Source organism: Chryseobacterium pennipullorum, assembly GCF_003384725.1.
GTDB classification, from domain to species: domain Bacteria; phylum Bacteroidota; class Bacteroidia; order Flavobacteriales; family Weeksellaceae; genus Chryseobacterium; species Chryseobacterium pennipullorum.
In genome coordinates this window covers 115,344-173,014 of record NZ_QNVV01000003.1, presented here as the reverse complement: position 1 = coordinate 173,014, position 57,671 = coordinate 115,344, and the positions used below count along the sequence as shown (strand labels likewise).

Here is a 57,671-nt window from a genome sequence, read left to right as displayed (position 1 = left end):
AATCAACAAATCTATTGTATGCACTTATTCCTCCCTCTTTTCTTTTTTCAAGAATCTTGGTCATCTTTTGGGTGGTCTGGTCGTAGGTAATGGTATAATCGCTGATATGAGAGGCTCCGGGAGTGGGAGCTGTTCCGATACACGAGGCATTATAGATCTTCCCGTCAGCAGCTGGAGTAATATCAAAATCATATTTCAGACTTGCTGATGCTGTACTCGTAAATTTTATTTTGGAAATCTGTTTGTCAGTATTATACGTCAAAACGCCGGTATAATATGCATTGCCTGCTTTCTCATCTTTGAAGATGGCTTGCTCCAAAACTCCGGCATTGGTGGTAACAAATTCTTCCTGAGCAACACTATTCACGGTCACTTTTGACAAAACTTTGGGTGGCGGAGTTCCTTCGTCAGGATTAGCAATGGATTCTGTAGGATCGGATGTGGTATTGCATGAAGCCAGCAATCCAAGGAGGGCAATACCGGCAAACATTTTTAGAAAATAGTTTTTTACCATAGAGAATTTTTTAACTTGCTCAAATATAATTCAATTTTCAATAACAACAGACACTTTATCCCCACAAATTCACAACGAACAGAATTAATAAACATAAAAAATCTAAAAACATAACGTTTTTAGATTCTTAATTATTATATGATGATAAAAATTTTAATAGGGCTGCAGAACATTTGTGGTCAGCACAGACTGAGCCATATCGTTACTCAGGAACGTCCCATCCACTGGCCTGCCTATTCCAAGAGTGGTACTGTTCAACGTCCTGTTAATGCATGCTACCTTTACTACATAATTGTTCTTAGGAGGAAGGTTGGTGAGTGTAGCATTAAGATTAAAAATCTTGTATGCACCGCTTTCCCCCAGCAGTACATCTGTTCTCACGGCTTTAAGCTTGCTGTCTACAAAAATACCGCAGGCAAAACTTGCTGATGCTGTTCCATTGTTCACTTTCTGAGCCGTAGTCTGGAAAGAAAATGTTACTTTATTGTTGTTATTCGTTACAGAAAAAGTATCTGTTGCATTCGGCAATGCAGTCCAGTTACCTGTCAATGCATCATCTTCGTAGTAAGGTACGGGGGATCCGCTGGCTGAAAAGGAAACCCCGGTCTGGTCGGCAATGGTATTCATAGAAAATAAGGACATACTTCCCAGTCCATCAGCAATTTTTATGGTTTTCCAGTCATTGGCTGCTATGGTAGAATTATTGTGCAGAATATCTCCTGGATTTCCGGCTGATCCTTTTACAAGGTCCGTCCCACCCGTTCTTATTTCTTTTCTTATACTGATATCCCCGTTCACATCAAGCGTATTAACCGGAGTGGTTGTTTTAATTCCAACCTGCGCGCTGATAAGTCCTGTAAACACAAATGACGTCACAAAAAATATTTTTTTCATACTTTGTTTTTAATTGATAATGGTATTAAAGACTTCTGGAACTTCGTAAACATCCACTTTTAAAGAAGACTGCGCAATAAAACCGTTAATATTGGTATTGGTGTTGGTTCCCACAGCAAGTGTTCTGTTTGACTCTCCGAAAGAAGCCAGTCTCGAACATGCGACACTTACCTTATGTTTTCCTTTCGCAAGATTATCTACAATACCGATCTGGTTATGGGTAAGGAAAGAATAGCTTGCATTACTTGCCTTCAGATTTCTCTGTCTGAGATTGACCAGCTTATCATCTACAAAAATGCCGCAGGCATAGTCTATAGAGGTATCTGTAGTACCATTAGCTGAAAAATCTGCCTGAACTACAGTCTCAAATTGAAAGTAGGCCTTACTTTGCGTACTGAAGACGTCAATCTCCTGCGAAAGACCGGCAATTTTTTTGAACCCCTGCAAGGTACTGATATCTGCTCCTTTGGTAAAAGTAGCAGAACGGGAGGTAGTAATTGTAGCCTGCTCACCGGAAGTAAACTTAATTCCGGCATTATCTGAGAAGGAATTGTTGTAGATCAGGTAAAATTTATTCGGTTCATATTCCGGAATACGCAGGGTCTTCCAGATCGGAGGATAGCCCGTTCCCTGAGAAACCAGTAACTGATCATTAGTCCCTTGGGTAAGAGAATTATCCGTCGTATTAAGAACTACGATTTTACCTCTGAAGCCTATATCTCCATTTACATCCAGTGTTGCTTTCGGAGCATCTGTATTTATTCCTACCTGAGCTGAAATCGTCAATACCGAGCCCAGGAATAAAGTTGATAATATTCTTTTCATCATTTTAATTGCCTTTATAGGTTACATATTCAATGACATCCATCTTCATGGTCGACTCTAGGGTAAATGCACTTGAGATCCCATTAGAATCCTGAACATTACGTCCAACTGCAAACTGAGCATTCAAACTGGACGCATCAATTTTTCTGCACGCAATTTCAATTTTATGTACCCCTACCGGCACGTTCTGCTCCGTGTAATTAAGGGTGAAAATATAATCCTGAATACCATTCTTTCCAGCATTGTTATTAGAAGCTACCCGATCCGGACGTACCGCAACAAGCTTTCCGTTTCTAAACACTCCGCATGCGAATCTTACATTGGATGATGTAGTAGAAGAAGGAGCCTTCATCTCAATTCCTGTCTGAAACTGATAGGTAAGTCTGTTTTTCCCGTTTTTGATGTTAAAATTGGTCTCAAGACCGGCAATCTTTGACCATTTGCCTTTGCTGGTATCAGTGATATTATCACCAACATTATTTTTATACACATTGTCACCAGCAATTCCGTTAGACAATCCTATAATACCATTTTGATCTGTGGAGAGATAAGAGTTGATCAGCTTGTACTGCCCTTCTTCCATAAAGCTAACATTCAGTGATTTCCAGACCGGAGGAAGGCCCTCTCCCTGAGAAACCAAAACCTGGCCGTTTAATCCGGCGTTTCCTGCCTGGGTTGGGGTTCCGCCCACTCTCAACTCTTTTCTTAAGGTGGTCTTCCCATTGATATCGAGAGTAGACTTTGGTTTGGTAGTCCCGATTCCCACCTGAGCGTCAGCATAGAATGAAAGAAGTCCAGCTGCGCAGCAATATATAATTTTTTTCATAATAAGGACTACAAAGGTACAAATTGCAACCCTAAAAATTCCAGTTATACACCCATAACCCCATAGAAATAAACACATTAGAGCATAGAACTAATTACACAAAAAAGTAGAATTATTACTACATAACTCCACTTTTAACAGTTCAATAATTAAATAGAGCATTCCAAACCCTTTCTGTGCGGGCGCTCGCCGATTTTTTTTAATCATTTAAAGGTGACTTTACCGCTTCTAAAAAGCTGTTAATTCTCTTCATCATGAATAGTTCTGGAGAAAAAGCTGATATTAATCACATGAAAAACGCCTGCAAAAAATAAATTTTTGCAGGCGTTTCATTATTTCACGAAAAAATTTTAACGCATTAAAACAATTCTTTTAATGATGTTCAATGATCGCTTTTAATAATACATTCACCTCATCTACATTCTTCACTCTTTCTTTTCTCATCATAAGCTGATTTCCTTCCTTACCCGGTTTTTCCTTAAGCTGTGCTTCCGCAGGGTTCCGGGTAAGATAATTGATGATATGGTGGAAACGGTCGGTCTGGTAAAACTTATCCTGAGGGTTGCCTGGAAAATATCCCAGGAACACTCCATTTTTCATGACAATTTTTTCAAAGCCTATATCTGCGGCCAGCCATTTCAGGGAAACACTTTTTAAAAGGTTGATGGCTTCCTTCGGCAATGCTCCGAAGCGGTCTATAAGCTCCAACTCAAACTGATGAAGATCTTTCTCATTATCAATCTCTGCTATTTTCTGATAGAGAAGCAATCTTTCTTCCGTATTGGAGATATAAGAATCCGGAAGCATAAGCTCCAGGTCGGTGTCAATATTGACATCCTTCACCGACTTGAATAATTTCTGTCTGTCTTCCTCATTGTCAAACAGATTTTCAAAATCTGCATCATCTTTAAGTTCTTCCAGGGCTTCCTGCATCAGTTTCTGATAGGTTTCAAACCCCATCTCATTGATAAACCCACTCTGCTCTCCACCTAAGAGATCTCCTGCACCCCGTATTTCCAAATCCTTCATGGCAATCTGAAAACCACTTCCCAGATCAGAAAACTGCTCGATAGCTTCCAGGCGTTTTCTGGCATCAGCAGTCATCATATCATAAGGAGGGGTGATCAGGTAACAAAATGCTTTTCTGTTACTTCGTCCTACTCTTCCTCTCATCTGATGCAGATCAGCCATTCCGAACCTCTGCGCATCGTTAATGAAAATGGTATTGGCATTCGGAACATCTACTCCACTTTCTATGATAGTGGTGGAAACAAGAACATCATATTTTCCTTCCATGAAATCCAGGACATTTTTCTCAAGCTGCTTTCCTTCCATCTGCCCATGACCGGTAATCACTCTTGCATCAGGAACGAGCCTCTGAATAAGACCTGCGATATCTTTAAGGTTTTCGATCCTGTTATTGATAAAATATACCTGTCCATCTCTCTGCAATTCATAGGAAACAGCATCACGAAGCGTTTCTTCATCAAATCCTACAAGCTGGGTATCTACCGGCTGCCTGTTGGGCGGCGGCGTCTTGATGACGGATAAATCCCTTGCGGCCATCAAAGAAAACTGGAGTGTTCTTGGGATGGGAGTAGCCGTAAGGGTGAGGGTATCGACATTATTTTTCAGGGTTTTCAGTTTATCTTTAACAGAAACCCCGAATTTATGTTCCTCATCAATAATCAGGAGTCCCAGATCTTTAAATTTTACAGAACTGCCCACCAGCTGATGGGTTCCGATGATAATATCTACCTTGCCATCCTTCAGGTTCTGTAAAGTTTCGGATTTCTGTTTCGCGGTTCTGAAACGGTTGATATACGAAACATTCACCGGAAAATCTTTCAGTCGCTCTTTAAAGCTTCTGTAATGCTGAAATGCGAGAATGGTGGTCGGAACCAATACGGCGACCTGTTTTCCGTCGGTTGCGGCCTTAAATGCTGCACGGATCGCCACCTCCGTTTTTCCGAAACCTACATCTCCACATACCAGCCTGTCCATCACTGTATCAGCTTCCATATCCTTTTTCACATCTACAGTAGCTTTTTCCTGGTCCGGGGTATCTTCGTATATAAAACTTGCCTCGAGCTCATTCTGCAGATAAGAATCCGGGGTATAGGCAAATCCTTTCGCCGTTTTCCTTTGTGCATATAATTTGATAAGATCAAAAGCAATCTGTTTTACTTTAGCTTTTGTTTTCTGCTTTAACGATTTCCAAGTTGGAGAACCCAGTTTGCTTAAAACAATTTCCCTGCCCTCCGGTCCGTTATATTTTGAAATCTTATGCAGCGAGTGAATACTTACATACAGCAGATCTCCATTTTTATAGGTAAGCTTAAAACATTCCTGAATCTTACCATCATTATTTACTTTTACAAGTCCCATAAACTTACCAATCCCATGATCGATATGAGCAATATAATCACCGATCTTCAGGGACATCAGATCCTTTAAGGTAAGCTGTTCCGATTTTGCGAAAGTGTTTTTGGCTTTGTACCGCTGGTAACGGTCAAAGATCTGGTGATCCGTATAAACCAAAATCTTATGTGCGTTATCTACAAACCCTTCATGTAATTCCGATTTGAAACTTTTAAAAGGGAGCTCATGCTCCAGCTCCTCAAAGATCGACTCCAGCCTTTCCTTCTGCTTTTCGGTAGAAAATGAAATCCAGGTATCAAATCCATCTTTTTGCTTCCCCTCAATATCTTCAATCAGCAATTCAAAATTCTTATGGAAAGAGGGCTGCGGCAACTGTTCCATTTTTATTTCAGTAACTTCTTTTAGGCCTTCAATCACCATTCCTCCAAAATCGAGGGTTTTAAATTTTTTATAATCAAACAGGAATTCCTGATCAGAAATAAAAAGGTCCTGTGGAGTCCTGTGGGCAATGTCTTTGCTTAAAGTTTCATATTTTTCGAGAGACTTTTCATAAAATGTTTTAATCTTCTGTATTCCTACCATTCCGTTTCTGGAAACGATATAACTGGTCTCCGGTAACAATTGCAACAATGACACCCGACTTCCGGTCACGGAAAAATTCATATTGGAAACCAGCTGAAATTCTTTTACCTTATCTACTGAAAGCTGCGTTTCTATATCAAAGGTCTTAATGCTTTCCACCTCATTTCCAAAGAAAGTGATCCTGTAAGGTTTTTCGTAGGAATAGGAAAATACATCTACGATGCCGCCACGCACAGAAAATTCCCCGGGTTCTGATACGAAATCTGCCTGCTGAAAATGATAATGGTTCAGTAGTTCATCCACAAAATCGAAATCGAGCTGATCTCCCACTTTTATATGGTGCGAAATCGCCTTGAAGTCTTCCTTTTTAAGCACCTTTTCTGATAAAGCTCCCGCATAAGCGACAATGACTTTTGGCGAGCGGCCCGAATTGATTTTGTTTAAGACTTCTGTTCTTAGTACAAGATTGGCATTCTGGGTTTTTTCTACCTGGTATGGTTCAAGGTGTGTAGCCGGGAAGTAAAGCACTTTTTCTTTTCCAAGCAGATCTTCCATCTCGGTATTTGCATACAAGGCATCTTCTTTATCATCTACCAGATAAAGGATATTTTTCTTCTGAACCAGAAACAGTTCAGCCACAAATACAGAAACTGAAGAACCTGCACTTCCTTTTACAGCAATATGCTGATGATTTTCTAATGGGCCAAAAATTTCTTTTCCGATTTCCTTTTGCAGCAGTTCGGGAAGAAACTTTTCACTGATGGATTTTAACTTCATAAATACTAATGGTATAAACGGCGAAAGCGATTTCGGGAGTTTTCCGAAATCGTTTATGATGTACAAAGGTACATATATTTTTTTCTTCCCCTAAAACAAAGAGAAGGTTCACGGCTTACAATGAAGAACTTAGGAGAAAACTCTTAATTTTTTACTAATTTATCTTATTAGCTGTTAAAAAAAAACAAATATTTTTTTGATGGCATAGTGTTTGGCCATTCTATTCAATCAAACATTAAAAGTAGTATTATGAAAAAAGCAATTAAAATCTTAGGAACATTGATGCTGTTGATCTTCACAGCATGGTCATTAACGTCGTGTGACAAGGATGATGACCCTACCAACAACGATTTCTTCGCAGGAACTTACAAAGGCAGTGTTTCTTATAAAGACGGATCTACCGATATAAATACGGATAACGGAAGCGTATTTGTAACCAAGATTGCAAGCGGCACCAAGTATAACTTTGGATTTTCAAACAGCATTCCTGACCTAAACGGAATTGAGTTTGAGAAGAAAGGAGACAACTCTTTGGTGATGATCGGATCTACGGCGACCTCTTATATAAGAATCGACAATAACGAATTGAAAATCTTATACATTAAGGATGGCAAGACGTGGACAGCCAACTGTACACGTTAAGCAAGTTTTTTTATATATTTTTAAATCCTGTTTTCTTTTTTGGAAGCAGGATTTTTTTATCCGGAACAGGTCTTTAATATTTTTTTAAGCAGTAATAAACTTTAGTTAAGTTTAAAAAATCAGTTTTTATAGCCTGCTTTTTGTATATCTTTATTCAACAAAAAACAAACAATAGTTCTTATGAAAAAATTATTATCTGCAATGTCTTTAGTTTTAGGATTAGGACTTGCCACTGCCCAGCAGACTGCTCCCGCTACCAGTTCTACTGCTCATCCAGCAAAAACAACGACCGTAAAAGCGGTGAAACCAACAGAGGTAAAAGCGGCTAAGGCGGCAGAGGTAAAAACGGCAGGCACAGCCCAGCCGGCAGCTAAAATGAAAAAAGACGGCACCCCGGATAAACGATACAAAGAAAACAAACGTCTGAAAAAAGACGGTACGCCTGACAAAAGGTATAAAGTCAACAAATAAGCACAACATTAACATATAGTTGTTATTTTCATAATCAAATTTCGAGAAGGCCGGTGATCTGTTTCATCGGTTTTTTTATGTCTAGTCGCTTAAAAATGATATAAGATTCTGGACTTATTTATAAATTTGGACCATGTTAAACTTCTTCAAGAAAAATGCGGCGCTTATCTGGGCCAAAAAACATGTTCAGAAGTCAGAGGATTTCAAAAAAAATGCAGATAAAAACCAGGAAGAATTATTGCTTTCTCTAGTCACTACTGCCCGGAAAACACTTTTTGGCAGGGAGCATGATTTTGAAAACATCCATTCTGTACAGGAATTTCAGGAAAAGGTTCCTGTAGCCGATTATGAAGATCTGAAACCTTATATTGAAAGGGTCAAAAAAGGACAGGCCAATATTCTATGGACAGAAACTCCCGAATATCTGGCCAAAACCTCGGGCACCACTTCGGGATCCAAATATATCCCGATCTCCAAAGAGGGAATGCCATTTCAAATTGCGGGTGCCCAAAGTGCGCTTTTCCATTATATAAGTCAAAAAAACAATGCAGATTTCGTCAATGGAAAAATGATTTTTTTACAGGGAAATCCAGAGCTGGAGGAAGTTTTCGGGATCAAAACGGGACGATTATCGGGTATTGTCGCTCACCACATTCCCGGTTATCTCCAAAAAAACAGACTGCCCAGCTGGGAAACCAATATTATGGAAGACTGGGAAGCCAAAGTAGACAAGATCATTGAAGAAACCGAATTTGAAAACATGACCCTGATTTCAGGAATCCCGCCATGGCTCATCATGTACTTTGAGAAACTTGTTGAGAAGCACGGCAAAAAAATAAAGCAGCTTTTTCCAAACCTGCAGCTTATTGTGACCGGCGGGGTAAACTACGAACCCTATCGTGACAAAATGGAAGATCTGCTGGGAGGGAAAGTGGATATCATCCAAACTTTTCCGGCTTCTGAAGGCTTCTTTGCCTTCCAGGATGATTATACAAAAGAGGGGCTTTTGCTTCTCACAAATCATGGGATTTTCTATGAATTTATACCACTGGAAGAATATGGGAAACCCGGAGCAAGAAGATTATCACTAAAAGAGATTGAGCTCCATAAGGATTACGCATTAATCCTCACAACCAATTCCGGCTTGTGGGCCTACTCGATCGGGGATGTTGTACGCTTTATTGACAAGAATCCGTATAGAATTCTGGTAAGCGGAAGAACGAAACATTTCACTTCTGCGTTTGGAGAACATGTGATCGCCTTTGAAGTAGAGGAAGCAATGAAAGCAGCGCTGGAAAAACATCCTGCACAGATTACAGAGTTTCACCTGGCTCCTCAGGTGAACCCGGACGAGGGTCTTCCCTATCATGAGTGGCTGATTGAATTTGAAAAGGAACCGGAAAATATGGAGACCTTCAGAAACGAGCTGGACCTACAGCTCAGAGCAAGAAATACCTATTATGATGATCTGATCTCAGGAAATATTTTACAACAACTGCGGATCACCTGTCTTTCGAAAAATGCATTCCACGAATATGCAAAATCTCAGGGAAAATTAGGAGGCCAGAATAAGACGCCAAGATTGGCCAATGACAGAAATACTGCAGATCTATTAGAAATTTATAAAATTTAAAGACATTTTTTCAATTCCAAAAACGTATATTCGAAAAAAATTATAAATTTGAAAAACTAAAAGAAAATAATGAAAGCATCTGTACTGTTAAAATCATCTTTACTAACGTCTTTATTTGTCATCACATCTTGTGCTACCACAAAATACAGCGAGGATATTTCAAAAAATAATTATTCAAACCTTGAAGCTGGGAAAGTATATAAGATTACCATGAGAGACGGATCTCCGAAACAGAAAATATTATTCAGAAATGTAGTGGGAGATAATATTGTAGGTACAGCCGGCAAAAAAGACAGTACAGAAGTTGTCATTCCGAAAGCGAATGTAGCTGCTGTAAAAGACAGCAGAAAAGCCAGAATTGCAGTTGGTGCTACCGTGATTGGGGCAGCAGGTGTAGCCGCCTTGATTATCAGCTCTTCAAGAGCAGACTAAAATAGATTTTATCTTTCAGGATATATTTAATATATCTTTTAAAAATCAGCATATCAATAGCCCTAAATAAATTTTTAGGGCTATTTTTGTCCATGATTTCCTTTACTCCGCTACAAACATTAAAAAATGTTGAATTCAGAAATCTTCTTACCGGAAGGTTTTTTATCGTTTTAGCTTTCAGAATGCTTGCCACTTTACTGGGATGGTGGGTGTACCAGCTGACAAAAGATCCCTTTTCCATAGGCCTTATCGGACTCTCGGAGGTGATTCCTGCCGTAAGCTGTGCTTTATACGCCGGCCATGTAATTGATATGAATGAAAAAAAGAGGCTGTTGCTCATCTGTAACTACGCTTATATTTTTCTGATCGGACTGCTTCTGATCCCCGCTTTTTTTGATGTAGAAATGCACTTCACCGGCCATCAGATCACCTATTTCATTTATGCGGTGATTTTTTTCACAGGAATTGCTAGAGCATTTATCGGCCCCATTGTTCCTTCCATGATTCCCAAAATTGTAAAAAAAGAGAATCTCCCGAATGCGGTTACTTTGAATCAGGCTACATTCCTGATATCTTCGGTATGCGGACATGCAATCGGCGGGATTCTTATTGGCTATTTCGGGGTCAAATGGACGCTGGTTGTTATTCTATCCTTAATATTTATGGCCTCCCTATTTTTCTGGCAACTTCATAAGCAATATTCAGAATATAAAAAAGAAACGGTAAACGTCGTGGAAAGCATGCGTGAAGGCATTTCCTATATTTTTAAAACGAAAGAAATTCTGGGTGCGTTGTGTCTGGATATGTTTGCTGTACTTTTTGGTGGTGCTGTAGCGATGATCCCGGTTTTTGCCACTGACATTCTCGATGCGGGTGCTGAAGGATTCGGCCTCCTGAATGCAGGATCCGATATAGGTGCCATGCTTGTGATCACTGTTTTATCTATTGTTCCTTTGCGCAAAAACCAGGGAAAAATTCTCCTTGCGGTCGTTACCGGATTCGGGTTGTGCATTATTGGATTCGGGTTATCTAAACTGTATTGGCTTTCCTTTATGTTTCTTGTGATGAGCGGCATCCTTGACGGCATTTCTGTAGTGATCAGAGGAACTATTGTACAGTTGAAGACTCCGGACCACATCCGGGGACGGGTATTGAGCGTGAATTCAATCTTCATCATGTCCAGCAACGAAATGGGACAATTTGAAAGTGGAGTTATGGCCAAACTGCTTGGCGTTGTACGTTCCGTGGTATTCGGAGGATGCATGACCGTTTTTGTGGCATTACTGGTGGGAAGCACCAATCCTAAATTAAGAAAAATGCAATATTAAAGATATTCATTATCAACCTGATACACCAATAACCCGTAATCAGGCTTAATTCGAAATATTCAAAAACAGAAGAGGACAATTTCTCTTCTGTTTTTACTTATACACTTATATTATTAGAATATTTTACAACAATAACTCTAAAATAAAGGATAATAACCCGGATATCATTACCATCTTCATATAATTTTATACAAATAAAAAAATACAACATTCAGATCGAAGCAGGTATTTTCTTTAAATATATCTCAGAATCTTTAATTTAACGTTAATAATTTTTTATATTTGCTGTAAATTACCCCCCTTATGAATAAACTTCTACTAATTCTGGGTCTTCTCATGAGTGGATCATGGATAAGCGCCCAGACTTTTTCAGACCAGACTTTGCAGCAATCGGTTCTGCGGCTCAGTGAAGCGAAGACAGACAGTGATTACAATACTCTTTTTGACACATTTTCAGGAGCCGGTTCTTCGGAAAAATGGAAAGCGGATTACTACGCTGCGGTATCTATGTTCCTTAAAACCAATTACCTTTTAAGAAATACTCCGAATACACCTCTCGCTGCATTTAACGAGACGGCCGGAAAATTAGCCCTACAGGCAATGGGTTCTAAAAAAAACAACGGAGAGATCAACACACTCCTAGGACTTATTACTATACAAAAAATAAGAATAGTGGCATCGACTGATCCTAAAAAGGATTTGAAAACAGCTATCGGATATATGTCAAAGGCAGACGCTCAGTTAAAAAACAACCCAAGACTTAGTTTCCTGAAAGCCGAAATAGCAGAACTCTCCAACAATAAGATTGAAGCTGTGGAACAGCACCGGAAGGCAGCAAAGGAATTTGCGGCTGCCGATCTTTCTTCAGAAACTCCAAACTGGGGCAAGCAGCTCATCAACTAATAAACTAAAGAAAAAACGAAAGAATTTCTGAGCCAAGAAAGAGGGAATACATTACCCGTATGAAGTATTGAGCACTGTTTCAGCAATGCAACATTACAATGTATGCAGCTCTTTAGAATCATAGTTTTAATATTTGTTTTAAACTTCTCCTATGAAAAAATTACTATTCATTTTCTCAATCATATTTTCACACATTGTATATGCCCAGTCAGACTGTGCAACAGCCATGGCTGTCTGTGGTAATACAGATATTTCCTATACCCCCGATGGTCATGGTGACACCCTGGAAACAATTGGTGGCTGCCTCAGCGATGAAAGATATTCAGTGTGGTATACATTTACCATTGCCAACGCCGGAACACTGACTTTTGAAATTGTTCCCAATGACCTGGGCAATGATTATGACTTTGGGGTTTTTGGGCCTAACAAATCATGCGCTAACCGCGGCACCCCAATCAGAGGTTCCTATGCAGTAACGAGTGGTATCACAGGTCTCAATATGACCTCTACAGATTTATGCGATGTTGTAGGCGGAGATAAATGGGCAAAATACATGGATGTGCTTCCAGGTGAAACTTATTATCTGATTGTGAATAATCACAGCCAGTCTACCAATGGCTTTAAATTGGTATGGGGTGGTACAGCTACTTTAGCATCTCCTTTTACAGACCCTGCCATACAGCCGCATCCGTTTAATCCTCCAGGAATTCCGGCAGCCAATCCTGCGGATCCAAGAGAGGTAATAATTTGCACCAATCCGATTGCTTTTGATTTCTCTTCGCTATCTGCAGGAATATTGAACGGCAATCCAAACTTTACGATTACTTATCATACAAATCAGAATGACGCTTTGGTGGCTAACAATCCGATTACCATTCCTACCGTTGTCAATACAACAGATGTATATTACTACAGCATCAGCTATAGTGATCCGGCGAATGCCAACAATCCGATCAACAAGTGTAAACAAACCGGGAAATTTAAATTCAAGGACGGCACCATTACCGCTAATGATGCGACGCTGACGATGTGTAATAACAACAATGCAGGAACGGCTACATTTGATCTTACTACCGCAGATGTTTTTCCTGATCCTACCGCTACTAAAAAATACTACCCCACCTTATATGACCTGAATGCAGGAACCAATGAGATCACGTCAATTTATCAGTATGTTTCAGCTGAAGGAAAAATATTTGTCAAAGTAACGTCTCAGTTCGGATGTAGCGATATCGCAGAGATCACGTTGAAATTCCATCCTATTGTGGTTGTCAATGATGCAAACCTGAGAGCTTGTTTCATCGAGACCAATCCTTCAACAGGATTATTCAATCTTGAAAATGCTTCGGTAACCACAGCGGCTACAACCAAGAGGTTCTTCCCTTCATTTACGGATGCCATAGACGGCACTAATGAAATACTCGCTCCAAAGACATATGTTGCCCCTAACGGTGTAGTATATGTAAGGGTAACAGACAACAGAGGATGTTATGCGATTGCAAAAATCAATTTAACAGTACTACCTCCTGTAAAATCTGATGTCTTAGTGGATAAGATCATCTGCATGGAAGACAAGACTACCTTAGATGCAGGCCCGGGATTCAACAGTTATGAATGGAGCACTGGAGCAACTACCCAATCGATAAAAGATGTTGGAGTGGGAATCTACTGGGTAAAGCTGAAAACAGGAGAGTGCATTACCACTCAGACTGTAACAATATATCCTTCTGAACAACCTGTAGTTTCAGAAATTGAAGTATCCAACAACAATTTAACCATCCACGTGATCGGAGGAACGCCTGATTATCAGTACTCGATGGACAATATTATATGGCAGAACTCCAATACCTTTACGAATATTGCGAGAGGAACATATAAAGTCTATGTAAAAGATGCTTATGACTGTGAACCGATAGAGGTTTCCGTGGTAGTTCCTAACCTGATCAACATGATCACACCTAACGGAGACGGAGTGAACGATGTTGTAGATTATTCTGCAATGGGTGATAAACAAAACCTTGTATTCAACGTTTTCGACAGATATGGGGTAAAAATCCACCAGGCAGATAAATCCAACGGATACAGATGGGACGGAACAATCGCCGGCAAGAAAATACCTACCGGAACGTATTGGTATTCTGTATCCTGGAATGAAAACAACAAAAAGAGCACAGCCTATAAATTCTCCGGCTGGATCGTTGTAAAAAACAGAGAGTAATTCATTTAATACATTAAAAGCCGCTCTGGCGGCTTTTTTTTCTATATTTATAGGATGATAAAATATTTCACTCCCATTGTTTCACTAAAATCATTTCAACAATGAAAAAAATACTACTTCTTTTTATTTTATTGATAACACAGGCAGTCTATTCGCAGTCCGACTGTATTACAGCAATTCCTATCTGCGGTAATTCAAACATTTCCTATACCCCTTCAGGGGTTGGAAATATCGTAGAGATCCTAAAGCAAAATGGAGGATGTCTGGGAAGTAACGAGAAATATTCTGTATGGTACACTTTCACAGTATCTACTTCCGGAACCTTAGCCTTTACCATTAAGCCTAATGATCAGGAAGATGACTATGATTTTGCAGTGTATGGGCCTACCACCAACGGATGTGCCTCTTTACATGATTCGCAATACATTTTCATACAGCCTTTACGCTGCAACTACTCACCTACAGACGGGGACACCGGTCTTGACCTGGCCCTTGCTCCACCTGCTGTTTTTCCTACCAACCCTCCGGGAACTACTGCCAGTATGAATAGTGGTAAATGGAGTCCTTATATGGATGTACAGGCTGGTGAAACCTATTATCTGGTTATTGATAACTTCAGTGAATCGGCCAATGGCTTCTCAATGGAATGGGGCGGTACCGCAAGTTTAAGTTCTGCATTTAATGATCCCGCTCTGGCACCAAACCCGTTCATTACACCGGGCATTCCTGCAGCTGACGTTAATGAGCCAAGCACTGTTATGGTTTGCGGTCTTCCAACTCAGTTTGATTTTTCAACGCTTAGCGCAGGAATCATTAACGGAAACAACAGCAATTTCAATGTAACTTATCACAAAGACACCAATGACGCTCTTACAGGGGACAACCCACTTACAATAACAACGGTAAACGGAGCTACAACCTACTATTACAGAGTAGTTTTCCGCGACCCAGCCAACCCAACCAACCCTGCTAACGGATGTTTCATCACCGGAAAATTCAAATTTGTAAACGCAAGTATTACCGCCACTACCGCAACGCTGTACTCTTGTAATAACAATGGGGCTGGTACTGCAAAATACGATCTTACAACAGCCAATGTATTTGGCGGAGCAGGAGCAGTTATCAAATACTACCCTACTCTTGCAGATCTTACTGCAGATACCAATGAAATCACCGATCCGGCAAATTACGTTTCCCCGGAAGCAACAATACATGTAAAAGTGATCTCTACATTCGGATGTATAGCTACGACGACTGTAAGACTTCTCTTCTATCCTACTATTACACTTACTGATGCACTGATAGAAAACTGTTATATAGAAAACGATATCACCCGTTCTACATTTGACCTTACTAAAGCTTCCATTGGTCTTCCAACTCCAGTTCCGGCCGGAACCGTAAAAAAATATTACCTTACGCTGGATGATGCTAAGAATCAGGCGAACCCTATCTTAAATCCGCCAAGCTTTCTTTCAACAAGTACTACGGTATATGTAAGAGTAAATAATGATCAGCTTTGTTATTCGATCGCTAAGATTGAACTGAAAGTTCTTCCACCGGTAAAATCAGCGGTTTTAAAAGATAAAACAATCTGTGCAGAAAGTAAAACCACATTGGATGCAGGACCTGGATTTGATGGCTATGAATGGAGCACAGGAGCTACTACAAGCTCCATCAGTAATGTAGGCATTGGAGCGTATTGGGTAAAACTTAAGACCGGAGAATGCTACACCCTTCAGGAAGTGCATATCCGAGCTTCTCTGCAGCCTGTTATTTCAAATATTGATATTACCAACAATGCCATCACCGTGACAGCTACAGGCGGGGTTCCTCCATATAAATACTCTATAGACGGAGCTACGTGGCAGGATTCCAACAGCTTTACAGGACTTCCAAGAGGAGAGAATACCATCTATGTAAAAGACTCTTATAACTGTACTCCTATCCAGATTACCGTTACAGTGCCTAACCTTGTGAACGCCATCACTCCTAACGGGGACAATGTCAATGATTTTATTGACTACTCTGCGCTGGCGTACAAAAAAAACCTAGTATTCATTGTGTATGACCGATACGGAAACAAGTTGCATGAAGCGAATAAATCCAGAAACTTCACGTGGGACGGAATGGCATTCGGCAAGAGAATTCCAACCGGAACCTATTGGTATACCATATCGTGGAACGAAAATGACAAAAACAATACGGAAACCAAATACTCAGGATGGGTATTGGTAAAAAATAAAGAATAATTTTTTATTAATGTATTTTTAGAATCACCTCAGACAGGGGTGATTTTTTTATCAACACACCTCACCTGTCTGTTTACAGCATTTCCAGAAAGACTGCTAGTAATTTGTTGAATACTATTTTTCTATTATTTTTTAAATAAACTATCTTTGCACCATGGCGCAGAAAGAAACATTATCATCCCTCACCCACGGAAACTTTGCAAAAGAGCTGTCTATTGCGGATGGAAAAATGCCTCCCAATGCAGTAGATTTCGAGAGACTGGTTATCGGAACTTTTTTGATTGACAAAAAAGGCCTTGACCACTCCATCGACCTTCTTACCTCGGAAGTATTTTATGATCCCAGACATCAGGTGATTTTTTCTTCCATTTTAAAGCTGTATGAGGGCAACCATCCGGTAGATTTAATGACGATCATCCAGGATTTAAAGAAAGAAGATAAGCTCTCACAGGCAGGAGGTGACCATTATATCATCGATCTGACCATGGGAGTAAGCTCCTCTGCGCATATTGAATACCATGTGCGTGTTATTCTTGAAAAATATATCTTAAGAAGCCTCATTAATGTTTCTGCCAATGTAATTGATTCTTCTTATAAGGAATCTACTGACGTTTTCGAACTCTTAGACAAAGCCGAGCAGTCTTTTTTTGAAATCACCAACGGAACGATCAAAAAAGGATTTGACACAGCCAATTCTTTGGTAAAGCAAGCGATCGACACCATCAAATCTTTGAAAGACAAACAGGGCCTTTCGGGTGTACCTTCCGGGTTCAGAGATATAGATAAGGAAACCGGAGGCTGGCAAAATTCCGACCTCATCATTATTGCCGCACGTCCCGCAATGGGTAAAACGGCATTCCTCCTTTCTATGGCAAGGAATATCGCTGTAGGTCACAAAATTCCTATGGCACTGTTCTCTCTCGAGATGGCCTCTGTACAGCTGATCACCAGGATGATTGCGTCTGAGACCAAAATTTCATCAGAAAAACTCAGAAAGGGAACGCTTGATGACGAAGAATGGCAAAGACTGTTCTCTAATGTCTCGGAGCTGGAAAACGCCCCTTTATATATTGATGAAACACCTTCCCTTTCGATATTTGACTTTCGTGCAAAGTGCCGAAGACTGGTCATGCAGCACGGGGTAAGAATTATCATGGTCGATTATCTTCAGCTGATGACCGCCGGCAGCAGTGGAAAGGGAGCTGGAAATCGTGAGCAGGAAATTTCCATGATTTCCCGTTCATTAAAAGCAATTGCTAAAGAACTTAATGTTCCGGTCATCGCACTTTCCCAGCTTTCGCGTAGTGTGGAGACCCGTCCCGGGAAAAGGCCTCAGCTTTCTGACCTGAGAGAATCCGGAGCGATCGAGCAGGATGCGGATATTGTATCTTTCATCTTCAGACCGGAATACTATAAGATCACTGTATGGGATAATGATGATGAGGGACAGGAAACCTCTACAGAAAATCAGGCTGAGCTGATTATCGCCAAACACAGGAACGGAGCTACGGCAGATGTAAGATTATCTTTCTTAAAACATTTTGCAAAATTCGGCGATATTGAAGCAGCTTTCGACGGAGGCGCAGGAGGTGGATATCCTTCCAGCTTTGGTGAAACGAGTGGGTTTGATAAAATCAAAACAACCATCCAGCCGGGCGCGGCATTTGACCTGCCGGACAGTTCAAAACTTTCTGGTTCATCGATGAATGATTTTGATGACGATGATGATTTTCCATTTTAAACAGCTGACCTCAGATACAGCTTCATAATTCAATTTTATACAGAAAGGTTTGAGAATCGAAATTTATACCGATGGTGCCTGCAGCGGAAATCCCGGAAAAGGAGGATATGGAATTCTCATGCGTGTTCCCGAAAAAAACTATCAGAAAACTTTTTCCAAAGGATTCCGGAAAACTACCAACAACAGGATGGAGCTTCTCGCCGTTATCACGGCTCTGGAAAAACTGAAATCTACCGAAAATGAGATCCACGTGTACACTGACAGCAAATACGTATCTGACGCAATCAATCAGAAATGGATTGCAGGATGGATCAAGCGAGGCTGGAAAAACGTAAAAAACCCTGATCTCTGGAAGAAGTTTGTTGAACTCTATAACCAGCATACTCCCAAAATGCACTGGATAAAAGGACATGCCGGACATTTCGAAAACGAACTCTGTGATAAATTAGCCGTTGCCGCTGCCGCATCACCGAATCTGGAGGTAGATACTTACTTCGAATCACTGGAAAATAATTCGCTTTTTTAAATTAACACAAATTCACTTTTCGCAATACAATATTCATTAGTCTATCATAATTAATGATTTTTTTTGAAAAAAAATTGAAATTTTTAACAAAATTAACATTAAATACATATTTATTTATTAGGATTTAATATATTTACAAGGAATTAATAATCCCAATTCAATGAATAAAAATTTACTGTTTTATTTTTCATTTGTATTGCTTTGCCTTTCGGGGAAATTCTACGCCCAAACGTATCAGCTTACCGGCAACCCGGTCACGACTACCGGCTGGACATTAGTTTCACCAGCACAGGTAAATACTGATTTTATTCAAATTACTCCGGATACCAACGACCAGTCCGGATCTATCAGGCTCAACGATCCCATAAACTTAAAATACTGTGATAAATGGAGAGTAGAATTTGATTTTAGAATGGACTCCAACCAATCCTATAACGGGGACGGAATCGCCTTTTGGTATCTGGCCAATCCACCAGTTGCCAGCGTATTGGGCTCCGGACTCGGAGTTTCACAAAATGCTGTAGGATTTATCGTGGGATTTGACACTTACAATAATACTACATCTACCACCATGAGTAAGGTACATGTGGCTTACGGGCAGGTTCCCAACACTACAGACAACAACAATGTAGAGTTCTTTAATGTTCCCGGAAGCTCTTTCCACTCCCCGGACCTGAATAGCACACAACCTTTTCAGGGCACCACTTTTAAACATGTGGAAGTAACAGCAGAAGTAGACCCGGCAGCTCCCACCAACTGGATTGTGAAAATCACTATGGATGGCACGGTCATCTGTAACCAGTCATTTGCTCCTTCAGGCACAGCTGCAGCCATGACGGTAGGATATTTTGGGTTTTCAGCCTCTACAGGCGGGGCAAGATCAAGGCATTCTATTAAGAATGTAAAAATTTATACTGATAAAGTTCCTATTTTACAAAACTCGGCTACACAATCCTTCTGTCCCAATCCGTCCACCGGTTATGGAACAGTGAACCTGACATCTTTTAATTCTCAGTTTGTCAGCAACCTCAGCAATTATACTTTCACCTATTATCCATTGGGCAGCACTACTCCCATCGCCAATCCCACCAACTATCAGTTTAACGCGAATACAACCGTAACTGTTGTTGTAAAAGACAACGCCGGGATACTCTGCGATAATCCTGACGGGCAGATCCAGCTCGTCCTGGCACCGTTCACAGCGGAAGACAAAACCCTCACAGAATGTAACAATAACAAAGCAGGTACTGCTACTTTTAATCTTACTTCCGCGGCCGTCAGCAATGTTCCGGGGATTGTCAAAAAATATTATAAAACATTAAATGACCTGAATGCAGGCACTAATGAGATTCTCTATCCGGATAATTATATATCTGCTCCGGGGGTTGTATATGTAAAAGTAACCACCCCGCAAGGGTGTGGGGGAACAGCGAAGATTACACTTGCCTTCCATCCCGAAACACCTGTAAGAGAAGCAACCCTGAGATCATGTTTTATTGAAAATAATATTTCAAATGCTGTTTTTGACCTGACAACAGCAGATGTCACTTCATTAACGACCGGAGTTACCAAAAAATACTATACCTCTGTCAATAACGCATTAACCGGCACGAATCCAATTTTGGACCCTCTGCAGTATATGTCCACAACCACTGCAGTGTATGTAAAAGTAACGGATGCCAACGGATGTTTCGATATTGCGAAAATCAACCTTATCGTTCTTCCCCCTGTCAGATCTGCTATTCTTAAAGATAAAACGATTTGCATCGGAGAGAGAACAGTCCTGGATGCAGGCACTGGTTTTGACGGATACGAATGGAGCACGGGAGAAACAACTCAAGAGATCAAAGATATTGGAGTAGGATCTTACTGGGTGAAACTGAAAACAGGAAACTGTATTACGACTCAAATAGTAAAAGTACTGGCCTCTCCGAACCCGGTTATTTCAAGTATTGACATTCACAATAATACCATTACCGTAAACACTGCCGGCGGAACTCCACCCTATCAGTACTCATTGGACGGAGCCAACTGGCAGGATTCCAACACATTCACAGGCCTTGCACGAGGAGAGGTAAGAGTTTTTGTAAAAGATTTTTACAACTGTACTCCCGTTGAAGTTCAGATTACCGTACCTAATCTGGTAAACGCCATTACTCCAAACGGTGACAACGTAAACGATTTTATAGATTATTCTGCACTGGCCTATAAGAAAAATCTGGTCTTCACCGTGTATGACCGGTATGGCAATAAGCTCTATGAAGCCAACAAAACCAGAAACTTTACCTGGGATGGAAAAGCTTCGGGAAAAAGAATCGTTACCGGAACCTATTGGTACACCATTTCATGGAATGAAAACAACAAGAACAATACGGAAACCAAGTATTCCGGCTGGGTATTGGTAAAAAACAGAGAATAATATTTTAATATCAAAAAAAACTCCTGAGGCAGCCTCAGTTTTCATGATGACGAAATCCTTATTTTTATTAAGAATAAAAAAAACATTTTCAATGATTCAGCAGTAACAGTATCATATAAACAACAACATCATAATCCAATCACTATGAAAAAAAATATACTCTTTTTTTTATTGGTAACCTTGGTATGCCTGCCTCATAAGGCATTCTCTCAAACCTATCAGCTAACTGGAAACCCTGTTAACACCACAGGATGGGATCTTGTTTCTGATGCCATTGTAAGCACAGATTTTATAAGGCTTACAACGGATCAGACAAGTAGATACGGCGCTATCAAATTAGCAACGCCTATTACCTTAAGCTACTGTGATAAATGGAAGGTCGAATTTGATTTCAGAATCGACGGGAACGGAACGACCCAATTTGGAAGAGGAGACGGATTCACCTTCTGGTATCTGGCCAATCCACCTACAGGCTTCGTATCAGGTGGAGGACTGGGAATTCCGGCTAATGCTTCTGGGCTCATGGTTGGCTTCGACATCTTCAACAACACCACAGAAGGCCAGATGAGTAAAGTGCATGTTTTATATGGGACCAACAATACCGCGGGCAATAATATAGAATACAATAATACTCCCGGAAGCACCTTTCATTCTCCCGACCTGATTACCACTCAGCCTTTCGTAGGAGACACGTATAAGCACGTGGAAGTAAATGGTGAAACAGACCTTTCAAACCCTACTAACTGGATCATCAAAATAAGAATAGACGGGGTACTGATCGCCGACCAGTCTTTTGCTCCGTCAGGCGGTGCCGTAGGAATGACACAGGGATATTTTGGTTTTTCGGCTGCAACAGGAGGTGCAAGTGCCAGACATTCGATTAAAAATGCAAAGGTATTTGTAGACAAAGTGCCTATTCTAAGCAATACGATCACCCCATTTGTGTGTACCAACCCTGCCACAGGAAACGGTGTTGTGGATCTTACCTCATACAACTCACAGTTCGTTAACAACCCGGGGAATTATATTTTCACCTATTATCTGCTGGGAAGCTCCACTCCTATTGCCAATCCTACCAGTTTTCAATATTCAGGAAATACAACTATTAAAGTGGTCATCAAAGACCCGACATCCACCCTTTGTGATAATGGAGACGGTGTAATCCAGCTGGATCCTACGCCTTTCGCCGCAGAGGATGCAAGCCTCACAGGTTGTAATAACAACAACGCCGGAACGGCAACTTTCGATCTCAATGATGCAGCGGTTACTACATTACCTGGAGTAATCAAAGAATTTTACCCTACTTTATCCGACCTGAATGCAGGGACCAATCAAATCACGAATCCTACCGCTTATGCTTCCGGGGCAGCAACAATTTATGTACGGGTAACCACTGCGCAGGGATGTGTAAGCACGGCTAAAATTACACTGAACATCCATCCTGTAGTGGTTGTTAACGACACCGAAATAAGATCATGTTTCCTGGAAGCAAATCCTTCGTTGGCATCCTTTAATCTTACAACAGCGATTGTATCACAGGGAGGCTTAACAAAGAAATACTATCCATCATTAACAGACGCAATTGACGACACCAATGAAATTACCAATGCTTCAGCATACACTGCTCCGTCCGGCGTAGTCTATATAAAGGTATTCAATTCAAACGGATGTTACGCGATTGCTAAAGTTACCTTAACCGTTCTAGCTCCTGTATTTTCCAGAGTACTGACTGACCAGACCATCTGTATGGAAAGCAAAACTACATTGGATGCCGGCCCCGGCTTCAAAAGCTATGAATGGAGTACAGGCGCCACTACACAATCTATCAGCAATGTGGGAGTGGGTACTTATTGGGTAAAGCTTAAGACCGGGGAATGCGTGAGTCTTCAGACCGTAACTATATATGCGGCGGAAAACCCTGTAGTGAGCAATATTGACATTTCAGGAAACAAAGTCACCGTTTATGTAAAAGGAGGAACCCCTCCTTATCAGTATTCAATGGATAATATCAACTGGCAGGACTCCAATATCTTCACCAATGTAGCCAGAGGTGAGACTAAAGTCTTTGTAAGGGACAGCTATAACTGTATTCCTATTGAAATCAACATCACGGTACCTAATCTTGTTAATGTTATAACCCCTAATGATGACGGAATTAATGACGCCATTGATTATTCTGCCCTGGCCAACAAAAGAGGACTGGAAATCAATATTTATGATAGATATGGAGCTCAGATCTTCAGAGCAGACCAATCCAACAGATACCGGTGGGACGGAACTGCCAACGGAAGAAGAGTTCCTACAGGCAACTACTGGTATTCAATATCATGGAATGAAAACAACACAAAGAATACACCGGTTAAATTCTCGGGCTGGATTATCGTAAAAAACAGAGACTAATCACTTCAACATTTATATTTTCAAAATCACTTCGTTTGACGGGGTGATTTTTTTGCATGATTAACAAGGATATATTTCATAGCAAAGGGCCCTTTATTCATATTCAATCCTTAAATTTGTGCTATGAATTATTTGGAAGCCTTAAGCAGAAGATATTCTGTAAAGAAATTTAATAATCAAATCATTCCTCAGGAAATCCTTCACAACATTCTTGAGTCAGGTAAGCTGTCTGCCAGTTCTCTGGGACTTCAGCCGTATAAGATCATCATTGTTGAAAGTGAAGAAATGAAGCAGAAACTGATTCCGGCTTTTTATAATCCATCACAGATATCTACCTGCTCTCATCTCATTGTGATCATTTCGAAAAAAACAATTGAGGAGAATTACATCAGGGGCTATTTTACTCATATTTCTGAGGTACGGGAAACTCCCATGGAGAATCTGGATCCGTTCAGAAACAGTATCAATCAGCACATCAATCAAAAAACACAGGATGAGATTTTCAACTGGGCAGAAAAGCAGTCTTATATCGTACTGGCCAATCTGATGTATGCCGCAGCCATTGAAAATATAGATTCGTGTCCTATGGAAGGCTTCCGCCAGGAACTTATAGAAGAGATTCTGGACATCAACCCCGAAACAGAAAAAGTAACCGTCACCCTCGCTTTAGGCTACCGCTCTGAAGAAGATTACTTCCAGCACATGAAAAAAGTAAGAAAACCAAACGAAAAATTGTTTAAATTTATTTAATCTTTTAAACGATTGTACCTAAAGCAAGCCTATGATAAAAGCGGATGTATTAGTAATCGGTTCCGGTATTTCCGGACTTTCCTATGCCATTAAAGTTTCTGAACAGCTCCCTGATGCCAAAATCATTATTGTAACAAAATCTGATGAGGACGAAAGCAATACAAAGTATGCGCAGGGCGGTCTCGCTGTAGTCACAGATTTTCAAAATGATAATTTTGAGAAGCATATTGAAGATACCATGCGTGCCGGAGACGGAGAAAACAAACGCGATGTAGTGGAAATGGTGGTACGGGAAGCCCCGACGAGATTCAAAGAAATTGTGGAATGGGGGGCCCAGTTTGATATGAAAAACGGCAAATTTGCTTTAGGAAGAGAAGGCGGCCATACAGAGAACAGAATCGTTCATCATAAAGACATCACCGGTTTTGAGATAGAAAGAGCCTTGCTGGAAACAGCTAACAGCAGCCCGAATATAGAAATTCTGGACCATCATTATGTCATTGATATTATTACCCAGCATCATGTTCCCGGTAAAGAACTCAATGAAGGCGATATTCACTGCTACGGAGCCTATATCCTGGATGAAAATTCCAGAATGATCAAGAAAATCACCTCTAAAATAACACTGGTAGCGACCGGCGGAGCTGGTCATGTATACAAAAACACAACTAACCCTACCATTGCCACCGGAGATGGAATAGCCTTTGTAGCCCGCGCTAAGGGAAATGTTTCCAATATGCAATATTATCAGTTTCACCCCACGGCTCTTTATAATAAGATCGATGGGATGCTGTTTCTTATTTCTGAAGCGGTACGCGGTGATGGTGCCAAATTAAGGACCAAAAGAGGTGAAAAATTCATGCAGAAATATGATGAGCGCGAAGAGCTCGCCTCACGTGATATTGTAGCCAGGGCAATAGACAATGAAATGAAAATCTCAGGTGATGAATATGTCGGCCTAGACTGCCGCGAGATGAACCGGGAGAAATTTCTTGAACACTTCCCTAATATTTATAAAAAGTGCAAAGATGAAGGTATTGATCCCTTTACCCAGCTGATTCCCGTGGTTCCTGCCTGCCACTATCTGATGGGTGGTATTGAAGTGGACAGAGACGGACAGTCTTCCATCAGAAATCTTTTCGCCGTGGGAGAATGTACGAATTCCGGACTGCACGGAGCCAACAGGCTCGCGTCAAATTCACTTCTTGAAGGACTTGTTTTTGGCCATAATGCTGCCATGAAAACGGTAGAGCTGCTTCATGAGAACAACTTCAACTTTGATGACCTGAAAGCCGTCCCGGAGTGGAATGAAGAAGGAATGAAAATAATGGATGAGATGGTCATTGTCAGCTATCTCAGAAAACAGCTTCAGGAAATGATGAGCGACCTTGTCGGAATTGTAAGAAGCAACAAACGCTTGAGCATGGCACTACAGAAACATCAGGAAATTGCTGCGGCGGTAGATGAAATTTACCACTACTCTATCCTTTCGCCTCAATTATCAGAATTAAGAAACCTTACCACCGTTGCTTACCTTATCATCACCCAGTCTATGGAAATGAAAGAAAACAGAGGTGCATTTTATAATAAAGATCTAGCCTAAAATATCCCAATGAAAAGACCAAGCTACGCCACAGACAAAGCATTAAAAATATTTATAAACAATGCTTTAGAAGAAGACATCCAAGATGGAGATCACTCTACCCTGTCTACAATTCCCAAAGATCTGGAACAAAGCGCCAAACTGCTGGTAAAACAGGATTGCATTCTGGCCGGCGTTGAATTGGCAGAAATTATCTTTAAAACTTTTGATAAAAACTTAAAAGTGGAGACTTTTCTCAAGGATGGAAATATGGCGAAGGTAGGAGATATTGCATTTATTGTAACCGGTAGTGCAAGATCAATTCTCTCTACGGAAAGACTGATCCTTAACTGCATGCAGCGAATGAGCGGTATTGCCACTCTTACCCACGAATGGGACTCCAGGCTGGTAGGAACAAAAACAAAGCTTTTGGATACCAGAAAAACAACCCCTAATTTCAGGGTATGTGAAAAATGGGCAGTCGCTATTGGCGGTGGAACCAACCACAGATATGGTCTTTATGATATGATCATGCTTAAAGACAATCATATTGATTACAATGGAAGCATTACAAATGCAGTAAAAATGGCGAAAGACTATGTTAAAAAGAACAAAAAAAAGTTAAAAATAGAGGTTGAAACGAGAAACCTGGAAGAAGTTCAGGAAGCCATCAATGCAAAAGTTGACAGGATCATGCTTGATAATATGAATGTCAAAATGATGAAACAGGCCGTACAGATGATTAACGGCACCTGTGAGTCGGAAGCATCCGGAGGAATTACCCGGGATATGTTGAAAGAAATTGCTACTACAGGGGTTACTTTCATCTCTGCGGGGGCCCTTACCCATTCGGCTGAGAATATCGATTTGAGTCTCAAAGCGGTGAAATAGCGTTGTATATTTAATAATAAGACCCCTACTTTGTTAAAAATTCAATAACATGACTTTTTTCATACAAAAATTCAATTTTTATTTAGATTATTGAAAATCAAATACTTGATATTATTAAGACTGATTAAAAATTAACATTCAGTTAATAATAGTTAAATTTAATTTTGCGAATTTTGCAGAAAATTAAATCTAACTATTACTAACGATTATGAAATTAATCAACAAATCGATACTAACTGCGGTTATTACTTTATCTACAGCTAGTGTTTATTATGCTCAGCAAGTTCAGGATACAGCGAAAGCTCAATCCAAAGACATTGAAGAGGTAATCCTAAAAGGTGTAACAGATATCGCTAAAGATAGAAAGACACCAGTAGCAGTTTCTACGATCAAAGCAGCACAGATTCTTGAAAGACAAGGAAACCAGGAGCTTGTAGAAATGCTAAACACAACACCATCCGTATACGCTACGAAAGGTGGTGGTGGTTTCGGAGATTCTCAGCTTACTATGCGTGGTTTTGAATCAAGAAACATCGCTGTAATGGTAAACGGTATGCCTGTAAATGACATGGAAGGGGGTACTGTATACATGTCAAACTGGACTGGATTATCAGATGTAACCAGTACAATGCAGGTACAGAGAGGACTTGGTTCTTCCAAATTAGCCATTGCTTCGGTAGGAGGTACTATGAACTTCCTTACCCGTTCAGCAGACATGAAGCAAGGGGGAGCCGTGAGATTAGGTATCGGTAATAACGATTTCTTAAAAACTTCATTCGCTTACAACACCGGTAAGTCTGAAAACGGATGGGCTGCTTCATTCTTAATGGCAAGACAGGCAGGAGCTACTTATGTACAAAATACAGACTATGAATCATATACTTATTTCTTTGCATTAGGGTATCAGCCAAGTGCCAAGCATAATCTACAGTTTATGATGACGTCTTCTCCACAATGGCATGACCAGAGATCATATGCTCCGACTTTAGGTAACTATATCTATTACAATCCTGATAAAGACGGTACTCCTTACAGACCTTATAACTCTGACTATGGATACTATACTTCAGCAGACGGAAGAAGAACGAACATTGCCAATGCAATGAACTACTATTCAAAGCCTGTGATGATGTTGAACTGGGACTGGACAATTAACGATAAATCTACTTTGAGTACTGTTGCCTACATGTCTAATGGACGTGGTGGTGGCGCCAGAAACCAAGGTAGAGTGGGTGGTAAATCTATTACAGATCCAAGCTTCATCGACGCAGAAGGACACTATAACTATAACTCCATTTTCGCAGCCAATGCAGCAGTAACACCAACTGTTGGTGTAGCAGGAAATACTTTGGTTCGTAGCTCAAGTGTAAACTCTCACAACTGGTACGGGATCTTAATGAACTTCCAGCACAAGATCAATGATAACTGGAACTTCTCCGTAGGTACTGATGACAGATATTACTACGGATACCACTATCAGGTAGTTTCTGATCTGTATGGAGCTTCAGGATACACCGACAGCTTCAACAAAAACCTACCTACAAATAATATTGTTCGTAACACCTACGACTACCAGAAGTTAAACTGGAATCCTTTCGGAGGTGCCAATGCTCCAATGGAGGATAGAATTGCATTCAGTAATGACGGTGAGGTTTTATGGTATAGTGGTTTTGGACAGGTAGAATATTCTACTGAAAAATTGACTGCTTATGTTCAGGGATCCGTGTCTAACCAGGGATACCAAAGAATTGATGACTTTATAAAGCCAGGATCCACTCAACAGGGACAAACGGTAGACAGAAAAACTGGATTTAAAAACCTATTTGGTTATAACATTAAAGGGGGAGCCAACTATAATTTCGATGCTAGCAATAACGTATTCGCCAACATCGGCTATTACAGCAAGCAACCTTTAATGAGTGCTGTTTATCCAAGTAACCAGCAGGTAGTTAACCCTAACTTGACCAATGAAAAAATCTTCTCTGTTGAATTAGGTTATGGATTCAAAACAGCAAATTTCAATGCAAAAGTTAACGTATACAGAACGGAGTGGAAAGACAGATGGTTCAGAAGAGGAGGAGTAGATTTCGGGGACGGAATCAGAGGATATTCTGAAATCAGTGGAATTACCCAACTTCACCAGGGTATTGAAGCGGAAGCGGTGTACAAAATCAACAGATTTGTAGAATTACAAGGGATGTACTCTTGGGGAGATTACAAATATAAAGGAAATGCTTCCGGAGCCAATTTCCAGGATGACAATACTCCAATTGAAACTAATGGATCCAATACGTCAACACTTTACCTGGATAAGGTAAATGTAGGAGGTACCAACAACAGTGTTCCGCAAACTACCGCTTCATTGGGAGCAACCATCACTCCGGTAACAGATCTTAGAATCTACGGTAACTGGCAGTATGTTGGAAAAGTATATTCAGCAATGAATGTTAATGACTTTTTAAAGCCAGGAAATGAAGCTTTAAAATTACCTGACTTCAACTTAGTTAACGTAGGAGCCTCTTACAAGATTAAGCTGAGAAACGAAAGTCAATATTTCACAATTGGTGTAAATGTTTATAACCTGTTTGACACATCGTACATTCAGGATGGAGTAACCAACATCAAAACGACTGATAAGATCAACAATTCAAAAGACCCTGATAACGGTAAAACTTATGAAGAAGCTGGAAGAGTCTACAATGGTATTGCTGACGGAAACAGAGTATTCTTCGGATTCGGAAGAACTTGGTCAACAACATTATCATTCAACTTCTAATACGATCATAATATTAGATTTTATAAATATGAATCCCGGCTTTGAGCCGGGATTTTTGTTATCTTTGTGTACAAAAAAATAGAAAGTATGGATTTTTACGGAATTTTGAAAAGTGCCCACAAAGGATTCGGGTATCTTGAGCTTCTTTTGGTAGCATTATTTATCATTGCCCTTTTGACTACCATGTTCGGTTTCAGCGGGAAAGTGAACAAGTTTTTAAAGAAAACTACCCTGTTCACCATGATCTTCTTCCACGTTCAGTTCTTATTGGGAATCATTATGTTGGTTATCAATTTCACAAAAGGAATGGATATGGGTTCAGTAATGAAAAATGCAGATTTGAGATTCCAATATGTTGAACATCCATTTTCTATGCTTATTGCAGCGGTACTAATGACGATTGTCAACAAAAAAGTAAAATCCAATGATACCATTTCTCTTGCGGTGGTCATTATGGGACTAATTGCAGTAGGTTTATTTGCATTTGCGTTCCCATGGGCAAAAGTATTTGCGGGAGCTTAAAAACAGATAAAGAAATTATACATTATGCGTTATAATTTATAAATAGTTTAATCTTAAATTTTTAATTAAATCAATGAAAGTAGCTGTAGTAGGTTCAACAGGAATGGTTGGACAAGTTATGCTTAAAGTTTTGGAGGAGAGAAACTTCCCTGTAACAGAGTTAATTCCGGTAGCATCCGAAAAATCTGTAGGCAAGAAGGTGAAGTATAAACAGAAGGAATTTACGATTGTGAGCATGAAGGACGCTATAGCTGCCAAACCGGATATTGCGATCTTCTCTGCCGGAGGATCTACTTCTCTTGAATTCGCTCCTTTATTTGCAGAGGTGGGAACCACGGTGATCGACAATTCTTCTGCATGGAGAATGGATCCCGACAAGAAATTAATTGTTCCTGAGATCAATGCTGATGTTTTAACCAATGAAGACAAGATCATTGCAAATCCGAATTGTTCTACCATTCAGTTGGTAATGGTTTTAGGACCATTGAACAAAAAATATGATTTAAAAAGAGTCATCGTTTCCACGTACCAATCCGTAACAGGGACCGGTAAAGCTGCCGTAGACCAGTTGAATGGGGAAATTAGCGGAAATGATGCTGCAAAAGTATATCCGTATCAGATTTTCAAAAATGCATTACCTCATTGTGATGTATTTGCGGATGATGATTATACGAAAGAAGAAATCAAATTGATGAAAGAACCTAAAAAGATTTTAGGGGACGACACATTCAATCTGACTGCCACTGCGGTGAGAGTTCCTGTTCAGGGTGGTCACTCGGAAAGTGTGAACATCGAATTTGAAAATGAATTTGAACTGGATGAAGTAAGAAAAATCTTATCTGAAACTCCCGGAGTCGTGGTTATGGATGATGTGAAAAATAACCATTACCCGATGCCGCTATACTCGGAAGGAAAAGATGAAGTTTTCGTAGGAAGGATAAGAAGAGACCTTTCACAGCCCAAGACGCTCAACCTCTGGATCGTAGCAGATAATCTGCGGAAAGGAGCAGCAACGAACGCTGTACAAATTGCAGAATACCTTGTAGCAAACAACTTAGTATAAACTAACAAATAAAAAAGAGTCTCAGAATTGAGATTCTTTTTTTTATCAAACACATTATGAACAGCCAGAAGAATACCCATAAAGATAAGATAGGATTCCAAAAGCTTATTGCCGCCTTTGGAGTGATCCTTTTCATCGGAAAGATCATCGCATGGAAGCTGACCAACTCTGATGCCGTATTTTCCGACGCTATGGAAAGCATCGTGAATGTCATCAGTGCATTTATGGGACTTTACTCCCTCCACCTTGCTGCCAAACCCAAAGATGACGACCATCCTTATGGCCATGGGAAAGTGGAATTTGTAACTTCAGGGATTGAAGGGGCCCTGATCGCCATTGCGGGTATTATGATTATTTACGAAGGAATTCACAGTCTTATCGTAGGGAAAACACTTAGCAAGATCGATCTCGGAATATGGATTATTGCAGCCACCGCGGTCATCAATTACCTGTTGGGATATATTTCGATCAAAAAAGGAGAAAAAGAAAATTCGCTGGTTCTCATATCATCCGGAAAACATCTCCAGTCCGATACCATTACCACTCTGGGAGTGGTAGGGAGTCTGATCGTGGTATACTTTACAAAAATTTATTGGCTGGATTCTGCTGTGGCTCTGGTATTTGGATGTTATATCATATTTATAGGCTACAAAATCGTCCGTAAATCATTGAGCGGTATCATGGACGAACAGGATCCGGAAATACTCAATCAGATTATCAGAATTCTTGAAGAAAACAGACGAACAGAATGGATTGATGTACATAATATGAAAATCCAGCAATTCGGATCTTCACTCCATATTGACGCTCATATTACGCTTCCATGGTATTACAGCCTTCGGGATGCCCATAATGAAATGGAAAAAGTGATTCTCCTTCTGGCTAAAAATATCAATCGCAGCATCGAATTCAATTTTCATATGGATGACTGCAAGCCGATCTCATGCCCTGTATGCCAGATCAAAGACTGCCCCGTACGCGAAAAAGACTTTGTGAAAAGGGTAAAATGGACCCCGGAAAATGTCACCAGTGTGGATAAACATACAGTAGATTAACTGAAAGTTTACAAAAAAGGAATCAATGCTTTGCGACTAATTCACTTCTCCCCCATCATCTTCTTCCTGTAATAAAAAAGCGGAACAATCAACAGAATGATCAAAGGTTGAATCACAAACCGTCTCATATAAAAGGAGAAAAGATATCCTATGCTGAAATGATCATAAATACAGTACAGATAGATGGGAAACGTAATGACAAATATAATGGTGATCATCACAGCACCCTGCAAAGTCCATTGTCTGTTTTTGAATAGACCATGAATAACCATGCAGGAAAATCCCAGATTTAAAACAAATCTGAAAAGATGACCGGCAATAAGCTTTCCCCATTCAAAAGAAGGAAATTCAATATTTTTATTAGCTTCGTGGAAATAGGTAAGAAAAGGATCATAAAAAATCGTTTCCTCAACGGCCCGTACACCGATAAGACCACAAATTCCACCAATGACAAGAAGCCCGTTAACTATTCTCATTTTTTAAAGCAAAGAATTTAATCCAGATCAGCCAGAGCACAACCACACTTCCATAAATAATAGCAGGAAAAATAAAATTATGAAACATTTTACCATATTCCTTATGATCAGACATAACCATATTTAACCCTATGATTCTTAGCAGGTTCATCACATACAGCAAAACCAGACCTGCCCCTACAAAAATAAAAGTCTTTGCGCCTTTATAAAATGCAAAAACAAAAGATACAAAAAGAATGATCACAGAAACTGCATTGCAGCCTTCCACCATTCTCGTTACATACTGTTTCTTTACATAGAACCAAACCTGCTCATTTTTCACGTCATCATAGAGTCTTGTTGGAAAACCCAGCACATTCTGTAGATCACTTACCTGATTGGCGATTAATCTGGAAAAAGAATCCAGACCCCCATCTTTACTGGTATTCAGATAATACTGATACGCAAAAAGCAGCACCACATAAATGATGATGAAACGGAGTAAAATTCCTAAAACCGGCTTAAAGTCCTTTAGCATAATTGTACAAAGATAAAAATTAGACTGTAAACTGCACTGATTTCGAATGAATAAAGCCCATATTTAAATCTCTAAAAAGGATAGCTGGCTTCAGACGTTCATTAATAGACAATAAATGCAAATAATGACCGTAAAAGGAGCCTCACAACAGCTTCTTACCTCTGAGATGATCGTTTAATCCTGAAATATTGACCTTCTGCTTCCAAATGGTGTTAAATTAGTATATTTGTTTTCATATTATGACTTCTGAAAACGCTAAACGATTTTTTGAAAACCGACTGGGGAAAAAATCTTCCGAATTCGTCACCTTGGCTCAAAGCGGCTCCGCCAGGATCAATTTTCTGGCTGCTGTTGATACTGAGAAATACATCATCACCTACAATGAAAATATCGCGGAAAATGAATGCTTTCTCTATTATTCCGAAGTGTTTACAGGACTCGGTCTGAATACTCCGGGTGTTCTTAGCGTTTCAGATGACAGAAAAATGTATATCCAGGAATTTTTGGGGGCAGAGACTCTTTCTGAAGTGATTGCCAAGGAGCAGGTTTCTTCCCGTGTACAAGAACTCGTACAACAGACATTGCAAAAGCTTTTTATCCTACAGACCAAAACCGATGGCAAAATTGATTTCTCTAGAACTTTTGAATATGAAAGTTATGATGAACTTCCGGTAACCCATGACCTTTACTATTTCAAAAATTTTGTCGCTGATGTTTTGGAGCTGGAATACAACAAATCTACCCTCCTGAAAGAATTTAAAAAAATTGCTCTGATGGTAGAAAACCTGAAACCCACAGGAGTGATGATCCGGGATTTCCAGGCGAGGAATATCATGGTAAATGATCAAAATGAAGTATCCTTTATCGACTACCAGTCTGCAATGAAAGGTCCTTTAATGTATGATGTCATTTCCTTTCTCTTTCAGGCCAAAGCCGATTTTCCGGTAGATTTCAGGGATAAAATGCTAGAATTCTACATTCAACAATTTAGTGATGAGGAAATTAAAGATCAACTAAAAAACTCAGTGAAGCCAATGCAGATGATGCGGTTCCTTCAGGTATTAGGAGCTTATGGATTCCGAGGATTGATCCAGAGGAAGCAGCATTTCCTGGCAAGTCTTGAAAAAGGAATTCAAAATATCACCCAGTTCGCGGCTTCATGGGATCAGATGAACAATTACCCGGAATTGAATAAAGTGATCAGACAACTGACCTCTGAAAAGGTCAAATCAAAAATCGAAGAAATTTTAAGTTTAAACCATTAAGATCATATTAAGTTTTTAAGAATATTAAGATGATGACCAAGAAAGAAATCACACAACTTTCATATGAAATTACAGGTTTTGCCATTAAAGTCCATAAAATTCTTGGCCCAGGTCTTCTTGAAAGTGTTTATGAACAATGCTTAAAAATTGAACTCCTTAAAAATGGATATAATGTCAAACAGCAATTAGTCACTTCTATCAATTATGAAGGAGTTGAAATCGAAACAAAGCTTATTGTTGATCTTCTTGTCAATGACACCATAATTATAGAATTGAAAGCAGTAGAAGAACTATTGCCTATTCATGAAGCACAACTATTAACCTATATGAAGGTGCTTAAAAAGCCACAAGGTCTATTAATCAATTTTTTCACTAATAATATCACGAAATCATTAAAACCTTTTATCAACGAATATTTTAGAGAACTTCCTGACTAAATTTTGATTTATCAAAATCTTAACTTACCTTAAAAACTTAAAATACCTTAATGGTTAAAAAAAAATAAAAAAAGAAAATGTTACACATCGACATCCACAGTTTTTCATATAAAAAAGGAGGAATTCCCAAGGATCATTCAGGAAACGGAGGCGGATTTGCTTTCGACTGTCGCGGAATTCTAAACCCCGGAAGAATTGAAGAATATAAAATTCAGACCGGAAACGACATTGGAGTTCAGGAATATCTTGAGACTAAAACTGAAATGCCTCAATTTTTAGAACTGGTAAAATCTATCGTTTCCATTAATATTGATAACTACCTTGAGCGGGGATTTGAGAATTTGCAGATCAATTTCGGATGTACCGGAGGGCAGCACAGATCCGTTTATTCCGCTATAAAAATTGCAGAATTTATCCGGGACAAATATCCTGTAGGAACGGAAATAACCATTCACCATGATGAACAACCTCAGCTCAACACCCGTTCTCACTAAAAGACAATCAGTGATAATGCTTCCGTTATTACATTAATTCACATTACTTATTCCTACAACTATGAAGGCTTTAATTTTCGCCGCCGGAAAAGGCACAAGACTTAAACCATTTACAGATCAGCATCCCAAGGCGTTGGCCAAAGTAAATGAGATTCCACTTCTGGAAAGAAATATCATATACCTGAAAAGTTTTGGAATAAAGGATTTTGTAATCAATATTCACCATTTTGGAGAACAGATTACCGACTTCTTACATAAAAACGATAATTTCGGATGCAGGATTGAAATTTCGGATGAAACCAATGAGCTTTTGGAAACAGGAGGCGGCTTGATTTTTGCAAGAAAGTTTCTGGATCATGGAGAAGATTTTTTAATCATGAATGCTGATATTCTAACGGATATGAATATCAATGCATTGGTGGAATATCACAAAAAGATAAAAGATTTTGCTACTTTAGCAGTTTCGGACAGGGAAAGTTCAAGAAAACTCCTTTTCAATGATGATATGGTTTTGAGAGGCTGGCTGAATGTACAGACGGGTGAGCAGCGGCTTGCCGAATTCAACAAAGGATTCAAAGCATTAGCATTCAGTGGAATTCACTGTATCAATCCTGTCATTTTTGAAAAAATAAAAAGAAAAGGCAAATTTTCTGTTATGGAAGAATATCTCGATCTGATGCAAACCGAGCATATTCATGGTTTTGTACACGACAGCATACTGATTGACGTGGGAAGGCCGGAGTCTGTAACAGAAGCCGAAAAACATTTTAAATAAATTATGTAATGGAAATGGATGGAAAAAGGGATGAAAGTTTAGTGAATCCGGAATTTGACAATAACGAAACAAAACTACATAATAGTTTCAGACAGAAAACCTGGGACGAAACCATCACCAAAGACAGCTGGATGGTGTTTAAGGTGATGGCTGAATTTGTGGACGGCTATGAAAAACTGGCCAAGATCGGGCCATGTGTTTCTATATTCGGTTCCGCGCGCCTGAAGCCGGAAAGCGAGTATTATCAGATGGCTGTTGATATTGCTGAAAAGATCACAAAACTCGGTTTCGGCATTATTACCGGCGGCGGACCAGGAATTATGGAAGCAGGAAACAAAGGAGCCTTCAATGGTAAAGGAAGATCCATCGGACTTAATATTGATCTTCCGTTTGAACAGCATTTCAACCCGTACATCAATAAATCGTATTCGATGAATTTTGATTACTTTTTTGTAAGAAAAGTCATGTTTGTAAAATATTCCCAGGGCTTTGTGGTTATGCCGGGAGGTTTTGGTACTTTGGATGAACTTACAGAAGCTCTTACGTTGATTCAGACCAATAAAATTGGAAAATTTCCGATTGTTATGGTAGGGAGCGAATTCTGGGGAGGACTGTTGGATTGGTTCAAGGCAACTCTGCTAAGAGATGGAATGATTGCAGAAGATGATCTGGATCTTTATCGTGTGGTAGACACAGCTGATGAGGCTGTAGCGCATATTAAAGCTTTTTACGATAAGTATTCTGTGAATGTAAATTTTTAATTGGCATATTATTTGTGACTTATAACTAGCAAGAATGATTGTAAATCTATTAATTAAGATGAAAAAACTTTTATATATATCAGGAATTTTAACATTTTTTGTGTTAACGAGTTTTATGTATGTAGACTTTTTCTCTTCAATGACCAAAGTGGATTATATTGATGGAAGCAAGACATTGAAGTTTACCACAAAAATGAATACAAGCCATATCTCTGATGCCATAAAGATCAATCCAAATACAGCCGGATTTGAGGCAGAAGTAAAAAAATATGTGAACAATAATTTTGATGTATTTGTCAATGGTGCTGCCAAAACAATAACCTTCACAGGAAGTCAGGTAAGCGGAGAAACGGTATGGGTGTATTTTGAAACCGGCGGCGTTTCGGATATCAACACCTTAAAGATTAAAAATACGATCCTTTTAAGCGCTTTTCCTAAGCAGATCAATCTGGTGAACATTGCCTACAAAGGCAGCCAGAAAACAATGAACTTCCAGCGAGGAAAAGAAGTGAACGAGGTTTCTTTTTAAACGAAATTAGATTTAACCATTATAAATGGGTACCCCGGAAAGTTTGTCTTTCCGGGGTATTTTTTTGCTTAAAATCACCACAAAGAGATTAATCCGTAAAAACACCTACTGCGCAATTTCAGCATTTCCACTCTAAAAAACTTATGGGTAGCGATGTACATTTGTAGTGTAATTACAACATCAGAGTGAGACCGATCACGTGAAACATCGGGGCGAAATCTGAAAAGCCAGATGAGTAGGAAAAACACCAATCAAAAAAACGAATACAATGGACACACAACTAAGCGCATCAAGCCAGGAAATAGATGTACTGGTAGTTATTGACACCGATTATGTGAGAGCACATTATCCAAACCCAAGCAAAGACCCTAATAATCCTACAGGAATAGATCACAACAGTCAGCATATGATTGTTTCCAATGCCAATGCTATTTCCGGACAAGGATCTGCTGATTTAAACTTCAGCGCGAAAGTGGGTGATACCGTTTCTTTCAGAAGCACATCAATTTACCAAAACTCTGATGATGCGGTCATCATCTACAATATTAAATACTGGTCCGGAGATCAGGTTTTTAATAACTTCGTGTATGATGCTGTAGAAAGAAAACAGGCGGTTGTCCCTAATTACAGTTCACCAAACGGGCTTCCTGCCAATACTGCAGATATCACTTTTTCAAGTTTTGACTCAAAAGTAAAAGCGACAGGAAAGGAAAATTTTTACGTACAGTTTGCTTTGTATATCTTGGATCCAAACAACAGTAACCAGCAGATCCTGCTAGGTTACTACTACTGGGACCCAACGATTACGGTTAAGTAGAAGGAAAAAATAAAAACCGGCTCTTGCGAGCCGGTTTTTATTTGTATAGAACAATCCCAATTATTGTGCTTTAATTTTGAAGTCATCTACTTCCCATGTTGCTGCTGCAGAGGTTGTAGAAGTATATTTAAATGCAATTCTTACATTTTTACCTAAGAAAGCACTTAAATCAACATTTCCAGAACCTACCCAGTCTCCAAATGCATTTGCATTGGTGTCCAGGGTGGCCTGCAGTGGAGTCCAACTGGTAGTTGTCACATCTCCTGTATAATTATCTGTAGCATATACCTGTAGTGCATTTCCGGAATATCTAACATCTGAAGTGAAACTCACCGCAGCTTTAGTTTTACCCACTAAGCTTACTGCTTTAGAAATCAACCAGTCTTCATTAGCAAAGTTGTTCCCTGCTCCTCCAGCATTACCATTCATCATCGCGTAGTAGTTGGATCCATTTCCTTGGTTGGAAGTTTGCCAGAATTGGTTAGGTCCCACTTTATTGACCGTTGTCCAGTCTGAGCCGAATCCACCAGCTGCAAAGCCATCACTGTATATAACCGGGATGGACGTATATATACTCCCGTCACACCTTGGCGCATCAAAATCGATATTTGCCAATCTGGTAATCCATAGCTGGAAAGCTCCGTTAAAAACGCTCAAAATAGCATATACATCCCCTTTTCCTCCTTTTACTTCATAACCTCCAGGCTTAACACTGCCAAAACTTGCTTGTCCGCTTGTTCTTAAGGCCACGGTATTTCCGGCACAGTCTTCAAGTGTTCTATTAGTCACACTGCTACCATCAGTTAATGTTTTTCCCAGGTCTCCATTCACAAACTGAACATCTTTAATTCTGATCCATCTTCCTACATCAGCCATTGTCAATTGAGAGATTGTTTTGTCAGTAGGTACTACAGCTCTTGCTGCGGTATTACTATCGAAGAAATATTTAAACATTTCTGCTTCTTCAATCTGCCCGAACTGTGTCGTATTATTGTTGTTAGTGAATAAAGAACCTAACTGAACTTCTCCGTTTACACTTCTTACATATAGGTTTTTAAGTTTGATATTAACATCTTTGCCCAGTCTGAACCTGCTGTCCAGATAAAGGTTCGTTTTGTTCATATTCACTCTGATTCCTCCTGTGGCATCTTCTACATAAAGATATTTGTAAAGATTCCCGGTCTCATCATTCGCTACAATTTGCGCTTTCAGGTAATCATCCCCTGTGATCTGCACCCAGTTTGTAGTACCTGCTGCCAATTGTTTTATTTCAGCAATTGTTTTAGCGGTAAGATTATTTGGATTGAAGCCGCAAGGGCTTTCATTAAGTCCGTTCAAACGAGGGAAAGTATTCATATTAAGATCTTCCGCTCTGTTGACATACAACTGATAAGTAGGCGTTGATCCGGATTGAAATTTGCTGTAAATCCCAACAAATTCACCTTTCCCCGAAGGTAGAACCTGACTTGCAAATGAAGCATAGCCACTGTTTCTTACGACTGCAGTTTTTGCATACTTTCCATTAGCCCATCCTTCACCGATTGTTTTATCGACCGTCACACCATTAGGCGCATACGTAGTACACAATGCTCTTGCATCAAACTCTACATCATTGACCTGAATCAGACATCCAAAATACTGGTCGTTGGCAGCAGTCATATCCGCAAGCTTCATAAGCTTAGGTACAATTTTTCCTTTTGGAGCACAAGATCTAAAGATCTGTTTTGCAACGCGTTTTTCAGGAATTCTCGATACAGAAGTGGCAGAGGTTTCAGCTCCCGTTTCTACACCCAGCTGTACAAGCCCACCATAAGTACCCACAGCAAGCCCATTAAGTTTTATATATACTTTTGAACCCTGAGGATATCTGGTATAAGTACTTACTGCATCCACACTCACTGTAAAACCGTGGGTAGGGTTTTCTAAAGCATCCTGCACGTAGATGGTTTTATAAATATTTCCTGTTTCATCTGTAGAGGAAACATATCCCACCATATACAGATCATCTGCTTCATTATCAGGTGTTGTATCTTCCGGGAAAACATACCGCGCATTCTGATATTTAGCTTTTACATCTGCAAATGGTATGACCACTCCCTTTTTATCTGCACAATCATACCCGTCAAGGTTAGGCTGATCATACTTATCATCATGCACACATCCCGTTACTGCCAACAAAGAAGCTGCTGCGATAAAAATATATTTTAAAATTGAATTATATTTTTCCATTGTTATCGTTTTAGAATCTTAAATAAACATTAGTAAAGAAAGTCCTTCCTCTGTCATACCAAAGTTTGGGTCCGAAATAAGGTGTTGCTCTCTGCGAATCAATAAGAGCCTCATTAAAGTTTACATTTCTTCCCTGTTCAAATCCTCCGGTCACATAATCTCTGTTGTCCAGGATATTGTTCACAGATATACTGATTCCCATTCTGTATTTTCCAAACTGGAAAGATTTACCCGCATTGGCATTCAACATAAATTGGTTATCAAATTTTTTCTGCTTTGTAATAAGTTCTATCAGTTCCGGAGTTACACCAGGGAAAGGATCATTGGTTTGACGATCCGTATACATATAAGGAGTCTTATTCAAAGCTGAGAAATCAAGATACTGATCCATCAAGTAGTTGGCAGATGCTCCCACCCACCAATATTTTGGAGAGTTGTACTTCAATCCAAAAGAGAATGCTTTTTGAGGGGTTCCTGCAACTTTATAATCCTTCACATTAGCTTTACCCCAGAAATCGGTCCCTCTGAATCCATTAAGGTCATCAAATGTAGAAACTTCAGGATTATTAGTATACTCGTACTCCCCTACACTTGCAACCCCAACAGCATTTAATGTAGGCGTTACCTTAACATCAAATCCTAATTCAAGTCCCATATATCTTTTGTTGACTCCACTCATTGCCTCATTAACCAATGTACTGAATGAGTTTCCTAATTCTCCGTCATTGACATCAGCATAATATCTTGAAATTTCTGTAGAGTTATGAATCGTAGTATAGTATGCGGATAATCTTAATTTTAAAATCTGTCCTCTCAGAATATAGCTCAGATCATTAGAGTTGATCATCTGATTATTAACGCCCGGCGTCACAAAATCAACCATTCTTGGGTTAATATAAATTTCGTTAAGGGTCGGCGCTAAACTAAAAAATGCTCCGTTATATACAATAAAGTTCTTTCCGTTGATCTTATACGTAATTTTACCTTTGATTCCGGCATCCAGAGCATCATATACCGCACTTTTACCTTTAGAATTATCTCTAAATCTGGCAAGTCCGCTTCTAAAATCTCCTTCCCTGTATGCTTCTGAGTACGAAGAGAATATGGAAGCAACGATATTCCATTTATTGAAATCGATTTCCGAGGAAACGTTTAATGAATAAAGATTTTTTGTCAGTTCATAAGAATATTGGGTTCTATCACCTTCTCGTACAGTTACGTCCGTATTGTCCGCATCATATCTCGCATCTCCGTTGAAAGCATTAAGATTATAGGCGAAATTTGCTCCTAATAAATCTTTGATTCTTCTGAAATTATCAGATTTTAAATTCTGATAATTGAAGTTGATATTCAGTTTCCAGTTGTCCTTCAGTCTTGTATCGAAGTGAGAGGAGAAATTGAATGTTTTATCTTTAGTCACATCTTCTACAACCGTATAAACGGCACCTCGCTGTGTGATCCCATCCATCTGTGTAAGATTAAGACGGTTCGTATTATACAGGTAATTCCAGTCAATTTGTGACTGTTGTCTGAATTCATCAGCTGAAAGAAGTCCAAAACTTGGTAATTTTCTATAATAAGTCGGATTGGGATCAGAAGCATGGAACCAGTCTAATCTGCTTCGTGCATCACTACCAAACTGATAAGAAACAGTATTGGTCCAATTGGAATTTTTACCTATTTTAAGGTAATCAGTTAACATGAATACCGGTTCATATACGTTTCGGATTCGGGAGTTTCTCTTTTCTCCATCCTGCCATCCCCAATAGGAGTTGTAATTCTTACCCATGATGTCGTACACCTCCTGGGTGTTTGGAGAATTGGAAGACCTGTATGTAGGAGACCCGAAAGCCGTTAAATTAATGGAGTGCCTGTCACTGAATTTTTTTTCAATAGCAGCAAAATAACCATAGGCATCCTGGTAAACCCCGTCAAGAATTGCTCTGTCCCCCCATCTTCTGCTGGCCGAGAACGTGAATGCCCAGCCATTTTTCGAAAGCCCTGAAGAATAGGTAGCCATGGCTCTGTGCAAATAACTTCTGTTCGTAAATGAATACGCTAATGAAGTTTGCTTTCTGTAGCTGGAAGCTTTTGTATTATAATATACTACTCCGCCTAAGTTACCAAATGCATATTCCGAAGGCGTAATATTGTCTACGTTCTCATAAGGATATCTCGTCACATCATTCAAACCACCCCAGTTATTGAAATCTATTCTTCCATCATCATTTTTTGACATGGATACCCCATTAAAAAGAACATCCTCAAATCTGTTGTCTACCCCCCTTGGCCGGAACCAGTAAGCACCCAGCTCAAATGCGGAAACATTTTGGAAAGCATCTCGTCCAGAGCTTAAAAGTCCTACCGTAGGCTGCATAGATGAGCCCCCGTCTTCAGTATCAGTGGCAGAATCGTCGATAACGATTACCCCTGCATCTGATCCCAAAGTATAATTAAGTGTAATGACACCTAAATCTTTTCTCTTCTCATCTGCAGCCACATCAAACTCTAAGATTTTAGACTCGAAGCTTGGTTTTGTCACTGTAATAAGATAGTGTCCAGGTTTTAAATCCACAAACTGGAAGTACCCAATTTTATCCGCGACAACATCGTCGCTGGATTGTGCTAGATCTACTTCTGCTTTCTCTAAGGGCTTGCCATCCTGATCCTTAATATACGCATACACAGTGGTTTGCGCAAAGTAAAATGATGCAGGCATTAGCGTAAACAAAGAGATTAGGGATAGTTTTTTAATCATAATAAACTTATTTTTAAATCCTTCTTTATTTAAGGGGCAACAAATTTAGAACTATTTTCATTAACTTAAACATTTTTAGCACTTTATTCTATTAATTTTTCTTAACCCGCCTCAATTATCCTAAAAATATGATACAATTTTCATCAATAATAAAAAGATTCCGCAATATAATTGCTGATTTCATCAATCAAGTTAATGAACAGATCAATAAGCGGATGATAAAGCAGTAGCTTTCAGATGTTTATTTTTTTCTACCCTTCTGTTACTACGGCTTACTTCAACGAAACTCAGACTATTTTTACTCTTTATTCTTATATAAAATTAGTAATTTTACCCCTCAATTTTTTGAATAGATTAAGAATATGAAAAAATATTTAATCATCATCGCCCTGTTTTGTTTTGGTTCTGTATTTTCCCAGCAGAGACAGGTAAAAAGAGCAGCTGTCGCTTTCCTAAATGTCGAAAACCTTTGGGATACAATTCCTTCTGCTGACTATATCGATGGAACACTACCCCGCTCCAATCCTAAATTCCACAGAAGTGTCCCGGTAGATTCTCTAAAGTATCTTGAAACAACGGAAGATTACAAAGGAGAATGGAGTGATGATCTGTTGATTGGAAAGAAAGTGATCAGAAAGCAATTTTTATCTGAAGACTTTACCGTAAACAGCCCTAAAAGATGGGGGACAAAATATTATAATCAGAAACTGGCCAATGAAGCCAGGGTAATTTCAGAATTGGGAAGGCAGTATACCAATGACAACCCAGCCATCTGTGGGCTGATAGAGGTGGAAAACAGACAGGTTATTGAAGACCTTATCAAACAGCCTGTTTTGGCAAAAAGCAACTACGGCATTGTACATTTCAATTCTTATGACGCCAGAGGGATTGACGTAGCCATTATCTATCAGAAAGGAAGATTTTCTGTTCTGGATTCTTATAAAAAAGAGATCAAGATTTATGATGAGAACGGAAAAAGAGAATACACCCGTGATATTGTTATCGCAATAGGCCTGCTGGATGGCGAGAAAGTAGGAATCTTTATGAATCACTGGCCTTCCAGAAGAGGAGGCGAAGCCATTTCCTTGGCTAAAAGAAATTCTGCAGCGACGGTACTGAAAAACGAAATGGACAAAGTTTCAGCAGAAAACCCGGGAATCAAATTATTCTCAATGGGTGATTACAATGACGATCCTGTAAGCCCAAGTCTGAAGAAACACCTGGCTGCGGTAGGTGATCCGAATGAGTTATCTGATAAAACGCCATACTACAACCTGATGTATAAACTGTATAAGGCAGGAGTCGCTTCTTTGGCTTACAGGGATGCTCCTAACCTTTTTGATCAGATCATTGTTTCAAGAAATCTTTATTCATCTGAGAAAATCACCCCTACCTATACCATTTACAAAGCAGAGATCTATGCTCCGGCGTATTTGGTAAACAAAGAAGGCCAGTGGAAAGGATATCCGTTGCGTTCATGGGATGGAGACCGGTTTACCGGCGGATACAGCGACCATTTCCCAGCAGTTTCTGTCGTTCAGAAGGAATATATTAAAAAATAAATACAGAAAGGCACTCTTATTGGAGTGCTTTTTTTATATCAATATGAAATCATGAAAAATCTAATGGTACTGCTTCTGATTGTTTTGGTTCCTTTCAGCTGTTTTTCCCAGAACAGCACGAAGAAAGATAAAGAGCAACCTGAAATGAAGCCTTCTCAAAATGAAGACGGTGAATGGGAACTTACCGTAATAGACACACAGTTTGATTACTTTCTGAGTGCTGTAGCCAGACCTATCAGCCAATACTCCGAAGCCTCTCTGAAAACTAAAAATACATTCCTGGTTAATGAATGGAATGGTTACCACAATTCAGGCAAATACAGGAATATTATAGAATCCGGAATAGATTATGACCCGCGGGAGAATTATGGGATAAAATTCGAATACAAGCTCTACCAAGTGTTTGCCTATGTATATTGGAAATACGGTTTGAGGATGAACGGACTTTCGGGCAGTGATGCCATAAGGTAATGCAAAATACCCACAATATAGAAGAGCTTTTAAACAATGTTTCTTCATCATTCAACAAAAAAAGGTTCAGAAATTCTGAACCTTTTATTTTATAATAGCTGTAAATTATTTGTTGAATAATTCCTCCACTTTGTCCCAGTTTACCACATCAAAAAATGCAGAAACATAATCAGGTCTTCTGTTTTGGTAGTTTAAATAGTATGCATGCTCCCAAACATCTAATCCTAAAACCGGAGTTCCTTTAACGTCTGCAACAGGCATTAGCGGGTTATCCTGGTTCGGTGTAGAAGAAACAGATACAGAACCGTCAGCATTTTTTACAAGCCATGCCCATCCTGAACCGAATCTTGTCTTAGCAGCATCAGAAAAATCGGTTTTGAATTTTTCAAGTCCACCATATGTTTCGATCGCAGCTTTTACATTTCCTACAGGCTCTTTGCTTCCTCCAGGTGTTAAAATCTCCCAGAACAAAGAGTGGTTGAAGTGTCCACCACCATTATTTCTTACTGCCGGTTTATCAGTTCCTGTTTTGCAGATCTCTTCAATAGTCTTTCCTGCAAGATCAGTTCCTTCGATAGCTTTATTTAAATTGTCAATATACGCCTGGTGATGCTTAGTATAGTGGATCTCCATCGTTTTTGCATCAATAGTGGGCTCCAATGCATCGTATGCATATCCTAATTTTGGTAATTCAAATGACATAATTTTTATTTTTAATGTTATATCCAAAATTAGCCAATATTTAAGCTATAATCAAAGATTGGGCATTACTTTAATAAATCTTTAACATTGATATATTGATTTAGAATGAATTAAATTTCAATTTGATCTGATCGAGGATCGGATCCATTCTTCCCGAAAATACCTGAACTGTAGATCTTATTCGGAACATTGTTTTATTTTCAATTTTGTATCTTACCCCATATGAAGCAATTTTTACCATTAAAATCTTCTTTCACTGAATGTTTAACAAAATAATTTTATTATGAAAATTGGACTTTTTGGATTCGGAAAAGCCGGAAAAGCAGTAGCCTCGGTAATTCTTCAACACAAGGATCACTCACTACAATGGGTTTACAGGAAAACAAACAGATTAAACAGTAGGGATGCCGCTGATTTTTTCGGAATAGACAGCAATGATCCGGGAACTTTTTATTCTGAAAATAAACTCAGTATAGAAGAACTTCTTGAAGAACATCCTGTAGATGCCATCATAGATTTCTCTTCCCAGGAGGGCATCTATGCATATGGAGAGTCTGCAGCGACAAGAAATGTAAAAATTATCTCAGCGATCTCCCATTATTCTGATAAAGAGGTAAGCTTCCTTCATACACTGGCAAAAAAAGCGACTGTATTCTGGTCTCCCAATATTACATTGGGGATCAACTACCTCCTATATGCTTCTGCTTTTCTAAAGAAAATTGCACCATCAGTAGATATAGAAATTATTGAGGAACATTTTAAGGACAAAAAGGGTATTTCCGGAACAGCGATGAGGATCGCCGATGTGCTTGAGGTAAAAGATGAAAAGATCAATACCATCAGAGCCGGTGGAATTGTGGGAAAACATGAAATTATCTTCGGATTTCCCTTCCAGACGGTCAGGCTGATTCATGAATCTATTTCAAGGGATGCTTTTGGTAATGGAGCATTGTTTGCCGCGGAACATTTGGTTAATAAAAAACCGGGCTTCTATAACTTTGAGGATTTGCTGCATCCTTATTTCAAAGTATAGAAGTCCGGTATTGTCAATTAAATTAATTTATTTATTCATAGACATCAGGAACTCTTCATTGTTCAGGGTTCCTTTGATGTTTTTATCTACAAATTCCATGGCCTCCACCGGATTCATTTCAGAAAGATATTTTCTGAAAATCCACATTCTCTGGGAAGTCACTTCATCTAAAAGAAGATCATCTCTACGGGTGCTTGAAGAGACGAGGTCAATCGCAGGATAAATTCTTCTGTTGGCAATCTTTCTATCCAGCTGAAGTTCCATATTACCTGTCCCTTTGAATTCTTCAAAGATCACTTCGTCCATTTTGGAACCTGTATCGATAAGTGCCGTAGCAATAATCGTCAGGGAACCACCTCCTTCAATCTTTCTGGCAGCTCCGAAGAATCTTTTCGGTTTGTGAAGTGCATTGGCATCTACCCCTCCGGAAAGCACTTTACCTGAAGCTGGAGTTACCGTATTGTACGCTCTTGCCAGTCGGGTAATAGAGTCCAGAAGAATCACCACATCATGTCCGCATTCCACCATTCTCTGTGCTTTAGCAAGAACAAGGTTGGCTACTTTTACATGTTTTTCAGCAGCTTCGTCAAATGTAGAGGCAATAACTTCTGCATTTACGCTTCTTTCCATATCGGTAACCTCCTCCGGACGTTCATCGATAAGAAGAACCATCATATAGACTTCCGGATGATTCGCTGCAATAGAATTTGCAATATCTTTAAGTAACATTGTCTTACCTGTTTTAGGCTGGGCAACAATCATTGCTCTCTGTCCTTTTCCTATAGGTGCAAACAAATCGACAATTCTTGTAGATACTGTAGATCCGCTTCCCGCAAGATTAAATTTCTCTTCAGGGAAAAGTGGCGTAAGATATTCAAAGGCCACACGGTCTTTGATGAATGCAAGATCACGTCCGTTTACCTCTGTAGGTTTTAATAAAGAAAAATATTTCTCTCCTTCTTTTGGAAGCCTTACAATTCCTTTTACGGTATCTCCGGTTTTTAGTCCAAAATTTCTGATTTGTGCTGTAGAAACATACACATCATCAGGAGAGGAGATGTAGCTGAAATCAGAAGAACGAAGGAAACCGTAGTTATCCGGTAATATTTCCAACACCCCTTCAATGCTCACCATACCATCAAAATTGAATTCTTTTCTGTGGTCAGAATGGTCTTCTGACTTTTCAGAATGTCGGTTCTGATTTTGATTCTGATTCTGGTGTTGGTTCTGATGTTGATTTTTATGCTGGTTTCCGCTGTTCTGCGGGTTGTTGTGTCCTTTTGGGGATCTGTTAGCCTGTTGTGGTTGGGGATTGCTAGGCTTTTCTTCAGCCTGGGCAGGCTCTTGAGGTTCTGTGTTTTTGGGAGCTTCAGGTTTTTCCTGGATGACGTCTGTATTACCGGTATTGGCAGGAACCCTTTTTCTTTTCTTTTTGGCCGTTGCTGTTGAAGCTATTTCTTCTGCAGGTACTTCTGCTTCAGCCTGTGGCTCTACCGGTTTTATTTCTTCAGAAACGACCTCCTTTTCTTCAACTTTTTCCTCTGTTTTTGTTTCTGCCGGTGTCTTTACGATTGCTTTTGGCCTCGCTGCCGTTTTCTTTGGGGCAGCTTTTTTTACAGGGGCTTTAGCAGGTTTTTCTGCTGGAGCCTCTTCAGTATTCACACTGGTAGTTTCTGTGGCGTTGAAATAATCTTTTGCAACTTTAGGGTTAGAAGCCTGAAAGTCAAGAATAGCAAAGATCTTATCATTCTCATTGCTGGTTCTTGCAACTTTAACGCCTAAATCCTTTAAGATTTTAGTCAGTTCCGTTACGGATTTTGACCTTAACGTTTCTATGTTAAACATATTTATGTAAAAATGTAATTAATTGTGAGTAAGAAAAGTAAGTCCGGTGACTTTGGTTTTCAAGTACATTGTATAATGCAAATCTACACTTATTTTTGAATTGTGCAAAATTTATGTTATTTTTGCCAAGAATTTAATATTCAATGCTACAGAGAATACAAACTATATGGACGTTGTTGGCAGTTTTAGCTGCTGTTTTCCTATTTATAACAGGACAGGATGCGGTGATTTCAGACAGCATCCCGCTGGTGAATATCGGATGTATCGTCCTTGTAATCATTGGAGCATTAAGTATTTTTAGTTTTAAAAACAGAAAAAGACAAATATTGCTGAATACCATCAGCATTATTATAAACGCTTTGTTGATTGGTGTATTGGTGTACTGGTTACTCAACTTATCCGGAGGAATTCAGTTTCCTGAGAAGGGTATTGAGCCGGTTTTCCCATTACTTGCGGTGATCTGTCTGCTTATTGCAAACGTATTCATTCGCAAAGATGAGAGGCTCGTAAAATCTGTAGACAGACTTCGATAACCTTACAACGATTTTTTTGAGTGAGAACAGCTTCTTTTAAGGAGCTGTTTTTTATTTTGTTTCTCTTATCATTTTCTATTTTGAAGATCCCGATCTTCCGGATCAATTAAATTATGTAACTTCCTGCAACTTTTCTGCAGAACACGCGACAGATTACATAACTTTTAATTTAAAAACAATGAAAAAGCTGACTTATCTTACGGTATCCCTATTCTCTGTACTCACATTTGCACAGGAGGTTTCAAAAGAAAGAGTAAAAACCATTCTTTCGACACTGGCTTCAGATGAAATGAAGGGCCGTGAAATCTGGACTCCTGAAAATGAAAATGCCGCCAATTATATCGCAACCCTTTTCAAAGAGAACAACCTTGAATACTGTACCGGAACCTCCTATCTGATCCCTTTTGAGTACAAAGGAAAGAAGGCCTACAACGTATGTGGAGTGAAAAAGGGAAAAACAGATCAATACCTTGGATTTTCCGGTCACTTCGACCACATTGGCACCAGTAATAAAAGTGGTGACAATATTTATAACGGTGCTGATGATGACGCCAGCGGCATTACCACTCTGGTAGGTATCGCAGACTATTTTAAAACCCAAAAGCCTGAATTTTCAATGGTTTTTATAGCTTTTAATGGGGAAGAAAAAGGGATGCTGGGATCGAGAGCGATTTCGGAGGACAAAAATCTGGATAAGATTTACAGTAATATGACTGCTCTTTTTAATTTTGAAATGGTAGCAACAGAGTCACAATGGGGAAAAAATGCATTGTACATGACGGGAGACGGCTTCTCGGATCTTGATGAGCTTTTCAATCAAAATGCCGTGAACGGACTAAAAATTAATCCCGACCCCTATGCAAAACAACAGCTTTTCTACCGTTCAGACAATGTCAGTTTTGTGAGAAAGAAAATCATTGCCCATTCATTTTCTACGGTTGATATGAGCAAAGCGTCTCATTATCATCACGAAAATGATGATATCAATATTGTGGATTTTGATAATATGACCCAAATCATCAATAATTTTGGAAAAACACTGAAGAAACTGACTCCTCAGAATTTTACCCCTAAATATACAGAGGATGTCAATTTTAATCTTTAACGCATAATAAACCGCCTCACCGGCGGTTTTTATCTTTTAAAAACACCTCTCTCCTCTCATGGAATAACAAGCTTTTTTTACTCTAAAAGCAAAGTAAAGTACTTATACCTGTAACAAAAAGATGTTCTCTGAAACATATTAGGTAAAGTAAAACAGGATTAAGAACGTCTTATCTTTTAATTTTACGTAATTTTGCTATCCAATTTTTTCATTGAATGAACGAATATAAAAAAATCTTAAAATTCGCAAGACCACATCAGAAATACATCTACGGAAGTTTATTTTTCAATATCATGTATTCTGTATTTCAGATTGCTTCCTTAGGAACGATTCTGCCAGTTTTGGGGATGCTTTTTGGTACCATCAAACCGGAGAAATATGAAAAAGCGCCGGTTTACTCCGGAGACATCGTAGATTTCTTCACTTATATAAAAGAATATTCGAATTATTATGTGCAGACACTCGTAAGTGACTACGGTTCACTTACGGTCCTTGCCTGGCTGTGTATCATTACCGCTTTCATGTTCTTTTTACGAAATGCTTTCAGGTATTTCGGATCTTTGCTTCTGATCAATTATCGTGTAGGGGTTACAAAAGATCTTCGAGGAGCCATGTACAGAAAAATCCTTTCGCTTCCGGTTTCATTTTTTACTGAAAGCAGAAAAGGAGATATGATGTCCCGTATGTCTAATGATGTGGGAGAAGTGGAAGGAGGTATTTTAGGAAGCTTGATTGAACTCATCAATGCGCCTTTCATGCTGATCAGTACTTTGGTAACCCTATTCTTCCTGAGTCCGGAAATGACTCTGTTTTCATTACTTGTTCTTCCGGTAATGGGGACCATGATTGCTCTGATCGGAAAAAGTCTTAAAAAAGATTCTCATGAAGCGCAACACGAGCTAGGTACCATATTTTCTATCGTAGATGAAACCTTGAAATCATCAAAGGTGATCAAAATATTTAACGCTGAAAAAATCATGGACAACAGGTTCATGCAATCCATGAACAAATGGATCTCCAGCTCCATCAACCTGGGAAGAAAAAAAGAGCTTGCTTCCCCGATGAGCGAATTCCTGGGATCTATTACTTTTCTGATTATAGCGTGGTACGGAGGGAAACAGATTATTGTAGAGCAAAGTATATCTCCTGCCGATTTCCTGGTATTTCTGGGGATGTTTTTCCAGATCCTGCCACCGGCAAAAAGTTTATCTTCATCTATTTCCAATGTACAGAAGGGCGAAGCTTCTCTGAAAAGAGTACTGGAAATTCTGGACGCAGACGTAAAAATTGAAGAAGCAGCAGAACCGGTATCTATCTCTACCCTTCAGCGTACTATTGAATTTAAGGATATCGGATTTTATTATGACAAAGCCAATCTGATCCTTAAAAATTTCAATTTAACCATTCCGAAAGGCAAAACAGTAGCGCTGGTCGGACAAAGCGGAAGTGGAAAAACAACCATCGCCAACCTGCTGGCCCGTTTCTATGATGTTTCTGAGGGAGAAATCCTGATTGACGGAACAGACATTAAGCATTTAAAGCTTAGTGAATACCGACAGCTTTTGGGAATGGTCACTCAGGAATCCGTACTATTCAACGACTCCGTCTACAACAATATTTTAATGGGTAAGCCCGATGCCACCAGGGAAGAAGTCATTGAAGCCGCTAAAATTGCGAATGCTGACAACTTTATTTCCAGTCTTTCTGAAGGCTATGATACCAATATCGGAGATGATGGCAATAAGCTTTCTGGAGGGCAGAAACAAAGGGTTTCCATTGCCAGAGCAGTGCTGAAAAACCCACCTATTATGATTCTGGATGAAGCCACTTCTGCACTGGATACAGAATCTGAAAGATTTGTACAGGATGCGCTGGAAAAAATGATGGAAAACAGAACTTCTCTTGTCATTGCCCACCGTCTTTCTACCATTCAGAAAGCGGACTGGATTGTAGTGATGGAAAAAGGGGATATTGTGGAACAGGGAACCCATCATGACCTTATCGCTAAAAAAGGAATGTACAACAAGCTTGTTGAACTTCAGAACTTTGACTAAACATTTTCAACTGAAATGAATCCTATACAAGAGTATTTCTACAGAATCGAAGAGCCTGAAAGAAGTACTCTTTTGTTTTTAAGGGAAAAGATCCTCGCTTCTGATCCGGAAAACATCACCGAGACCTTAAGCTTTGGACTTCCGTTTATTAAGTATAAAAAGAAAATGCTATGCTATTTCTATTACAGCAAGAAATACAAAAAGCATTACCTCAGTTTTTATCACGGCGACAAATTAGATTATCCACAACTAATCCAGGATGGCAGAAAAAAGTTTAAAATCCTTTTGATTGATGTACAGGAGGATCTGCCAATAGACTTTATTTTGAAACTGACAAAAGAAGTGAAGAGCTATATCAAATAAAAACTCCGATACGATTACCGTACCGGAGCCCTTCATAAAACACTTCATCATTGTGTGTTAATTCCACTAAACTCTGCCTGCTTAATTGCCCAGGCAATCATATTGGCAAAAAGAATTGAGTTTTGTACCTGCATTCCCCCTGCGGAATATCCGTTACCTCCATATCCATATGCCGATTTCTGAACCGGGAAGTATCCTCCTGAACTAGGGGCTACAAAGGGTTCGATTGTATTGCTGTTCGCCTGATTTCCATTGGCATTTCCGTTACTTAAGAAACCTCCGTCACCAAACCATATAAAGCTCAAATTACTATTTCTAAGACCTGTTATACCTGTTCTGGCTGTACTACTGTTAATGGGTTGGGCGTAACTGAACGGAACAAATTCACTCGAAAGTCCTGTTATGCTAACTGTTGTAGAAGCGTCCTCCCCCCAGTTTTTTCCTCTGACATCACCAAAAGGGCCATTCAATACAGGATCATTGGTATTGGTAAGTGCGTATACCGAACCAGCGCCTGCTCCGTTAGAAGCTGAAATGGTAGGATCTGAAAATATTGATCTGAATAAGTTCTGTGCAGAACCTGTATCATCTGTAAGTGCAATAACGACTCCTTTTTTATTCAAATAGTTCGCAATATATCCTGCCTCCGTTGTATTCGGAGAATAGCTGTATCCTATAATAACAATATCCGGCTTATTGTTAAGAGCATTCTGAAGCGCAGTAGAGGAAGGGGAGTTTCCTAAGGAAATATGATTAAATCCTTCGTATTTTACGACGCTTGTAGCAGTGGTTCCGAAATTGGAAGGAGAGTCCATCAAATTTCTTGATGGTCCCGTAAAGGCACTGTAGCCATAGGCGGTTTCAAGTCCAATGTGCAAGACTGTTTTCTTTGGAATGACAACAATCACATCTACAGAACAGGTGGTGGAAACCCCACCCTGGCTGTCAGAAGTAATAGTGATCGTCTTTACTGAGGTAGAAGTAGGTCTTCCTGTTCCACTTAATGTTACATTCTGGTTTCCCGTTGCAGTAAACGTTCCTGATCCGCTAAAAGAAATTCCGTCCACGGTATTTGTGGAAATGGTATAACTTCCCATTGTTGAAACATTAACCGGTAAAGTAATGGTATTGGAAGCTGTAAGCTCCGTTCCTACTTTATAGACTCCGTTTACCTTTGCGTTACCGCAGCTCATCGTATACGTTCCTGCAGGGCTTAGAACGGTTACAGAAACTGGTGGAGTACAGGTAACGTCTCCTCCGTTAGCACTGATTTCAATTGTATCGGTCTGGATGTTCTCCGGGGTCCCCTGCCCGGGAATCTGTATTTTTTGAATTCCTGTATTTAGAAAAACTCCGGTTCCGTAGAAATTATATCCGTTTGCTGTGGTACCGGAAATGGTATAATTCCCCAATTTAGTTACATTTACCGAGATCCTAAGATAATTAGAATTGGTCAGTTCTTTCCCTTTCACATAAGTCCCCATCGCCTTAGAATCGGCGCAGTCTATCGTAAAAACAGATTTTCCCAGCTGTCCGCAGACACTTTTCCATTCATCGTCAGCCAAACTCCAGTAATTAAAACAATCTTCTGTGGTATTGTAAATCGTTAATCCATCATCTGTGGGTTTATTTATTACCATCGCATCTCTCTGAGACTCATTAAGACGGGGAATAAGAATTCCTTTGTTATTATTTCCTGATACTACATCCAAAACTGAATTCGGATTGGGAGTGGTAGTATTGATCCCTACAGCACCATTGTGGGTCTGTGAAATCAAATTTCCAAAAATTAAAAGGAAAGCAAGAACTACAATTCTTACCCCGATTGTTGTACGTGTTGTTTTCATCATTTATAAATTATCATTGTTTATTCATTCACCTTCTTTAAACAGATAACATCCTGTTGAGGCAAAATTATCATCTCCAGCTGTTTATAACCGCAAATATGACTACGCAATACTACTCACGCGTAGCAAAACGTACGGAGCGCTCTCATTCTAAACTTAAAAAGTGATTCAATAAAAAATAAAAAAATGTAAAAATGGAACCTATAAAATGAAAGTGAAAAATAAAATTGATAGTATTTAAATTACGAGTCAAATATTGTAAATAATAAATTTGTTTGTTTTAACAAAACATAATCTTCCAGTAATGCCTGATTAGATCTTAAAAATAGATCTCCATTTGGCAATGGTATTTCTGCTTATTTTAAAATGGTTACCCAACTGAACATTTTTACTTATAAGTAGTAAAACTCACGAGCATCTTTTATTAAATTTTTATCAGAAAGCTGTTGATGTTGATTTCAGAGGAAATGTTCAGTTTTTTACGTATTCTGTACTTTTTACTTTCTACAGCTCTGATGCTGTTATTGGTACACTGAGCAATTTTCTTGGTATCAAAGTCAAGTTTCATCAATGCACAAAAATAAAGTTCGGAATGAATGAGATTGCTATTGATCACTAACAGCTCTGGAATAAAGTGTGGAAAAAACACCTGGAATTTTTCAAAAAATACCGGGGAATTACTTTCAGCCAAACTTAAAATTTCCTGGATATTTTCTTCAGTGAGATGATTGATAAGCATCTGATGCTTCATCAATTCTGCATTGGTCTTCTCCAGATCTTTAATGGTTGAATCTTTTATTCTGGTCTTGACGATCAGCCCGTTGATCAGCTTGTCTTTTTGAGCGATAAAGACGATATCCATCGAAAAGCAGGTAATCGAAAACAAAATATTCCAGAGTTTGACAATTTTGAAATCCCCCTGCTTAAAGAACCTGCTTCTGGGGATAAAATCAAGATCGAAATACAGACTGCCAATGAAATTAATGCTGATGATAAAAACAATAAAAAATATGACAAAAGAGTCTTTTTTATAATTGAGAAAGAATGGAATAGCAAATAAGATGCAAAAATAAAAATATTCTACTCCCGCATTCTTATGCGTGTGAATATAAAAAAAACTAACAATAAAAGTAAGCAATACAATAATTGAAATAATCATTGTTTTAAGATTTTTCCTGAAGCGTTGTGTTTTACTTTTTATAGCCAGAAGGAAAAGCCAGAAGAAGGTAATCACTGTAAGGAAGGTCGAAATCAGTAGATCTCCAAAAAAAGTAATGATAAAAACAGAATAGAATAGGAAAATGAAAAATAAAAATAGCAGATACCGATTAATAAGGTGCTGATAATTATTATCAAAATCTCCTGTCTTCTCCTGTTCATCGTTAATCATTTTAAAGAAAAATCTGTAAATCATTTTATTTTTTGTCTATTAATAAAATTCCAGGTTGGTATTGGTACCTTCTGGAACATCCGTTTACCAAAACAAAATAGCTTAGCCGTATTAATCCGTTAAAAAAATATGATGTACATTATTTTTTCTCCAATAGTCTAAAAAACACAGATATTACTATTGCTTGGCATCTGCAAAATTATTTATCTGGAATAGAAAAAACAGAAAACGAACATACTTATTAATACTCACGAGTACTAAAAACTCAATAAAAAAGAGAGAACCGGCATGGTCCTCTCTTACTTTTATCTATACATAAGACGTTCTAGTTTTCTTTTAATCTGGCAATGACATCCAAACCTCCTTTTGTAATATCTCCGATCTTACATACAATCTCAGTATCCAAAGGCAGGAAAACGTCCATTCTTGAACCAAATTTGATAAATCCGAACTCATGCCCGGCTTTTGCCTGATCTCCCTCATTACAATAGAAAACAATCCTTCTCGCCACATAACCAGCAATCTGTCTGAAAACTACTTTATGATTAGTCTGTGTTTCCACAGCTACCGTTGTTCTTTCATTTTCTGTAGAGGATTTTTCATGCCAGGCTACCAGATACTTTCCGGGATGGTATTTTTTGTATATCACTTTTCCGGAAACGGGATATCTGCAGATGTGGACATTCAGTGGTGACATAAAAATAGAAACCTGAATGGCTTTTTCCTTCAGAAATTCGGTTTCATCCACTTCTTTAATCATCACTACTTTTCCGTCAACCGGCGCGATAACGTTTTCTTTGTGGTCTAGAATATCTCTGTCCGGCACTCTGAAAAACCAGAATACAAGACTGTAAACAACCAGCAAAGGCATAATGATCAAAAGTGACCACATTTCAAGAAAATAGATTGCCAAAGCTCCCAGAATAATAAATAGTATGGTCGCTACGGTAATCGTTCCTTTTGATTCTCTATGTAATTTCATGAGACTAAATAAATTTTTCTAAAATAAAGTACAAATATACGACAGGAACGCAGATAATAAAACTATCCAGTCGATCTAAAACACCTCCATGTCCGGGAATGATGTTTCCACTGTCTTTCACACCGAAATTTCTTTTCAGCTGGCTCTCTACCAAATCTCCCAGCGGTGCAAAAGCTGCCACCAGGAAGCCTACAACCATCCAGTTTCCTCTCAGTTCGGGTTGATAATGTTCTATAAAGTAGGACAACACTAACGTCAGCACTACTCCTCCCGCATACCCTTCCCATGTTTTTTTGGGTGAGATTTTAGGAGCCATTTTATGTTT

The 57,671-nt window shown here is 39.2% G+C and carries 48 protein-coding genes (2 of these 48 cut by a window edge); 33 read left to right on the top strand and 15 right to left on the bottom strand.

The features are described from left to right. From DRF67_RS05205 to mfd, 5 genes are all read right to left on the bottom strand, one after another. Positions 1-514, bottom strand: partial view of a hypothetical protein gene (locus tag DRF67_RS05205; protein ID WP_115927276.1) — the 5' portion only. It extends 365 nt beyond the left edge of the window; 514 of the gene's 879 nt are visible here — the first part of the coding sequence; its start codon is at positions 512-514; the stop codon falls past the left edge of the window. 153 nt (positions 515-667) lie between these two features. Then, a complete protein-coding gene (locus DRF67_RS05200) occupies positions 668-1,408 on the bottom strand; it encodes a hypothetical protein (RefSeq protein WP_115927275.1) in 741 nt (246 codons plus the stop codon). 9 nt (positions 1,409-1,417) lie between these two features. Continuing rightward, a complete protein-coding gene (locus DRF67_RS05195) occupies positions 1,418-2,236 on the bottom strand; it encodes a hypothetical protein (RefSeq protein ID WP_115927274.1) in 819 nt (272 codons plus the stop codon). A gap of 1 nt (position 2,237) precedes the next feature. Beyond that, on the bottom strand, positions 2,238-3,059 hold the full coding sequence (locus tag DRF67_RS05190; protein ID WP_115927273.1) for a hypothetical protein: 822 nt from the start codon (positions 3,057-3,059) through the stop codon (positions 2,238-2,240). A gap of 372 nt (positions 3,060-3,431) precedes the next feature. Further along, positions 3,432-6,800 (bottom strand): transcription-repair coupling factor, encoded by a 3,369-nt coding sequence (gene mfd / locus DRF67_RS05185; RefSeq protein WP_115927272.1) that lies wholly within the window; start codon positions 6,798-6,800, stop codon positions 3,432-3,434. A gap of 249 nt (positions 6,801-7,049) precedes the next feature. Between mfd and DRF67_RS05180 the strand changes: the two genes are divergently transcribed. From DRF67_RS05180 to DRF67_RS05090, 19 genes are all read left to right on the top strand, one after another. After that, positions 7,050-7,442: a hypothetical protein gene (locus DRF67_RS05180; protein ID WP_115927271.1), complete on the top strand. Its 393-nt coding sequence runs from the start codon at positions 7,050-7,052 to the stop codon at positions 7,440-7,442. 180 nt (positions 7,443-7,622) lie between these two features. Further along, complete coding sequence (locus tag DRF67_RS05175) at positions 7,623-7,913, top strand: hypothetical protein (protein WP_115927270.1); 291 nt, start codon at positions 7,623-7,625, stop codon at positions 7,911-7,913. A 133-nt stretch (positions 7,914-8,046) separates the two neighbouring features. Continuing rightward, positions 8,047-9,546, top strand: a complete 1,500-nt coding sequence (locus DRF67_RS05170; RefSeq protein ID WP_115927269.1) for a GH3 auxin-responsive promoter family protein — start codon at positions 8,047-8,049, stop codon at positions 9,544-9,546. Positions 9,547-9,615: 69 nt separating this feature from the next. Beyond that, positions 9,616-9,978 carry a hypothetical protein gene (locus DRF67_RS05165; RefSeq protein WP_115927268.1) on the top strand — a complete coding sequence of 121 codons (363 nt, stop codon included), beginning with the start codon at positions 9,616-9,618 and terminating at the stop codon, positions 9,976-9,978. Between the two features lie 92 nt (positions 9,979-10,070). Beyond that, positions 10,071-11,306: an MFS transporter gene (locus DRF67_RS05160; RefSeq protein WP_115927267.1), complete on the top strand. Its 1,236-nt coding sequence runs from the start codon at positions 10,071-10,073 to the stop codon at positions 11,304-11,306. A 303-nt stretch (positions 11,307-11,609) separates the two neighbouring features. Then, complete coding sequence (locus DRF67_RS05155; protein WP_115927266.1) at positions 11,610-12,209, top strand: hypothetical protein; 600 nt, start codon at positions 11,610-11,612, stop codon at positions 12,207-12,209. A gap of 151 nt (positions 12,210-12,360) precedes the next feature. Continuing rightward, entirely contained in the window at positions 12,361-14,427 is a 2,067-nt protein-coding gene (locus DRF67_RS05150) for a T9SS type B sorting domain-containing protein (RefSeq protein ID WP_115927265.1), read from the top strand. Positions 14,428-14,528: 101 nt separating this feature from the next. Continuing rightward, positions 14,529-16,676 (top strand): T9SS type B sorting domain-containing protein, encoded by a 2,148-nt coding sequence (locus DRF67_RS05145; protein ID WP_115927264.1) that lies wholly within the window; start codon positions 14,529-14,531, stop codon positions 16,674-16,676. A 154-nt stretch (positions 16,677-16,830) separates the two neighbouring features. After that, positions 16,831-18,417: a replicative DNA helicase gene (gene dnaB / locus DRF67_RS05140; RefSeq protein ID WP_115927263.1), complete on the top strand. Its 1,587-nt coding sequence runs from the start codon at positions 16,831-16,833 to the stop codon at positions 18,415-18,417. 49 nt (positions 18,418-18,466) lie between these two features. Then, positions 18,467-18,943, top strand: a complete 477-nt coding sequence (rnhA, locus tag DRF67_RS05135) for a ribonuclease HI (RefSeq protein WP_115927262.1) — start codon at positions 18,467-18,469, stop codon at positions 18,941-18,943. 160 nt (positions 18,944-19,103) lie between these two features. Next, positions 19,104-21,362, top strand: coding sequence for a T9SS type B sorting domain-containing protein (locus DRF67_RS05130; protein ID WP_115927261.1), 2,259 nt, complete (start codon positions 19,104-19,106; stop codon positions 21,360-21,362). A gap of 144 nt (positions 21,363-21,506) precedes the next feature. Continuing rightward, positions 21,507-23,762 carry a T9SS type B sorting domain-containing protein gene (locus DRF67_RS05125; RefSeq protein WP_115927260.1) on the top strand — a complete coding sequence of 752 codons (2,256 nt, stop codon included), beginning with the start codon at positions 21,507-21,509 and terminating at the stop codon, positions 23,760-23,762. A gap of 123 nt (positions 23,763-23,885) precedes the next feature. Continuing rightward, the gene (locus DRF67_RS05120) at positions 23,886-24,512 is read left to right on the top strand and encodes an NAD(P)H-dependent oxidoreductase (RefSeq protein WP_115927259.1); all 627 of its coding nucleotides are present in this window, start codon (positions 23,886-23,888) and stop codon (positions 24,510-24,512) included. Positions 24,513-24,543: 31 nt separating this feature from the next. Further along, on the top strand, positions 24,544-26,115 hold the full coding sequence (gene nadB / locus DRF67_RS05115) for an L-aspartate oxidase (RefSeq protein ID WP_115927258.1): 1,572 nt from the start codon (positions 24,544-24,546) through the stop codon (positions 26,113-26,115). Between the two features lie 9 nt (positions 26,116-26,124). Further along, positions 26,125-26,985 carry a carboxylating nicotinate-nucleotide diphosphorylase gene (gene nadC / locus DRF67_RS05110; protein ID WP_115927257.1) on the top strand — a complete coding sequence of 287 codons (861 nt, stop codon included), beginning with the start codon at positions 26,125-26,127 and terminating at the stop codon, positions 26,983-26,985. Positions 26,986-27,193: 208 nt separating this feature from the next. Next, positions 27,194-29,761: a TonB-dependent receptor gene (locus tag DRF67_RS05105; RefSeq protein WP_115927256.1), complete on the top strand. Its 2,568-nt coding sequence runs from the start codon at positions 27,194-27,196 to the stop codon at positions 29,759-29,761. Positions 29,762-29,848: 87 nt separating this feature from the next. Continuing rightward, complete coding sequence (locus tag DRF67_RS05100) at positions 29,849-30,283, top strand: hypothetical protein (RefSeq protein WP_115927255.1); 435 nt, start codon at positions 29,849-29,851, stop codon at positions 30,281-30,283. A gap of 73 nt (positions 30,284-30,356) precedes the next feature. Next, positions 30,357-31,346, top strand: coding sequence for an aspartate-semialdehyde dehydrogenase (locus DRF67_RS05095; RefSeq protein WP_115927254.1), 990 nt, complete (start codon positions 30,357-30,359; stop codon positions 31,344-31,346). A 56-nt stretch (positions 31,347-31,402) separates the two neighbouring features. Further along, positions 31,403-32,401, top strand: coding sequence for a cation diffusion facilitator family transporter (locus DRF67_RS05090; RefSeq protein ID WP_115927253.1), 999 nt, complete (start codon positions 31,403-31,405; stop codon positions 32,399-32,401). Between the two features lie 41 nt (positions 32,402-32,442). Here DRF67_RS05090 and DRF67_RS05085 read toward each other — a convergent pair whose 3' ends face one another. Continuing rightward, the gene (locus DRF67_RS05085; RefSeq protein ID WP_115927252.1) at positions 32,443-32,877 is read right to left on the bottom strand and encodes an exosortase F system-associated membrane protein; all 435 of its coding nucleotides are present in this window, start codon (positions 32,875-32,877) and stop codon (positions 32,443-32,445) included. After that, positions 32,864-33,394, bottom strand: coding sequence for an exosortase family protein XrtF (gene xrtF, locus DRF67_RS05080; RefSeq protein ID WP_115927251.1), 531 nt, complete (start codon positions 33,392-33,394; stop codon positions 32,864-32,866). Before xrtF ends, DRF67_RS05085 begins: the two co-directional genes overlap by 14 nt. Positions 33,395-33,633: 239 nt before the next feature. Between xrtF and DRF67_RS05075 the strand changes: the two genes are divergently transcribed. The 7 genes from DRF67_RS05075 to DRF67_RS05045 all read left to right on the top strand — a co-directional run bounded on the left by DRF67_RS05075 (position 33,634) and on the right by DRF67_RS05045 (position 38,472). Beyond that, positions 33,634-34,659, top strand: a complete 1,026-nt coding sequence (locus tag DRF67_RS05075; RefSeq protein ID WP_115927250.1) for an aminoglycoside phosphotransferase family protein — start codon at positions 33,634-33,636, stop codon at positions 34,657-34,659. Positions 34,660-34,691: 32 nt separating this feature from the next. Beyond that, positions 34,692-35,096 (top strand): GxxExxY protein, encoded by a 405-nt coding sequence (locus tag DRF67_RS05070; RefSeq protein ID WP_115927464.1) that lies wholly within the window; start codon positions 34,692-34,694, stop codon positions 35,094-35,096. A gap of 77 nt (positions 35,097-35,173) precedes the next feature. Continuing rightward, positions 35,174-35,590: a RapZ C-terminal domain-containing protein gene (locus DRF67_RS05065; RefSeq protein ID WP_115927249.1), complete on the top strand. Its 417-nt coding sequence runs from the start codon at positions 35,174-35,176 to the stop codon at positions 35,588-35,590. A gap of 61 nt (positions 35,591-35,651) precedes the next feature. Further along, a complete protein-coding gene (locus tag DRF67_RS05060) occupies positions 35,652-36,365 on the top strand; it encodes a nucleotidyltransferase family protein (RefSeq protein ID WP_115927248.1) in 714 nt (237 codons plus the stop codon). Between the two features lie 8 nt (positions 36,366-36,373). Further along, on the top strand, positions 36,374-37,126 hold the full coding sequence (locus DRF67_RS05055) for an LOG family protein (protein ID WP_115927247.1): 753 nt from the start codon (positions 36,374-36,376) through the stop codon (positions 37,124-37,126). Positions 37,127-37,184: 58 nt separating this feature from the next. Further along, positions 37,185-37,655 carry a DUF6702 family protein gene (locus DRF67_RS05050; protein WP_228435738.1) on the top strand — a complete coding sequence of 157 codons (471 nt, stop codon included), beginning with the start codon at positions 37,185-37,187 and terminating at the stop codon, positions 37,653-37,655. Between the two features lie 268 nt (positions 37,656-37,923). Further along, entirely contained in the window at positions 37,924-38,472 is a 549-nt protein-coding gene (locus DRF67_RS05045) for an inclusion body family protein (protein ID WP_115927245.1), read from the top strand. 60 nt (positions 38,473-38,532) lie between these two features. Here DRF67_RS05045 and DRF67_RS05040 read toward each other — a convergent pair whose 3' ends face one another. Both DRF67_RS05040 and DRF67_RS05035 read right to left on the bottom strand, forming a co-directional pair. Then, the gene (locus tag DRF67_RS05040; RefSeq protein WP_115927244.1) at positions 38,533-40,701 is read right to left on the bottom strand and encodes a DUF5689 domain-containing protein; all 2,169 of its coding nucleotides are present in this window, start codon (positions 40,699-40,701) and stop codon (positions 38,533-38,535) included. 10 nt (positions 40,702-40,711) lie between these two features. Beyond that, on the bottom strand, positions 40,712-43,459 hold the full coding sequence (locus DRF67_RS05035) for a TonB-dependent receptor (RefSeq protein ID WP_115927243.1): 2,748 nt from the start codon (positions 43,457-43,459) through the stop codon (positions 40,712-40,714). Positions 43,460-43,821: 362 nt separating this feature from the next. Here DRF67_RS05035 and DRF67_RS05030 point away from each other — a divergent pair, with 362 nt between their 5' ends. After that, positions 43,822-45,021 (top strand): endonuclease/exonuclease/phosphatase family protein, encoded by a 1,200-nt coding sequence (locus DRF67_RS05030; RefSeq protein WP_115927242.1) that lies wholly within the window; start codon positions 43,822-43,824, stop codon positions 45,019-45,021. A 51-nt stretch (positions 45,022-45,072) separates the two neighbouring features. Beyond that, positions 45,073-45,492 (top strand): DUF6146 family protein, encoded by a 420-nt coding sequence (locus tag DRF67_RS05025; RefSeq protein WP_115927241.1) that lies wholly within the window; start codon positions 45,073-45,075, stop codon positions 45,490-45,492. A gap of 105 nt (positions 45,493-45,597) precedes the next feature. Here DRF67_RS05025 and DRF67_RS05020 read toward each other — a convergent pair whose 3' ends face one another. Beyond that, the gene (locus tag DRF67_RS05020; RefSeq protein ID WP_115927240.1) at positions 45,598-46,194 is read right to left on the bottom strand and encodes a superoxide dismutase; all 597 of its coding nucleotides are present in this window, start codon (positions 46,192-46,194) and stop codon (positions 45,598-45,600) included. Positions 46,195-46,477: 283 nt separating this feature from the next. Here DRF67_RS05020 and DRF67_RS05015 point away from each other — a divergent pair, with 283 nt between their 5' ends. Next, positions 46,478-47,227: a 4-hydroxy-tetrahydrodipicolinate reductase gene (locus DRF67_RS05015; protein WP_115927239.1), complete on the top strand. Its 750-nt coding sequence runs from the start codon at positions 46,478-46,480 to the stop codon at positions 47,225-47,227. Positions 47,228-47,254: 27 nt separating this feature from the next. On the opposite strand, the gene rho is transcribed toward DRF67_RS05015, so the two are convergent. Beyond that, on the bottom strand, positions 47,255-49,072 hold the full coding sequence (gene rho, locus DRF67_RS05010; RefSeq protein ID WP_115927238.1) for a transcription termination factor Rho: 1,818 nt from the start codon (positions 49,070-49,072) through the stop codon (positions 47,255-47,257). A 143-nt stretch (positions 49,073-49,215) separates the two neighbouring features. Here rho and DRF67_RS05005 point away from each other — a divergent pair, with 143 nt between their 5' ends. From DRF67_RS05005 to DRF67_RS04990, 4 genes are all read left to right on the top strand, one after another. Then, positions 49,216-49,605 carry a DUF4293 family protein gene (locus tag DRF67_RS05005; protein WP_115927237.1) on the top strand — a complete coding sequence of 130 codons (390 nt, stop codon included), beginning with the start codon at positions 49,216-49,218 and terminating at the stop codon, positions 49,603-49,605. A gap of 178 nt (positions 49,606-49,783) precedes the next feature. Continuing rightward, entirely contained in the window at positions 49,784-50,710 is a 927-nt protein-coding gene (locus DRF67_RS05000) for a M28 family metallopeptidase (RefSeq protein ID WP_115927236.1), read from the top strand. A gap of 215 nt (positions 50,711-50,925) precedes the next feature. Continuing rightward, positions 50,926-52,764 carry an ABC transporter ATP-binding protein gene (locus tag DRF67_RS04995; protein WP_115927235.1) on the top strand — a complete coding sequence of 613 codons (1,839 nt, stop codon included), beginning with the start codon at positions 50,926-50,928 and terminating at the stop codon, positions 52,762-52,764. Positions 52,765-52,779: 15 nt separating this feature from the next. Next, positions 52,780-53,127 carry a DUF1801 domain-containing protein gene (locus DRF67_RS04990; RefSeq protein ID WP_115927234.1) on the top strand — a complete coding sequence of 116 codons (348 nt, stop codon included), beginning with the start codon at positions 52,780-52,782 and terminating at the stop codon, positions 53,125-53,127. A gap of 47 nt (positions 53,128-53,174) precedes the next feature. On the opposite strand, the gene DRF67_RS04985 is transcribed toward DRF67_RS04990, so the two are convergent. The 4 genes from DRF67_RS04985 to DRF67_RS04970 all read right to left on the bottom strand — a co-directional run. Beyond that, on the bottom strand, positions 53,175-54,977 hold the full coding sequence (locus tag DRF67_RS04985; RefSeq protein WP_115927233.1) for a hypothetical protein: 1,803 nt from the start codon (positions 54,975-54,977) through the stop codon (positions 53,175-53,177). A 421-nt stretch (positions 54,978-55,398) separates the two neighbouring features. Further along, positions 55,399-56,388: a helix-turn-helix transcriptional regulator gene (locus tag DRF67_RS04980; protein WP_115927232.1), complete on the bottom strand. Its 990-nt coding sequence runs from the start codon at positions 56,386-56,388 to the stop codon at positions 55,399-55,401. Between the two features lie 301 nt (positions 56,389-56,689). Next, positions 56,690-57,346: a phosphatidylserine decarboxylase family protein gene (locus DRF67_RS04975; protein WP_115927231.1), complete on the bottom strand. Its 657-nt coding sequence runs from the start codon at positions 57,344-57,346 to the stop codon at positions 56,690-56,692. Between the two features lie 4 nt (positions 57,347-57,350). Continuing rightward, positions 57,351-57,671 carry the 3' portion of a phosphatidate cytidylyltransferase gene (locus DRF67_RS04970; RefSeq protein WP_115927230.1) on the bottom strand. It continues 552 nt past the right edge of the window, so only the last 321 of its 873 coding nucleotides appear in the window; its start codon lies off the right edge, out of view; it ends in the stop codon at positions 57,351-57,353.

Bases quoted from the DNA above. Each gene is read 5' to 3' on its own strand.
- DRF67_RS05150 (WP_115927265.1), top strand. From the start codon at position 12,361: ATGAAAAAATTACTATTCATTTTCTCAATCATATTTTCACACATTGTA.
- mfd (WP_115927272.1), bottom strand. From the start codon at position 6,800: ATGAAGTTAAAATCCATCAGTGAAAAGTTTCTTCCCGAACTGCTGCAA.
- DRF67_RS05175 (WP_115927270.1), top strand. From the start codon at position 7,623: ATGAAAAAATTATTATCTGCAATGTCTTTAGTTTTAGGATTAGGACTT.
- DRF67_RS05050 (WP_228435738.1), top strand. From the start codon at position 37,185: ATGAAAAAACTTTTATATATATCAGGAATTTTAACATTTTTTGTGTTA.
- DRF67_RS05040 (WP_115927244.1), bottom strand. From the start codon at position 40,701: ATGGAAAAATATAATTCAATTTTAAAATATATTTTTATCGCAGCAGCT.
- DRF67_RS05180 (WP_115927271.1), top strand. From the start codon at position 7,050: ATGAAAAAAGCAATTAAAATCTTAGGAACATTGATGCTGTTGATCTTC.
- DRF67_RS05170 (WP_115927269.1), top strand. From the start codon at position 8,047: ATGTTAAACTTCTTCAAGAAAAATGCGGCGCTTATCTGGGCCAAAAAA.
- DRF67_RS05055 (WP_115927247.1), top strand. From the start codon at position 36,374: ATGGAAATGGATGGAAAAAGGGATGAAAGTTTAGTGAATCCGGAATTT.
- rho (WP_115927238.1), bottom strand. From the start codon at position 49,072: ATGTTTAACATAGAAACGTTAAGGTCAAAATCCGTAACGGAACTGACT.
- DRF67_RS05145 (WP_115927264.1), top strand. From the start codon at position 14,529: ATGAAAAAAATACTACTTCTTTTTATTTTATTGATAACACAGGCAGTC.
- xrtF (WP_115927251.1), bottom strand. From the start codon at position 33,394: ATGCTAAAGGACTTTAAGCCGGTTTTAGGAATTTTACTCCGTTTCATC.
- DRF67_RS05155 (WP_115927266.1), top strand. From the start codon at position 11,610: ATGAATAAACTTCTACTAATTCTGGGTCTTCTCATGAGTGGATCATGG.
- DRF67_RS04980 (WP_115927232.1), bottom strand. From the start codon at position 56,388: ATGATTTACAGATTTTTCTTTAAAATGATTAACGATGAACAGGAGAAG.
- DRF67_RS05005 (WP_115927237.1), top strand. From the start codon at position 49,216: ATGCTACAGAGAATACAAACTATATGGACGTTGTTGGCAGTTTTAGCT.
- DRF67_RS05200 (WP_115927275.1), bottom strand. From the start codon at position 1,408: ATGAAAAAAATATTTTTTGTGACGTCATTTGTGTTTACAGGACTTATC.
- DRF67_RS05035 (WP_115927243.1), bottom strand. From the start codon at position 43,459: ATGATTAAAAAACTATCCCTAATCTCTTTGTTTACGCTAATGCCTGCA.
- DRF67_RS05015 (WP_115927239.1), top strand. From the start codon at position 46,478: ATGAAAATTGGACTTTTTGGATTCGGAAAAGCCGGAAAAGCAGTAGCC.
- dnaB (WP_115927263.1), top strand. From the start codon at position 16,831: ATGGCGCAGAAAGAAACATTATCATCCCTCACCCACGGAAACTTTGCA.
- DRF67_RS05100 (WP_115927255.1), top strand. From the start codon at position 29,849: ATGGATTTTTACGGAATTTTGAAAAGTGCCCACAAAGGATTCGGGTAT.
- DRF67_RS05160 (WP_115927267.1), top strand. From the start codon at position 10,071: ATGATTTCCTTTACTCCGCTACAAACATTAAAAAATGTTGAATTCAGA.
- DRF67_RS05075 (WP_115927250.1), top strand. From the start codon at position 33,634: ATGACTTCTGAAAACGCTAAACGATTTTTTGAAAACCGACTGGGGAAA.
- DRF67_RS05190 (WP_115927273.1), bottom strand. From the start codon at position 3,059: ATGAAAAAAATTATATATTGCTGCGCAGCTGGACTTCTTTCATTCTAT.
- nadC (WP_115927257.1), top strand. From the start codon at position 26,125: ATGAAAAGACCAAGCTACGCCACAGACAAAGCATTAAAAATATTTATA.
- DRF67_RS05090 (WP_115927253.1), top strand. From the start codon at position 31,403: ATGAACAGCCAGAAGAATACCCATAAAGATAAGATAGGATTCCAAAAG.
- DRF67_RS04995 (WP_115927235.1), top strand. From the start codon at position 50,926: ATGAACGAATATAAAAAAATCTTAAAATTCGCAAGACCACATCAGAAA.
- DRF67_RS05130 (WP_115927261.1), top strand. From the start codon at position 19,104: ATGAATAAAAATTTACTGTTTTATTTTTCATTTGTATTGCTTTGCCTT.
- DRF67_RS05060 (WP_115927248.1), top strand. From the start codon at position 35,652: ATGAAGGCTTTAATTTTCGCCGCCGGAAAAGGCACAAGACTTAAACCA.
- DRF67_RS05095 (WP_115927254.1), top strand. From the start codon at position 30,357: ATGAAAGTAGCTGTAGTAGGTTCAACAGGAATGGTTGGACAAGTTATG.
- DRF67_RS05025 (WP_115927241.1), top strand. From the start codon at position 45,073: ATGAAAAATCTAATGGTACTGCTTCTGATTGTTTTGGTTCCTTTCAGC.
- DRF67_RS04975 (WP_115927231.1), bottom strand. From the start codon at position 57,346: ATGAAATTACATAGAGAATCAAAAGGAACGATTACCGTAGCGACCATA.
- DRF67_RS05195 (WP_115927274.1), bottom strand. From the start codon at position 2,236: ATGATGAAAAGAATATTATCAACTTTATTCCTGGGCTCGGTATTGACG.
- DRF67_RS05085 (WP_115927252.1), bottom strand. From the start codon at position 32,877: ATGAGAATAGTTAACGGGCTTCTTGTCATTGGTGGAATTTGTGGTCTT.
- DRF67_RS05120 (WP_115927259.1), top strand. From the start codon at position 23,886: ATGAATTATTTGGAAGCCTTAAGCAGAAGATATTCTGTAAAGAAATTT.
- DRF67_RS05125 (WP_115927260.1), top strand. From the start codon at position 21,507: ATGAAAAAAAATATACTCTTTTTTTTATTGGTAACCTTGGTATGCCTG.
- nadB (WP_115927258.1), top strand. From the start codon at position 24,544: ATGATAAAAGCGGATGTATTAGTAATCGGTTCCGGTATTTCCGGACTT.
- DRF67_RS05070 (WP_115927464.1), top strand. From the start codon at position 34,692: ATGACCAAGAAAGAAATCACACAACTTTCATATGAAATTACAGGTTTT.
- DRF67_RS05000 (WP_115927236.1), top strand. From the start codon at position 49,784: ATGAAAAAGCTGACTTATCTTACGGTATCCCTATTCTCTGTACTCACA.
- DRF67_RS05065 (WP_115927249.1), top strand. From the start codon at position 35,174: ATGTTACACATCGACATCCACAGTTTTTCATATAAAAAAGGAGGAATT.
- DRF67_RS05165 (WP_115927268.1), top strand. From the start codon at position 9,616: ATGAAAGCATCTGTACTGTTAAAATCATCTTTACTAACGTCTTTATTT.
- DRF67_RS05105 (WP_115927256.1), top strand. From the start codon at position 27,194: ATGAAATTAATCAACAAATCGATACTAACTGCGGTTATTACTTTATCT.
- DRF67_RS05020 (WP_115927240.1), bottom strand. From the start codon at position 46,194: ATGTCATTTGAATTACCAAAATTAGGATATGCATACGATGCATTGGAG.
- DRF67_RS04985 (WP_115927233.1), bottom strand. From the start codon at position 54,977: ATGATGAAAACAACACGTACAACAATCGGGGTAAGAATTGTAGTTCTT.
- DRF67_RS04990 (WP_115927234.1), top strand. From the start codon at position 52,780: ATGAATCCTATACAAGAGTATTTCTACAGAATCGAAGAGCCTGAAAGA.
- DRF67_RS05030 (WP_115927242.1), top strand. From the start codon at position 43,822: ATGAAAAAATATTTAATCATCATCGCCCTGTTTTGTTTTGGTTCTGTA.
- DRF67_RS05045 (WP_115927245.1), top strand. From the start codon at position 37,924: ATGGACACACAACTAAGCGCATCAAGCCAGGAAATAGATGTACTGGTA.